49 protein-coding genes (1 of these 49 only partly in view) are annotated in these 57336 nt (G+C 68.2%); 24 read left to right on the top strand and 25 right to left on the bottom strand.

Going from position 1 to position 57336, the window contains the following annotated elements; translation table 11 throughout:
* Together moaCB and ACSVDM_RS26105 are read right to left on the bottom strand one after the other, a co-directional pair.
* Window positions 1-145, bottom strand: partial view of a bifunctional molybdenum cofactor biosynthesis protein MoaC/MoaB gene (moaCB, locus tag ACSVDM_RS26110; protein ID WP_439268478.1) — the 5' portion only. The gene continues 998 nt to the left of window position 1, outside the view; the window shows 145 of its 1143 coding nt (coding positions 1-145); its start codon is at window positions 143-145; the stop codon falls past the left edge of the window.
* Entirely contained in the window at window positions 142-1347 is a 1206-nt protein-coding gene (locus tag ACSVDM_RS26105; protein ID WP_439268477.1) for a molybdopterin molybdotransferase MoeA, read from the bottom strand. Before ACSVDM_RS26105 ends, moaCB begins: the two co-directional genes overlap by 4 nt.
* A 129-nt stretch (window positions 1348-1476) precedes the next feature.
* Here ACSVDM_RS26105 and moaA point away from each other — a divergent pair, with 129 nt between their 5' ends.
* Window positions 1477-2535: a GTP 3',8-cyclase MoaA gene (gene moaA / locus ACSVDM_RS26100; protein WP_067493078.1), complete on the top strand. Its 1059-nt coding sequence runs from the start codon at window positions 1477-1479 to the stop codon at window positions 2533-2535.
* Window positions 2528-2770: a MoaD/ThiS family protein gene (locus tag ACSVDM_RS26095; protein ID WP_067493080.1), complete on the top strand. Its 243-nt coding sequence runs from the start codon at window positions 2528-2530 to the stop codon at window positions 2768-2770. The genes moaA and ACSVDM_RS26095 overlap by 8 nt, the downstream gene beginning before the upstream one ends.
* A gap of 61 nt (window positions 2771-2831) precedes the next feature.
* On the opposite strand, the gene ACSVDM_RS26090 is transcribed toward ACSVDM_RS26095, so the two are convergent.
* From ACSVDM_RS26090 to ACSVDM_RS26075, 4 genes are all read right to left on the bottom strand, one after another.
* Window positions 2832-3713: an alpha/beta fold hydrolase gene (locus ACSVDM_RS26090; RefSeq protein WP_439268476.1), complete on the bottom strand. Its 882-nt coding sequence runs from the start codon at window positions 3711-3713 to the stop codon at window positions 2832-2834.
* A 94-nt stretch (window positions 3714-3807) separates the two neighbouring features.
* A complete protein-coding gene (locus tag ACSVDM_RS26085; protein ID WP_439268475.1) occupies window positions 3808-4353 on the bottom strand; it encodes a carboxymuconolactone decarboxylase family protein in 546 nt (181 codons plus the stop codon).
* Window positions 4354-4816: 463 nt separating this feature from the next.
* Window positions 4817-5641 carry an ammonia-dependent NAD(+) synthetase gene (nadE, locus tag ACSVDM_RS26080; protein WP_439268474.1) on the bottom strand — a complete coding sequence of 275 codons (825 nt, stop codon included), beginning with the start codon at window positions 5639-5641 and terminating at the stop codon, window positions 4817-4819.
* Between the two features lie 6 nt (window positions 5642-5647).
* On the bottom strand, window positions 5648-6256 hold the full coding sequence (locus ACSVDM_RS26075) for a TetR/AcrR family transcriptional regulator (RefSeq protein WP_439268489.1): 609 nt from the start codon (window positions 6254-6256) through the stop codon (window positions 5648-5650).
* A 135-nt stretch (window positions 6257-6391) separates the two neighbouring features.
* Between ACSVDM_RS26075 and ACSVDM_RS26070 the strand changes: the two genes are divergently transcribed.
* From ACSVDM_RS26070 to nrdE, 4 genes are all read left to right on the top strand, one after another.
* Window positions 6392-6961 (top strand): NAD(P)H-dependent oxidoreductase, encoded by a 570-nt coding sequence (locus tag ACSVDM_RS26070; protein WP_439268473.1) that lies wholly within the window; start codon window positions 6392-6394, stop codon window positions 6959-6961.
* A 388-nt stretch (window positions 6962-7349) separates the two neighbouring features.
* Window positions 7350-7583: a glutaredoxin-like protein NrdH gene (nrdH, locus tag ACSVDM_RS26065; RefSeq protein ID WP_067493089.1), complete on the top strand. Its 234-nt coding sequence runs from the start codon at window positions 7350-7352 to the stop codon at window positions 7581-7583.
* 23 nt (window positions 7584-7606) lie between these two features.
* Window positions 7607-8077, top strand: a complete 471-nt coding sequence (gene nrdI, locus ACSVDM_RS26060) for a class Ib ribonucleoside-diphosphate reductase assembly flavoprotein NrdI (protein WP_067493091.1) — start codon at window positions 7607-7609, stop codon at window positions 8075-8077.
* A 38-nt stretch (window positions 8078-8115) separates the two neighbouring features.
* The gene (gene nrdE / locus ACSVDM_RS26055; RefSeq protein ID WP_157104798.1) at window positions 8116-10221 is read left to right on the top strand and encodes a class 1b ribonucleoside-diphosphate reductase subunit alpha; all 2106 of its coding nucleotides are present in this window, start codon (window positions 8116-8118) and stop codon (window positions 10219-10221) included.
* Between the two features lie 60 nt (window positions 10222-10281).
* On the opposite strand, the gene ACSVDM_RS26050 is transcribed toward nrdE, so the two are convergent.
* Window positions 10282-10707 carry an RDD family protein gene (locus ACSVDM_RS26050; protein ID WP_439268472.1) on the bottom strand — a complete coding sequence of 142 codons (426 nt, stop codon included), beginning with the start codon at window positions 10705-10707 and terminating at the stop codon, window positions 10282-10284.
* A gap of 117 nt (window positions 10708-10824) precedes the next feature.
* Here ACSVDM_RS26050 and pnuC point away from each other — a divergent pair, with 117 nt between their 5' ends.
* Window positions 10825-11466, top strand: coding sequence for a nicotinamide riboside transporter PnuC (pnuC, locus tag ACSVDM_RS26045; RefSeq protein ID WP_439268471.1), 642 nt, complete (start codon window positions 10825-10827; stop codon window positions 11464-11466).
* Complete coding sequence (locus ACSVDM_RS26040) at window positions 11463-12545, top strand: AAA family ATPase (protein ID WP_439268470.1); 1083 nt, start codon at window positions 11463-11465, stop codon at window positions 12543-12545. Before pnuC ends, ACSVDM_RS26040 begins: the two co-directional genes overlap by 4 nt.
* 48 nt (window positions 12546-12593) lie before the next feature.
* Here ACSVDM_RS26040 and ACSVDM_RS26035 read toward each other — a convergent pair whose 3' ends face one another.
* Window positions 12594-13049: an RDD family protein gene (locus ACSVDM_RS26035; RefSeq protein WP_439268469.1), complete on the bottom strand. Its 456-nt coding sequence runs from the start codon at window positions 13047-13049 to the stop codon at window positions 12594-12596.
* A gap of 75 nt (window positions 13050-13124) precedes the next feature.
* Complete coding sequence (locus ACSVDM_RS26030) at window positions 13125-13769, bottom strand: hypothetical protein (protein WP_439268468.1); 645 nt, start codon at window positions 13767-13769, stop codon at window positions 13125-13127.
* A 286-nt stretch (window positions 13770-14055) separates the two neighbouring features.
* On the opposite strand from ACSVDM_RS26030, the gene ACSVDM_RS26025 reads away from it, so the two are divergent.
* Window positions 14056-14532, top strand: a complete 477-nt coding sequence (locus tag ACSVDM_RS26025; protein WP_439268467.1) for a DUF3558 family protein — start codon at window positions 14056-14058, stop codon at window positions 14530-14532.
* Here the strand turns inward: ACSVDM_RS26025 and ACSVDM_RS26020 are convergent.
* Window positions 14521-15516: an LLM class F420-dependent oxidoreductase gene (locus tag ACSVDM_RS26020; protein WP_439268466.1), complete on the bottom strand. Its 996-nt coding sequence runs from the start codon at window positions 15514-15516 to the stop codon at window positions 14521-14523. The two genes, ACSVDM_RS26025 and ACSVDM_RS26020, sit on opposite strands and share 12 nt — an antisense overlap.
* Before the next feature lie 152 nt (window positions 15517-15668).
* Window positions 15669-16355, bottom strand: a complete 687-nt coding sequence (locus tag ACSVDM_RS26015; RefSeq protein ID WP_439268465.1) for a DUF899 domain-containing protein — start codon at window positions 16353-16355, stop codon at window positions 15669-15671.
* Between the two features lie 77 nt (window positions 16356-16432).
* Here ACSVDM_RS26015 and ACSVDM_RS26010 point away from each other — a divergent pair, with 77 nt between their 5' ends.
* The gene (locus ACSVDM_RS26010) at window positions 16433-17050 is read left to right on the top strand and encodes a TetR/AcrR family transcriptional regulator (RefSeq protein ID WP_439268464.1); all 618 of its coding nucleotides are present in this window, start codon (window positions 16433-16435) and stop codon (window positions 17048-17050) included.
* A 289-nt stretch (window positions 17051-17339) separates the two neighbouring features.
* Window positions 17340-18779 carry a magnesium transporter gene (mgtE, locus tag ACSVDM_RS26005; RefSeq protein WP_439268463.1) on the top strand — a complete coding sequence of 480 codons (1440 nt, stop codon included), beginning with the start codon at window positions 17340-17342 and terminating at the stop codon, window positions 18777-18779.
* Window positions 18780-18782: 3 nt separating this feature from the next.
* Here mgtE and ACSVDM_RS26000 read toward each other — a convergent pair whose 3' ends face one another.
* Together ACSVDM_RS26000 and ACSVDM_RS25995 are read right to left on the bottom strand one after the other, a co-directional pair.
* Window positions 18783-19751 (bottom strand): peptidase, encoded by a 969-nt coding sequence (locus ACSVDM_RS26000; protein WP_439268462.1) that lies wholly within the window; start codon window positions 19749-19751, stop codon window positions 18783-18785.
* A gap of 108 nt (window positions 19752-19859) precedes the next feature.
* Window positions 19860-20759, bottom strand: a complete 900-nt coding sequence (locus ACSVDM_RS25995; protein WP_439268461.1) for a LysR family transcriptional regulator — start codon at window positions 20757-20759, stop codon at window positions 19860-19862.
* 125 nt (window positions 20760-20884) lie between these two features.
* Here ACSVDM_RS25995 and ACSVDM_RS25990 point away from each other — a divergent pair, with 125 nt between their 5' ends.
* Together ACSVDM_RS25990 and ACSVDM_RS25985 are read left to right on the top strand one after the other, a co-directional pair.
* A complete protein-coding gene (locus ACSVDM_RS25990; protein WP_439268460.1) occupies window positions 20885-21679 on the top strand; it encodes an inositol monophosphatase family protein in 795 nt (264 codons plus the stop codon).
* 22 nt (window positions 21680-21701) lie between these two features.
* Window positions 21702-22319, top strand: coding sequence for an NAD(P)-dependent oxidoreductase (locus tag ACSVDM_RS25985; RefSeq protein ID WP_439268459.1), 618 nt, complete (start codon window positions 21702-21704; stop codon window positions 22317-22319).
* Window positions 22320-22358: 39 nt separating this feature from the next.
* On the opposite strand, the gene ACSVDM_RS25980 is transcribed toward ACSVDM_RS25985, so the two are convergent.
* Window positions 22359-23300: a hypothetical protein gene (locus tag ACSVDM_RS25980; RefSeq protein ID WP_439268458.1), complete on the bottom strand. Its 942-nt coding sequence runs from the start codon at window positions 23298-23300 to the stop codon at window positions 22359-22361.
* A 372-nt stretch (window positions 23301-23672) separates the two neighbouring features.
* On the opposite strand from ACSVDM_RS25980, the gene nrdF reads away from it, so the two are divergent.
* The gene (gene nrdF / locus ACSVDM_RS25975) at window positions 23673-24635 is read left to right on the top strand and encodes a class 1b ribonucleoside-diphosphate reductase subunit beta (protein WP_067493116.1); all 963 of its coding nucleotides are present in this window, start codon (window positions 23673-23675) and stop codon (window positions 24633-24635) included.
* Window position 24636: 1 nt separating this feature from the next.
* Here the strand turns inward: nrdF and ACSVDM_RS25970 are convergent, their stop codons facing one another.
* Window positions 24637-25053, bottom strand: a complete 417-nt coding sequence (locus tag ACSVDM_RS25970; RefSeq protein ID WP_439268457.1) for a hypothetical protein — start codon at window positions 25051-25053, stop codon at window positions 24637-24639.
* A 178-nt stretch (window positions 25054-25231) separates the two neighbouring features.
* Between ACSVDM_RS25970 and ACSVDM_RS25965 the strand changes: the two genes are divergently transcribed.
* A complete protein-coding gene (locus ACSVDM_RS25965) occupies window positions 25232-25849 on the top strand; it encodes a hypothetical protein (RefSeq protein WP_439268456.1) in 618 nt (205 codons plus the stop codon).
* A gap of 40 nt (window positions 25850-25889) precedes the next feature.
* Here the strand turns inward: ACSVDM_RS25965 and ACSVDM_RS25960 are convergent, their stop codons facing one another.
* The gene (locus tag ACSVDM_RS25960) at window positions 25890-26705 is read right to left on the bottom strand and encodes an alpha/beta fold hydrolase (protein ID WP_439268455.1); all 816 of its coding nucleotides are present in this window, start codon (window positions 26703-26705) and stop codon (window positions 25890-25892) included.
* Window positions 26706-26825: 120 nt separating this feature from the next.
* Between ACSVDM_RS25960 and ACSVDM_RS25955 the strand changes: the two genes are divergently transcribed.
* The 3 genes from ACSVDM_RS25955 to ACSVDM_RS25945 are packed head-to-tail and all read left to right on the top strand — an operon-like array spanning window position 26826 to window position 29872.
* Entirely contained in the window at window positions 26826-27833 is a 1008-nt protein-coding gene (locus ACSVDM_RS25955) for a Bug family tripartite tricarboxylate transporter substrate binding protein (RefSeq protein ID WP_439268454.1), read from the top strand.
* Window positions 27830-28354, top strand: a complete 525-nt coding sequence (locus tag ACSVDM_RS25950) for a tripartite tricarboxylate transporter TctB family protein (protein WP_067637040.1) — start codon at window positions 27830-27832, stop codon at window positions 28352-28354. Before ACSVDM_RS25955 ends, ACSVDM_RS25950 begins: the two co-directional genes overlap by 4 nt.
* Window positions 28355-29872, top strand: a complete 1518-nt coding sequence (locus ACSVDM_RS25945) for a tripartite tricarboxylate transporter permease (protein WP_439268453.1) — start codon at window positions 28355-28357, stop codon at window positions 29870-29872.
* Between the two features lie 2 nt (window positions 29873-29874).
* Here the strand turns inward: ACSVDM_RS25945 and ACSVDM_RS25940 are convergent, their stop codons facing one another.
* The 9 genes from ACSVDM_RS25940 to ACSVDM_RS25900 all read right to left on the bottom strand — a co-directional run bounded on the left by ACSVDM_RS25940 (window position 29875) and on the right by ACSVDM_RS25900 (window position 51304).
* Window positions 29875-30711 (bottom strand): dioxygenase, encoded by an 837-nt coding sequence (locus ACSVDM_RS25940; protein WP_439268452.1) that lies wholly within the window; start codon window positions 30709-30711, stop codon window positions 29875-29877.
* Window positions 30712-30778: 67 nt separating this feature from the next.
* Window positions 30779-31870 (bottom strand): ABC transporter substrate-binding protein, encoded by a 1092-nt coding sequence (locus ACSVDM_RS25935; RefSeq protein WP_439268451.1) that lies wholly within the window; start codon window positions 31868-31870, stop codon window positions 30779-30781.
* Window positions 31871-32013: 143 nt separating this feature from the next.
* Window positions 32014-33768 carry an outer membrane protein assembly factor BamB family protein gene (locus tag ACSVDM_RS25930; RefSeq protein ID WP_439268450.1) on the bottom strand — a complete coding sequence of 585 codons (1755 nt, stop codon included), beginning with the start codon at window positions 33766-33768 and terminating at the stop codon, window positions 32014-32016.
* 95 nt (window positions 33769-33863) lie between these two features.
* Window positions 33864-34667 carry a VOC family protein gene (locus tag ACSVDM_RS25925; protein ID WP_439268449.1) on the bottom strand — a complete coding sequence of 268 codons (804 nt, stop codon included), beginning with the start codon at window positions 34665-34667 and terminating at the stop codon, window positions 33864-33866.
* A 182-nt stretch (window positions 34668-34849) separates the two neighbouring features.
* Complete coding sequence (locus ACSVDM_RS25920; RefSeq protein ID WP_439268448.1) at window positions 34850-35638, bottom strand: ABC transporter permease; 789 nt, start codon at window positions 35636-35638, stop codon at window positions 34850-34852.
* Entirely contained in the window at window positions 35638-36456 is an 819-nt protein-coding gene (locus ACSVDM_RS25915; RefSeq protein ID WP_357395593.1) for an ABC transporter permease, read from the bottom strand. The genes ACSVDM_RS25920 and ACSVDM_RS25915 overlap by 1 nt, the downstream gene beginning before the upstream one ends.
* Entirely contained in the window at window positions 36453-37469 is a 1017-nt protein-coding gene (locus tag ACSVDM_RS25910; protein ID WP_439268447.1) for an ATP-binding cassette domain-containing protein, read from the bottom strand. The genes ACSVDM_RS25915 and ACSVDM_RS25910 overlap by 4 nt, the downstream gene beginning before the upstream one ends.
* The gene (locus tag ACSVDM_RS25905) at window positions 37466-50791 is read right to left on the bottom strand and encodes an amino acid adenylation domain-containing protein (protein ID WP_439268446.1); all 13326 of its coding nucleotides are present in this window, start codon (window positions 50789-50791) and stop codon (window positions 37466-37468) included. Before ACSVDM_RS25905 ends, ACSVDM_RS25910 begins: the two co-directional genes overlap by 4 nt.
* Before the next feature lie 102 nt (window positions 50792-50893).
* On the bottom strand, window positions 50894-51304 hold the full coding sequence (locus ACSVDM_RS25900) for an AMP-binding protein (protein ID WP_067493144.1): 411 nt from the start codon (window positions 51302-51304) through the stop codon (window positions 50894-50896).
* A 381-nt stretch (window positions 51305-51685) separates the two neighbouring features.
* Here ACSVDM_RS25900 and ctaD point away from each other — a divergent pair, with 381 nt between their 5' ends.
* The 6 genes from ctaD to ACSVDM_RS25870 all read left to right on the top strand — a co-directional run bounded on the left by ctaD (window position 51686) and on the right by ACSVDM_RS25870 (window position 57210).
* Window positions 51686-53425 (top strand): aa3-type cytochrome oxidase subunit I, encoded by a 1740-nt coding sequence (gene ctaD / locus ACSVDM_RS25895; RefSeq protein WP_067493148.1) that lies wholly within the window; start codon window positions 51686-51688, stop codon window positions 53423-53425.
* Between the two features lie 85 nt (window positions 53426-53510).
* Window positions 53511-54740 carry a phosphoserine phosphatase SerB gene (gene serB / locus ACSVDM_RS25890; RefSeq protein WP_133733910.1) on the top strand — a complete coding sequence of 410 codons (1230 nt, stop codon included), beginning with the start codon at window positions 53511-53513 and terminating at the stop codon, window positions 54738-54740.
* 56 nt (window positions 54741-54796) lie between these two features.
* Window positions 54797-55222, top strand: a complete 426-nt coding sequence (locus tag ACSVDM_RS25885) for a protease inhibitor I42 family protein (RefSeq protein ID WP_439268445.1) — start codon at window positions 54797-54799, stop codon at window positions 55220-55222.
* Between the two features lie 57 nt (window positions 55223-55279).
* On the top strand, window positions 55280-56053 hold the full coding sequence (locus tag ACSVDM_RS25880) for a peptidyl-tRNA hydrolase (protein ID WP_439268444.1): 774 nt from the start codon (window positions 55280-55282) through the stop codon (window positions 56051-56053).
* A 143-nt stretch (window positions 56054-56196) separates the two neighbouring features.
* Window positions 56197-56355, top strand: a complete 159-nt coding sequence (locus ACSVDM_RS25875; RefSeq protein WP_157104673.1) for a hypothetical protein — start codon at window positions 56197-56199, stop codon at window positions 56353-56355.
* A gap of 18 nt (window positions 56356-56373) precedes the next feature.
* A complete protein-coding gene (locus tag ACSVDM_RS25870) occupies window positions 56374-57210 on the top strand; it encodes an ABC transporter ATP-binding protein (RefSeq protein WP_067493152.1) in 837 nt (278 codons plus the stop codon).
* The last annotated feature ends 126 nt before the right edge of the window (window positions 57211-57336 follow it).

The raw sequence follows: 57336 nt of genomic DNA, 5'->3' as shown, positions 1-57336 counted from the left end.
TGCCGTCGGCACGGACCAGGCGCACGACTTCGGCCGTGGTCTGCAATTCGCCTGCGGCGACGGCGATCCGGGTGGTGTCGGGCTTGGCACTCACATCGACCATGCGGGCGCGACCTTCGCGGTCGACGTGCGACAACTCGCTCATAGCATCAAGATTCGCACAGTGGCACCGGCGGCGAGCGTGGTGACCTCGGCAGGGATGTCGACGAGCGCATCGGCCCACGCCATGCCCGCGATCAGATGAGAGCCGGGACCGGACACGACCTCCACACCGTCGTCTCTGGTCAGGCCGCGCAGGAACTGACGTTTGCCCGCGGGGGAGCGGACCGGGGTGAGCAGGGGCAGCTCGCGGCCGGCGGGCGCGGGCAGTCCGGCGAGCGCCCGGATCACCGGCCGCGCGAAGACCGTGTAGGAGACCATCGTGCTCACCGGATTGCCCGGGAAGCTCAGTACGGGCACACCGTCGACCACCGTGTACCCCTGCGGTCCACCCGGCTGCACCGCGACGGAACCGAACGTCCCGCCCAGCGGCGCCAGCACTTCTTTGACGACCTCGAAGTCGCCCTTGGACACCCCACCGGAGGTGAACACCACGTCGGCCTTCGCGACAGCCGACCGCAGCACCTGCGCGAAGACGGTCGCGTCGTCGGTGCTGTGGGCGATCTCGAGCACGTCGACGCCGTCGGCGCGCAGGGCGGCGGCGAGGCCGATCCCGTTCGAGTTGTAGATCTGGCCGGGAGCGAGCACCGAACCGGCCGGTCGCAGCTCGTCCCCGGTGGTCAGGCACACCGCACGCAGTCGCGACAGCACCGGCACACTCGGCAGTCCGACGGCGGCCAGCGCGGCGATATGACGCGGCGCGAGCACCGTGCGCGCCCGGGTGACCAGCTCACCCACCCGCACATCGGTACCGGCCTCGCGCACGAATTCCCCACGTGCCCGGCCGCGTTCGACGACGATGCGGTCGGCGCCCGCCTGCACGTCCTCCACCGGAACGACGCAGTCCGCGCCCGGCGGCAGCGGCGCACCCGTCATCACCTTCATCGCCGCGCCCTCGGGCAGCACCTCGGTGCCGGGCCTACCGGCGGCCACTACACCCGCGACCGGCAGCGTCACCGGCGTCACGGCGACATCGGTAGCCCGCACCGCGTACCCGTCCATCGCCGAATTGCGGAAGACCGGCAGATCGATCGGGGAGTTCACATCGGCGGCGAGCACGCGCCCGAGTGCGTCGGGGACCGGCACCTGTTCGGAGGCGCGGTCGGCGAGGTGAGCCAGCAGCGCGGCAACGGTGTCGCGGTACTCGTCCACGCTGCGCGCCGACGCGGTGGCGGGCCGGTGAGTCATGTGCCCAGCCTAATCGTCGTCGCGGTACCCGGTTCGATCGTGTTGCTCACTCTTTCCCGGCCCTAGCGGTGAGCAACGAATCGCCGCACCGGACCCGATGTGACGGCTCCGACGGGTCATACTGGAGGAATGACGCTGGTCGAGATGGGGATCCCCGCTGTGCGCTCGGAGCGGCCGTCTCTCGACGGCAGGCCCGAGACGCCGCTGCTGGTCGACCGATTCGGCCGCGTCGCCCGTGACCTGCGCGTCTCCATCACCGAGAAGTGTTCGCTGCGCTGCACGTACTGCATGCCCGAGGAGGGCCTGCCGCCGATCCCGCGCGAGGAACTGCTCACCGCCGACGAGATCGTGCGGCTGGTCTCCCTCGCCGTGAAGGAACTCGGGGTGCGCGAGGTGCGCTTCACGGGCGGCGAACCGCTGATGCGCCGTGAGCTCGAGCAGATCATCGCGGGCTGCCACGCCGCCGTTCCCGACACGCCGCTGGCGATGACCACCAACGGTGTCGGCCTCGAACATCGGGTGCGCGCCCTCGCCGCTGCAGGCCTGACCAGGGTGAACGTCTCCCTCGACACCGTCGACCGGCTCGACTTCGCCCGCCTGACCCGCCGCGACCGCCTCGAATCGGTCCTCAACGGCATCCGCGCCGCCCGCGACGCGGGCCTCGCACCGGTGAAGGTGAACGCCGTGCTCATGCGCGACAACCTCGCCGGTGCCGCCGACCTGCTGGCCTGGTGCCTGGCCGAGGAATGTGAACTGCGCTTCATCGAGGAAATGCCGCTCGACGCCGACCACGAGTGGGCGCGCGAACAGATGGTGACCGCTGCCGACCTGCTGGACGTCCTCGGCACCCGCTTCACCCTCACGCCCGCCGGCCGCGCCGACCCCTCGGCGCCCGCGGAGAAGTGGCTGGTCGACGGCGGCCCCGCGACCGTCGGCATCATCGCGACGGTGACCCGCAAGTTCTGCGACGCCTGCGACCGCACCCGGCTCACCGCCGACGGCATGCTGCGCTCGTGCCTGTTCAGCGACCAGGAGTTCGACGTGCGCACCGCCCTGCGGGCCGGCGCCGACGACGCGGAGGTCGCCGAGCTGTGGCGCGGCGCGATGTGGCAGAAGTGGGCAGGGCACGGCATCGACGCCGCAGGTTTCGTCCCCCCGGAACGCACGATGGGAGCCATCGGTGGTTGAGGTCCGCTATTTCGCCGCCATCGCCGACGCGGTCGGCAAGAACACCGAAACACTCGACCTCCCCGACGGCGCCACCGTCGCCGACCTACGCACCACCCTCGCCACCACCTACGGTGCCGAGGTGGACACCCTGGTCCGGGTCTGCGCCTTCCTGATCGGCGACGAACTCACCCGCGACCCCGCGGCCATGCTCCGCGACCGAGTGGATGTTCTCCCTCCTTTCGCCGGCGGCTGAACCCGGTCCAGCCATAGATTCGGCCCACCGCCTGGCAGATCGCCGCGAGGGACGACCGGTCTCAGCGATCGCGCCGGCCGGTGTCCCGGACGTGGTCGGCGAAATCCGCGATGCGCGGAGCGATTTCCGGCAGATGGGTCTCCAGGGCGAAATGGCCGGTGTCGAACAGGTGCAGTTCGGCCTGCGGCACGTCTGCGAGGTAGGCGTGGGCGCCGGGCTCGGGGAAGAACGGGTCGTGCCGACCCCAGAGGATCAGGGTGGGTGGTGTGTGCGTCCGCAGCCAGAGCTGCCAGGCGTCATAGCGCTCGAGGTTGCTGTGGTAGTCGAAGGCCAGCGTGAGCTGCGCCTGCTTCCGTCCGGGCGCGTCGAGGAAGTGCTGGTCCAGGGTCCAGGCGGCGGGGTCGAGCACCTGCGGGTCGGAGACACCGGTTTCGTACTGACCTCGGGTGCCGTCCAAGGTCAGCAGCTCGCCGATCATGTCGCGTGATCCGGGGGTTTCCGGGGTCAGCGCGATGAAATCGCGGGCGCCGTCGGACAGGCCATCGGTGTAGGCGTTGGCGTTCTGCACGATCAGTCCGGCGATCCACTCCGGATGACGCTCGGCGATCCGGAAGCCCACCGGCCCACCGAAATCGAAGACGTACATGATGAAGCGGTGCAGGCCGAGGGCCTCGAGGAAGCCTTCGGTGATATCGGCCAGACGATCGAACGAATAGGCGAAATCCTCGGGAGCGGAGGTGTGTCCGAAGCCGGGGTAGTCCGGGGCGATGAGGTGGTACCGGCCGCCGAGGGCATCCATCAACCGGCGGAACTGGTGCGAGGCCGAGGGGAAGCCGTGCAGCAGTACCAGCGTCGGCGCGTCGCTCGGGCCGGTCTCACGGTAGAAGACGCGCACGCCGTCGACCTCGACGAATCGATGTGCGATCACAGGAATCTCGATCACCGTAAACCCTTTCACGGGAATAGAACTCATACGTCTGAACTCGGAGGTGCTGTTCGCCGGGCCTCGCTGATGGGCGAGGCCCGGCGAATCCTGGTCAGTGCTGGTGGTGGCGGACCACCGGCCAGTCGATGTCGGTGTCGACCGCCTTGTTCAGGTAGTTGGTGAACACATTCAGCGCGACACCGGCGATGATCTCGGTGATCTCACCGTCGGTCAGACCCGCGGCCTCGGCTGCCTTGATATCGGCCTCGTCGACACCACCCCGCGTGCGGACCACGGCCGCGGCGAAGACCAGCACGGCCTCGGCTTTCGGGTCCGACGACTGGCCGTGGCGGTTGCGCTCGATCTCCTCGGCGTCGAGCTTGGCGATATTGGCACCGATGTAGCTGTGCGCCGACAGGCAGTAGTCACAGCCGTTCTCCTCGGCCACCAGCAGCGCGATCCGCTCCCTGGTCGCGGCCGACAGCGCGCCGCCGGCCAGCGCGCCGGAGAAACCGAGGTACGCCTCGAGTACGGCGGGGCTGTTGACCATCGCCCTTGTCATGTTCGGGGTAACGCCGAGGGCCTGTTGTACACCGGCGAGCAGATCGGCGGCTTTGCCGGTGGCGGCGTCGGACTGGATGAGCGGCAGGCGAGACATGAGGAAACCTCTTCTTCTGGAACGAACTCGGGGTGAGCGGCGACAGCCGGCGTTCTAACCGTCAATCAATAGTTGAAAGGTTAGTAGGGGGCGTGTTGATTCCCGAATCGCGAAAGTTTCTTAGGAAGTCGCGGGCCGCCGCCGCTCACCTCCGTGAATCCAGAGCTCGCTGACCCGTCCGCCCGCGGACTCGATACGCCAGGGCGGCGCTCCGAGCTGGATGAAGGCGGCGTCGATACCGCGCCGCTCCCGCCGGTGCCCTAGGAACGCGACATCCGCGCGTTTCGAGTTCGCGCGCGGGTCAGCTCGCGACGAGCCCGTCGCGAATCGTCAAGGGGGACAGCCCATGCCGACGCTGAACCCGCTCGGCGCAGTGAGCGCTACTCACTGGACTCATCCCCAGTCGATGGTCCACCGTCGCCAACGAGACGGCCTTCTGCTCGACGACGATGCCGATATCGGCCTAGCGCCACCAGGTGTCGAGGGGAGTCACCGGCACGGTGCGCTTGTGACGGGTGGCGGTGAACAGCGATTCGACGCGCTCGGCGACCTCGTCGCTCACCTCCTTGCCCTCGAGGTAGTCGTCGATCTCGCTGTAGCGCACACCGAGCGCGTCCTCGTCGGGCAGAGCGGGGCGGTCGTCCTCGAGATCGGCGGTCGGCACCTTCGACCAGGTGCTCGGCGGCGCGCCGAGTTCCTGCAGCAGCGCGGCACCCTGACGCTTGGTGAGGCCGGTGAGAGGGGTCAGGTCGACACCGCCGTCGCCGTACTTGGTGAAGAAACCGGTGACCGCCTCGGCGGCGTGGTCGGTGCCGACCACCAGCAGGTTCTCCTGCCCGGCCAGCGCGTACTGGGCGACCATCCGCTCGCGTGCCTTGATATTGCCGCGCACGAAGTCGCGTAGCCGCTCGTGGTCGATGGACCCGGCCACCTCGGCCGACACCGCGTCGACACCGGGGCGCACGTTCACGACGACGCAGCGGTCGGGGTCGATGAAGTTCAGGGCGACCTGCGCGTCGTGCTCGTCGGCCTGCACGCCGTAGGGCAGCCGCACCGCGAGGAAGGTGGCGTCCTTGCCCTCGGCACGCAGCTCCTCGGCGGCCAGCTGGCACAGCCGACCGGCGAGGGTGCTGTCCTGCCCGCCGCTGATACCGAGCACGAAACCCTTCGCGGGGGTGGTGCTCAGGTACTCCTTGAGGAAGTCGACGCGCCTGCGGACCTCCTGCTTCGGTTCGATCTCGGGCTGCACACCCAATTCGGCAATGATCTGTTCACGCAGTGTCCCCATGCCGTCTCACTCTACTTGGGCGACAGGCGAAACAACCCGGCGAACGAACCATTCCCAGTTGTCGCCGATCTGTGCGCGGGTGTAGCCGAGCTCCTCCATCTGATGCAGGACCAGCGCCGCCGAGAGCGTGGCGAGCAGGCCGTCGGCGATCAGGGCGAGCTCGCCGCGCACCCCGGCCGCGCGCAACAGCAGCACGATGTGGGCGCGGTGCAGCGCGTAGGGGCCGTCGCCGAAGCGGCCCTTCTCCTCGGCGGCGCGGTGCAGGTCGCCCTCGAGTTCGATATCGAGCAGCCGGGTTCGGCCGAAGGCGATCAGCCGGTCGATCGGCTCGGCCTCGGGTCCGAGCGGGCCTGGTCCGAACATGAAGGCCGTCTGGAACTTCTGTTCGGAGTGGTCGAGCAGGGCCAGCATCAGCCCCGAGCGGTTGCCGAAGCGGCGGAACACCGTGCCCTTGCCCACGCCCGCGCGCTTGGCGAGCGCGTCCATGGTGAGTCCGGCGACGCCGTGCTCGCGCACCAGCTGCTGGGCCGCGTCGAGCAGCAGGGCTCGGTTGCGGGCCGCGTCGGCGCGCTCGGCCGGTTCGGCAGTGAGGGACGACGGTTGCCCGATCCGCAGCACGCCGGGCTCGTCCGACCTCGGTGTGCTGTAGCTCACGCTGCTCACACGCCCCTCCGGGGAAGTATTCGGACCGCGGTCCGGTTATTGTCGGATGAAACTTGGATCTTTCCACTGAGTACACCAGGAGTCGTCATGAGCGAGACCCGCATCCTTACTCTGGTCGGCAGCCTGCGCGCCGGTTCGATCAACCGCCGCCTCGCCGAGGCCGCCGCGCAGACCGCGCCCGAGGGCGTCGACATCGCCATCTACGAGGGTCTCGCCGAGATCCCGTTCTACAACGAGGACCTCGACGTCCCCGGTTCCGTGCCCGCCACCGCGCAGGCGCTGCGCGACGCCGTGGCCGCCGCCGACGCCGTCCTGCTTGTCACGCCCGAGTACAACGGCACCCTGCCTGCCGTGCTGAAGAACGCCATCGACTGGGCCTCGCGTCCCTATGGTGCCGGTTCGATCAAGGGCAAGCCGGTCGCCGTGGTGAGTGCCTCGATCAGCGCGCGTGCCGCCGAGTGGGCGCACGGCGACGCGGTGAAGTCCGTGGGCGTCGCGGGTGGTGTGGTCGTGGAGTCGGCCACCGTGCGGTTCGGCACCATCGGTGAGCGGTTCGCCCAGGTGCACCCGAGTGAGGACGCCGAGGCGCTGACCCAGCTCGGTGCCGCGGTGCACGAGCTGGTCGCCGCCGCGAACGGCGCGCGCGTCAGCGCGTAAGCTGACAGCGCTCCCGACGAGCGCCGCATCGACACGGTCGATGCGGCGCTCTTTCGTTGTCGAGCCGGTTTGCTGAAGACTCGCCGGTAGGCGAAATCGTGATCTGAACCACTGTTTCGGCTGCTCGCCGCCGGTGCGTCCTGGTACTTACCCGGTGGAAATTACATCTGTGCGACTCGCAACCCCTTGTGTTGTTCCCATCTGTCGGCCACTAGGTGTAGTGTCTTCGGTACTGGAACACGGTGTGAAGCCACTACTGATCGGGCCCAAGGGAAGGGGTTACGAGCAGGGCTTTCTTCGCCAGATCCAGGAGTTTGCGCAGCATCACCGTTCGTGCACTGCATACGGATCACAAGCTGTGGATCAGGCATAGGAGAGAGGGACTCTAATGACCGTCACCGTGTACACCAAGCCCGCTTGCGTTCAGTGCAATGCCACCTACAAGGCGCTCGACAAGGTCGGGGTGGAGTACGACGTCATCGACATCTCGGAGAACGCCGAGGCGCGCGACTACGTCATGGCGCTCGGTTACCTGCAGGCGCCCGTCGTCGTCGCGGGCGAGGATCACTGGTCGGGCTTCCGTCCCGACCGCATCAAGTCGCTCGCCGTCGCGGCCGCCTAGGACTTCGCTCGGAAGGAGCCGCGATGCCCGAACGGACGACTCCGGGCGGGCTGGTCTACTTCTCCAGCGCTTCGGAGAACACTCACCGTTTCGTCGAGAAGCTGGGTCTCCCGGCTACTCGACTACCACTGCACACCGCTGATTCGCTGCGCGTCGACGAACCCTACGTGTTGATCACCCCCACCTACGGTGGTGGTCGGCACGTCATGGGTGAGCAACGGTCCGACAAGGACCTCGTACCGCGGCAGGTCGCCAAGTTCCTCAACGACCCGCACAACCGTGCCCTGCTGCGCGGTGTGATCGCGGCCGGTAACACGAACTTCGGTGAAACCTACTGTGCTGCAGGCGATGTCATCTCGCGCAAATGCGGGGTGCCGTACCTGTATCGCTTCGAACTGATGGGAACCGCTGAGGACGTCGCGCGCGTCCGAGAGGGATTGGGATTGTTTTGGCAACAGCAACCACAGCACCGGCAGGCAAGTCAGCCCGTCTAGAGCGGTCGGCGGTGCGGCCCGACGCCGCGGGCGAGGTGATGGACTACCACGCCCTCAACGCCATGCTGAACCTGTACGGCCCCGACGGCGAGATCCAGTTCGACAAGGACCGCGAGGCCGCGCACCAGTACTTCTTGCAGCACGTCAACCAGAACACCGTCTTCTTCCACAACCTGGACGAGAAGCTGGACTATCTGGTCAAGGAGAACTACTACGAGCCCGAGGTGCTCGACCAGTACAGCCGCGGATTCGTCAAGCAGCTGTTCCAGCAGGCCTACGCCAAGAAGTTCCGGTTCCCCACCTTCCTCGGCGCGTTCAAGTACTACACCTCCTACACCCTCAAGACCTTCGACGGTAAGCGCTACCTCGAGCGGTTCGAGGACCGTGTCTGCATGGTCGCGCTGACCCTGGCCGCCGGCGACGAGACGCTGGCGAGCAAGCTGGTCGACGAGATCATCGACGGCCGTTTCCAGCCGGCCACCCCGACGTTCCTGAATTCCGGCAAGAAGCAGCGCGGCGAGCCCGTGTCCTGCTTCCTGCTGCGCATCGAGGACAACATGGAGTCCATCGGGCGCTCCATCAACTCCGCGCTGCAGCTGTCCAAGCGCGGTGGCGGTGTGGCCTTGTTGCTGAGCAACATTCGCGAGCACGGCGCGCCGATCAAGAAGATCGAGAACCAGAGCTCGGGTGTCATCCCGATCATGAAGCTGCTAGAGGACTCGTTCTCCTACGCCAACCAGCTGGGCGCGCGACAGGGCGCGGGCGCGGTGTACCTGCACGCGCACCACCCCGACATCTACCGCTTCCTCGACACCAAGCGCGAGAACGCCGACGAGAAGATCCGCATCAAGACCCTCTCGCTCGGCGTGGTGATCCCCGATATCACCTTCGAGCTGGCGAAGAAGAACGAGGACATGTACCTGTTCTCGCCGTACGACGTCGAGCGCATCTACGGCAAGCCGTTCGCCGATATCGACGTCACCGAGAAGTACTACGAGATGGTCGACGACAAGCGCATCCGCAAGTCGAAGATCAAGGCGCGCGAGTTCTTCCAGACCATCGCCGAGCTGCAGTTCGAGTCGGGCTACCCGTACATCATGTTCGAGGACACGGTGAACCGGGCCAACCCGATCAAGGGCAAGATCACCCACTCGAACCTGTGCTCGGAGATCCTGCAGGTCTCCACCCCGTCGGAGTTCAACGACGACCTCTCGTACTCCAAGGTCGGCAAGGACATCTCCTGCAACCTGGGTTCGCTCAATATCGCCAAGGCGATGGACTCGCCCGATTTCGGGCAGACCATCGAGACCTCGATCCGCGCGCTCACCGCGGTGTCGGATCAGACCCACATCTACTCGGTGCCCTCGATCGAGCAGGGCAACAACGAGTCGCACGCCATCGGCCTGGGCCAGATGAACCTGCACGGGTACCTGGCGCGCGAGCGGGTGCACTACGGGTCCGAAGAGGGCATCGACTTCACCAACATGTACTTCTACACCGTGGTCTACCACGCGATCCGGGCGTCGAACCTGATCGCCAAGGAGCGCGGTACCGCGTTCGGTGGCTTCGCCGAGTCGAAGTACGCCAGCGGTGAGTACTTCGACAAGTACACCGATCAGGTGTGGGAGCCCAAGACCGACAAGGTTCGTCAGCTCTTCGCCGACGCGGGCGTGCGCATCCCCACCCAGGACGACTGGCGTGAGCTGAAGGCCTCGGTGCAGGAATTCGGCATCTACAACCAGAACCTGCAGGCGGTGCCGCCGACCGGCTCGATCTCCTACATCAACCACTCCACCAGCTCGATCCACCCGGTGGCATCGAAGATCGAGATCCGCAAGGAAGGCAAGATCGGCCGCGTCTACTACCCGGCCCCGTACCTCACCAACGACAACCTGGAGTACTACCAGGACGCGTACGAGATCGGCTACGAGAAAATCATCGACACCTACGCCGCAGCCACCCAGCACGTGGACCAGGGCCTGTCGCTGACGCTGTTCTTCAAGGACACCGCCACCACCCGCGACCTGAACAAGGCTCAGATCTACGCCTGGCGCAAGGGAATCAAGACCCTCTACTACATCCGCCTGCGGCAGATGGCCCTCGAGGGGACTGAAGTGGAGAACTGCGTCAGCTGCATGTTGTAAGTCTTGGCCGACGACCTCGGTGCGGGTGATCCGCGCCGAGGTCGTTCGTCGTGACCGGCCTCAGCCGAAGAAGTCGAAGCAGGCCCAGCCGCCTCGGAACCACTGGATTATCAGCTGTCCGAGCGAGGGGCGGGTGCCGTCGGCGTGGCGCAGGCTGAGGCCGAACGAGCATTTGCCGATGGTGGTGCCGGCCAGGTGCTGGACGATCGTGCGGTGCGTGAACGAGGCTCCGAGCCAGGCGAGCAGGCCGTAGAGGACGCCGGTCGGGCCCTGGACGAGGTGCCAGGTGGTGAGGCCGATCGCGGCGTGCAGGGCCATGTCGATGAGGAAGGCGGGGATCACGCCGGTCTCCGAACCCGTGGACGTGCGTCCGGTGAGGGGGAATTCGTCCTGCGCGATCGTCGTCTCCGGGACGTAGGTCGATCGTCCGTCGCGCTCGTAGCTGCCGTTCCTCGTCGCGTGCCGGGGCGGTGCTGCGTTGGTCATGCGCCACAGATTGCTCGACTCCGCTTAACAAGAACCGTGTGACGACCTTGGTGACGATCTCTTGTGCCGCAGCCACGCTCAGGTTATTAGTCGATGTGACTAATACTGATGCGGGGGATGACCGTGCTCGATCTGATAGCTGCCTTGCAGGAACCGCTGTTCACGCTGCTCGGCACGCCGGTGAGCTGGACCGAGGTGCTCGGATTCGGTAGCGGTGCGCTGTGTGTCTGGCTGGTGGCTCGCCAGCACATCGCGAACTGGCCGATCGGCATCGCCAACAATGTGTTCTTCATCCTGCTGTTCACCCAGGCCGGGTTGTTCGCCGATGCCGGGTTGCAGGTGGTGTTCATCGCGCTGGCCGTCTACGGGTGGTGGACCTGGGCCAACGGGGCGCCTCGGAGTGAGCGGCTGCCCGTTCGCAGAACCACCCGCACCGAATGGCTCGCGCTCGGCGTGTGCGGTGTGCTCGGCACCGCGGCGATCACCGTATTGCTCGACACCGCAACCGAATCGACGGTGCCGTTCTGGGACGCGCTCACCACCGTGCTGTCGCTGATGGCCACTTACGGGCAGTGCCGCAAACGCCTCGAGTCGTGGTGGTTGTGGATCGCGGCCGATGTCGTCTACATCCCCCTCTACGTCTACAAAGACCTCTATCTCACCGCGATCCTGTACTGCGGGTTCCTCGCGCTGTGTGTGCGCGGGCTGATCGCCTGGCGGTGGGATGTACGCGCGGAACCGGCGGTTGTGGCGGTATGAGCACCATGAATGCGACTGTCGGGCAAACAGATTCCGCACGCAGGTTCGCGCACGGTCTGGTGTTGGGCAAGTTCTATCCGCCGCATGCGGGACACCATCATCTGGTGCGCACCGCAGCCGCACGCTGTGACCGGCTGACGGTGCTGGTCTGCGCCGCCTCGGTGGAGTCGATCCCGCTCGCCGACCGGGTGGCGTGGATGCGTGAAATACACTCAGAGCCCGGCATTTCCGTTGTAGGCGCCGTCGACGACATACCCATGGACCTCACCGATCCGCGGGTCTGGGACGCGCACATGGCGGTGTTCCGTGCCGCCGTCCCCGAGCCGGTCGACGCCGTGTTCACCTCGGAGACCTACGGCGACGAGCTGGCCCGCCGCTTCGGCGCCCAGCCGATCAGCATCGACCCGCAGCGCCGCCGGTACCCGATCTCGGCCACAGCGATCCGACGGGATCCGGTGGCGCACTGGGCGTTTCTCGCTCCACCGGTGCGTGCCGCGCTCACCAGACGCGTGGTCGTGCTCGGTGCCGAGTCCACTGGTACGACGACCATGGCCGAGGCCCTCGCCGAACATTACGGCGCCCCCTGGGTTCCGGAATACGGCCGCGAATACAGCGAGCGCAAACTCGCCGCTCTCGGCCCCTCCGCCCACTGGTCCCAGGTCGAATTCACCTCCGACGAGTTCCCACTGATCGCCGCCCGCCAACAAGAACGCGAAGACCGCGCCGCCCGCGAGTCGGGCCCCGTACTCTTCTGCGACACCGACGCTTTCGCCACCGAAATCTGGCACGAGCGCTACCTCGGCGTCCCCCACCCGACCCTGCACACACCCCCACGTCAGCACCTCTGGCTGCTCACCGACCACGCCGACGTCCCCTTCGAAGACGACGGCCTCCGCGACGGCGAACACCTACGCCCCTGGATGACCGAACGCTTCCACACCGAACTCACCCGAACCGGCCGACGATTCACCGCCCTGACGGGCTCCCATCACGAACGCCTCACCGCCGCCATAGCCGCCGTCGACCAACTCCTCTCCGAGGGCTGGTCTTTCGCCGACCCCCTCCCGGAGAAGCGCTGAAACCTGAGGAGAGTGAACGCCAGGGCGGTGGCGGTGGTGTGTCGGGCTCTAGCCGAACCAGGCCAGCATCTCGAGGGCGGCGCCGAGGCCACGGAACCACTCCTTGATCAGTCGTCCGAGGGTGGGGTAGGTGCCGTCGGTGTAGCGCATGCGGAGGCCGAAGACGGCCTTTCCCAGGGTTGCTCGGGTGAGGCGTTGGATGACGGTGCGGTGTAGGAACGATGCGGTGAGCCAGGCGAGTAGGCCGTAGAGCAGCGATATCGAGCCGGGGACGGCGAACCATGTGGCGGCGCCGATCGCGAGGTGCAGCGACATGTCCAACGGGAACGCGAACCACATCCTGGTGGTGCTGCCGGCCGAATCCTTCGCCAGCAGCGGCCATTCCGCGTCGCGGTCCGGTTCGGCGGGCACCGCCGGGACGAAGACCAGCCGACCGTCGCTGTCCCGCTCGTATCTGGCGCTGAGAAGCTTGGTCTCTTTCCGCATGTCCACCGAGTCGCTCATGTCGGCAACGTAGGTGGGGGCGCTTAACGGGAACCGTTGATCATGCCAATACTGCTGCCGGACCAGGTCGAGCTCTCAGTCGACCTGGACTTCGGCGGTCGGCAGCGAATCACCTTGGTGGGCAGGGGCTTTGCTCTCGGCCATCCGCCAGATCTCCCGACCGGTGAGTTCCGGGAACGCGGTGCTGAGGAGGACGGCGGTGGCGAAGCGGTCGCGGGCGCGGGTGTCGAGGATGGAGTCCGCGTGGCGGAGGGCTTCGGCGCGGGCGGCGGTGGTGGCGATGCGCTCGGCGAACTTGTCGGCGCGGGTGCTCGCTCCGCGCGACTGCCAGAACAGCAGGGCGCTGGCCGCGCCGGGCAGCAGACCCGCGGCCACGGTGGCGAGCCCTTGCGGATCGCTCGGGTCGTCGCCGATCAGGCCGTACATCACCACGCCGATCGCGATCACGCCGCATACCAGCGAGGCGATGGTCGCCAGCCGCTGCTGCTGGAGCGCGCTGTGATGATGCTCGATGTCGAGGGCCGAGCGCTCGCGTGCGGCGGTTTCGAGCCAGTCGGCCTCGGCCTTCGGTTCCGCGGTGTCCTCGGTGATCGTTCTGCTCAGTTGCTGGACGCGGACACGCGAGCGGCGCGCGTCGAGGAGTTGCAGCGCGGCCGCGTAGGCGGCGCCCAAAGTAGTAGAACCCGCCGCCAATAGTTCGACGGGCATGGTGGCACTCATCGTCCGATTCCCCTTCCCGACCCGCCGAGGGGCAGGCCCGGCAGTGATCCTACGTCGCCACCCACCGGAAGTTCGGAGTCGGAAAGCCCGCTGTGGAAGCAAGATTCGGCAGAAGCTGCAGTGCCGAGAAGATTCGAAAGACGGAGGACCGTACGGATCTGCCACAACCCGGATGGTCGGCAGTGGTGACCGCGACAGTATCGGGCGACGCGGGGTCGGATCAGGACAATCGCTTGGTAGCTTGGGCGCGTTTGTGAGGCAGTGGAAGGGACCTGGAATGCGCCGGTTGTCGACGATTGGCCTGGGGATCGTGGTGGCGGGCACGGTCGCCGGATGTTCCGGGGACGACCCGGCGGCGAAGGCGCTGTTCGAGCCGTGCGCGGGCGTGGGGGAGCAGGCGCTGACGCAGGCGGGAGTCGACCCGGCGTCGCGAGTCCCCGCCGGGTCGGCGGAGGCGGGATGGCAGACGTGCGCGTGGGACGGTGCGACCGCTTCGTTGCGGGTGTACTCGGCGGATCGTTCGCTCGAGGAGTTCGAGGCCGAGGCCGGTCCCGGCAACTTCTACGACATCACGGTCGCCGGGCGTGCGGGACGCAAGCTGGTCGACTCGGCGTCGCTGACCACGGTGTGCGATGTCGCCTTCGGCGCCGAACAGGGAGTGGTACGCATGATCGTGGTGACCAACCCGGGCCAGCCCGCGCCGGATGCCTGCGCGACGCTGACCCGGATGGGAGAGTCGATCGTTCCCGCCCTACCCGCCTAGCGCGGGAATCACCTCGCGCTCGAACAGTTCGATACCGGAGGTGTCGTAGGCGGCTTCGGGGAAGTTGAGGATGGCGTAGCCGAGGCCGAGATCCTTGACGGCGCCCAGCCGTTCGGCGATCTGCTCGGGCGTGCCGGTGGCGGCGCTGCTCGCGAAATTGTCGGTGACGTAGGTCTTGGCCGCATCGGCCCCGAGGAAGGGCGTGTAGCGGTCGATGATGAGCGAGAGACGTTCCTGCACTTCGGTTTCCGTGCTGCCCACTACGGCGTTGAAGTTGGAGCTGCGGGTGATGGCGGTGAAGTCGGTGCCCACCTCGGCGCAGTGTTCGCGCAGGATTTCGGACTTGCGGATGAACTCGTCGGGGACGGCGCTGAAGTTGGTGTAGTTCGCGTACTTCGCGGCGATGCGCAGCGTCTTCTTCTCCCCGCCGCCGGCGACCCAGATGGGAATCCCGTTCTCCTGCAACGGACGTGGGTGCACGATGGCGCCGTCGACCTGGTAGTACCTGCCGTCGAGGGTGGCTCGCCCGGTCCGCCATGCCTGACGGAAGATCTGCACGCCCTCGTCGAGGCGGCCCAGGCGTTCACCGGCGGGCGGGAAGCCGTAACCGTAAGCGCGCCACTCGTGTTCGTACCAGCCCGCGCCGATCCCCATCTCCACCCGGCCACCCGAGATCAGGTCGACCGTCGCGGCGACCTTGGCCAGATAGGCGGGGTTGCGGTAGCTCATGGCCGTACACATCTGCCCCAGCCGCACCCGGCTGGTCGAGGCGGCGAAGGCCGACATCAGCGACCACGCCTCGTGGGTCGCCTCGTCGGTGGGCACCGGGGTGGTGTGGAAGTGGTCGTACACCCAGATCGACTCCCACACGCCCCCGCTGTCGAACCGCTCGGCCAGTTCGCGCATCACCGCCCACTGATCGGCCGGTTCGATGTCGACCAGGTCGAGCCGCCAGCCCTGGGGGACGAAGATGCCGAAGCGCACAGGTTTCTCCTCAGTGTGTTGACAACCGATGTCGCCGCGCCACGCACCGCGGCTTCCGGTCTCCACTGTTCCCACTGCCGCCCACTCCGGCAACTATTGTGCGCGCGCCGCGCCGAATCCCCGACCGGCGGTTTTCGCCCGCGACCGTCCGCTCAGGCGTTCGGGTCGCCGTAGGAGGCGGCGATGTCCTTGGAGCTGGGCCACCGGCTGTAGGTGGGTGACTGCGGCCAGCCTTCGGGGCTGTCCTGCCACTCCTCCTGGCGTCCGTAGGGCAGGGCGTCGATCAGGCCGAAGGTGTAGGCGAGTTGTTCGGTGCCGCGACCGTCGGTGTGCCAGCTGCGGTAGACCGTGTCACCGTCGCGCAGGAAGGTGTTCACCGCGAAGCCTGCCCCGGGGCCCGCGCCCATATCGGCGCCGAAGGGGCTGTCGGCGGTGGAGTACCAGGTCATGGTGTTGCCGACGCGGCGCTTGTAGGCGAGCACCTCGTCGATGGGGCCCTGGGTGACGATGACGAACCGCGCGTCGTAGGCGTCGAGGAAATCGAGCCGCGCGTACTGGGAGGTGAGCCCGGTGCAGCCGGGGCACTGCCAGGTGTTCCCCGGCGTCCACATGTGGTGGTAGGTGATGAGCTGGGTGCGCCCGTCGAACACCTCGGCGAGCGAAACATCGCTGCCGTCTTCGGCTTTGAGCGTGTAGTGGGGCAGGCGGACGGCGGGCAGCCTGCGTCGCTGGGCGGCGATGGCGTCGAGTTCGCGGGTGGCGGCTTTCTCGCGGACGCGAAGGGCGTCGAGTTCGGCTTGCCAGGTGTCGTGGTCGACGACGTTCGGGAGTGCGGTCATGGGTACGGCTCCGATGTGTACGGTGTGCACATTTGATATGTTCACACCATATACTTCGCGGAAAGGGTGTACAAGGGTTGGCGTATCACCACGGCGATCTCGCGGCCGCACTGCTCGCGGCCGGCTTGGAACTCACCCGGTCCGGTGGGCCCGACGCGCTGACCATCCGGGAAGTCACCCGTCGCGTCGGGGTCACGCCCAATGCCGCCTACCGGCACTTTCCCGACCGCAAGGCGCTGCTCGACGCGGTGTCGTCGGCGATCCAGGCCGACATGGCGGCGCGCATGGCGACCGACCGCGTACCCGCGGGGCCACGGGAAGGCCTGCGCGCCGTCGGACTCGGCTACATCGCGTTCGCGCTCGCCGAGCCGGGCTGGTTCGCCGTCGCGTTCTTCGGCGCGGGAGACACCTCGCCCGCCGCGATCGCCGACTCACCTCCCTACCTGGCCCTCGCCGAGACGCTCGACATGATGGTTCACATCGGCGACCTCGCCCCGTCGGCGCGCGAGGCCGCCACGTGGAGCTGCTGGTCGACGGTGCACGGCTTCGCCGAACTGGCCTTGCGTGGACCGCTGCGCCACGTGGACGGCGCGAAGGTCTGGCAGTTCGCCGAACAGGCGGTGGACACCGTCGTCGCGGGATTGCCCACCCATGGTGTGACAGAGGCCACTGTGACCAGTGGTACGACGGCGTAAAGATGAAACGACCAGTCCTCGCATGTATCCTTCGGGGAGAAGTGTGGGCACAGGGCCCGCGGTGACGACGAGGAGGTGGTGTTGCCATGCGCAGCGAACCCCCTAGTCGAAGGCCGCGCGGCGTCGCCCCTTCGCTCTCGCACTGAAACCAGCCGATTCTGCTGCGGTGGTGCGTGATGGTCGTGGTGGCGGACGCCCGCGGTAATCCTCGCCGTCTCCCGAAACCATCTCGGCGCATGTACCTACCTCTGCCGTAGGCATGCGCGTTGTCGCGCCAGAGGACTGTCCCATGTCGCAGATCGATCTCGTCGAAGCACGTCACGTACCTGTCGAAGCCGTCGCGCACGAACCGAATCCTGTTGTGGCCGAGGATCATTCGGTGACCGAGGCCTTGGCGATCCTGTCGGAGTCGGTGCGCGACATCGTCGAGACCCACCGCGTGAACAGCGCGATGGACTGGCTCGACAACCGTCCGCCGCACGTCATCGCCGACGCGCTGGCCCGCATGGACGCCGTGCAGGCCGGGGTGGTGTTCCGGCTGCTCGACAAGGACCGCGCCATCACGGTTTTCGAGGAACTCGAGCCGGTCGACCAGCAGCAGATCCTGCAGGGACTGCGCGAGAAGAGCTTTCGCGATCTGGTCGAGGCGATGGACCCCGACGACCGCGCCCGCATGCTGCACGAGGCGCCCGCCAAGGTCGCCAAGAAGGTGCTCGAGGGGCTGAGCCCCCGCGAGCGCCGGATGACCGCCGCCCTGCTCGGCTACCCGGAGGGGTCGGTCGGTCACTACATGACGCCGGAAGTCGTTGCGCTGCCGGGTAATCTGACCGTCGCCCAGGCGCTGGCCTTGGTGCGTGCCAAGGGCGCCAACGCCGAAACGGTGTACACCCTGCCCGTGGTCGACCGCGGGCGCAGGCTCACCGGCATCGTGGAACTGCGCGAGCTGGTGCTGCACGCGCCCGAGGCGATGGTGTCGGAACTGGTTGTCACCGAACCGCCGTTCGTGCGTGCCACCGATTCCGCCGAGAAGGCGGCGCGCTTGATGAGCTCGACCAACGAGATCAACCTGGTCGTCGTCGACAGCGAGGACCGGGTGGTCGGACTGCTCACCATCGATGACGCGATGGAGGTGCTCGAGGCCGCCGACAGCGAGGACGTGGCCAAGCAGGCCGGTTCGGCGCCGTGGGAAGGCCACTACATGGCCGCCAAGGTGTTCCAGCTGGCGCGCTACCGGGCACTGTGGCTGATGCTGCTGCTGTTCGCGGCCACGCTCACGGTGAGCGTCACCGACATCTTCGCCACCACCCTCGAGCAGGCGGCCAGCCTGGCGCTGTTCATTCCGCTGCTCATCGGGGCGGGTGGCAACGCCGGCGCGCAGGCGGCCACGGCGTGTGTGCGTGCGCTGGCCGTCGGCGAGGTGCGGGTGTCTGATCTGTTCAAGGTGATCTGGCGCGAATGCCGGGTCGGCCTGGTGCTCGGGAGCATGCTGGCCGCGGCGGGCCTGTTGATCGGCACCGTGTTCGTCGGCCCCAAGATCGCCGTCGTCGTGGCTGTCACACTGGTGCTCATCTGCGGTTGGGCCGCGACCATCGGCGGCACGATGCCTTTGCTGGCCAAGAAGTTCCGCATCGACCCGGCTGTCGTATCGGCGCCGATGGTGACGACACTCGTCGACGCCACCGGGCTGATCATCTACTTCACCACCGCGAAACTCGTTCTGGGCATCTGAGTTTCAGCGGGGTGGAAACAGGGTGAGGGCCGCCGCCATCACGTCCCTCGCGACATCGTCGGTGGCGGCGACCACCTCGACGATGGGGATCCGCCGTCCGAAAACCGTTGATTCAGGTGGCAATTCGGGCCCGACGGCGGCGGTGTAGATAGGAATCGAGCTGTCGTACACCGAGACCGAACGGTGCACGGTCCGCCCGTCGATGTGCTCTTCCGTGCTGTTGGCCGCCAGGTATTCCGGCACCCGGTACTCGTAGCCGACCGTGATCCGTTGTCCCCGGTAGCCGAACAGGCACTGGGTGAGTCGCTGTTCGTCGTCGTGCAGCGTGCCGACGAGTTTCGTGCGGACCGCGCACGGGTCGGCACCGAGCAGCACCGTCGGCACGGTGTCGGGGGAGGTGCCCTGGGCCGGCGACTCCCGCCACCGCTGCACCATCCCCGGCACCAGTTCGTCGGCGATGGTGCACGGGTTGGTCCCCGGGCGCGAGGACAGGCCGAGGTAGAACGCCGCCCCCGCCGGGAAATGCGCGGTGACGCCGCAGGATCGGGGCTCACCGGCGTCTCGGTCGGGAACGAGGCGCACGGTCACATCGCCGATCTGGCTGGTCCTGCCGCGTCCGCCCGCGGTCAGGCCGGGCAGCAGTGTCGCGTGCCAGGTCAGGGTGGTGCCTTCGCCAGGGGAATCGCTGTGCAGCACCGCCCGGCACGAATCCAGGCCGACGGTGACGCTCTCGATCGAACCCAGCGGTTCGAGCGCCTCGCGCGGCAAGATCGCGCACACATCCACCTGCCGGGTCGCCTGGGCGACCTTCTCGCGTTCGGCTTGGTCACGCGGCACCTGCGACCAGAACTCCGGTGGCGGCGCCGGGACCACCGGCGGTGGCGGCGCGGTCGCGGACGGGTCGCTCTCGTCGTCACCGCAGCCGACGCAAACGAGTAATGCCACCGCGGCGAACGCGATCCTGCGCACCATCGTCACCCCTGTTCTCGAACGCGAGCCGAAACCGGTAACTGGTCATCGAGTCTGCCCGCGGTGGCAATCGTGGGGCAAACGTTGCCGTGAGTCGTACCCAGAACGTTGTCAGGTGGTCGCTTCGCGCAAGGCGGTAGCCGCGTGTTCCCGGAGCCAGGCGTGAGCGGGATCGTTGTCGTAGCGGCGGTGCCAGGACAGGTACAGGGGGATCTCGGGCATGGCCAGTGGTAACGGCCGGGTGCGCAGGTCGAGGTCGCGTAGCAGTGGCCGGCTGGTGCGTTCGGGGACGGCGAGCACGTAGTCGTGGTCGGCGACGAACCGCAGTGCCGTCGCGATGGTCGGGGTGGCAGCGGCGACCCGGCGGGTCAGTCCGTCGGCTTCCAGAGCGTCGTCGATGGGATCGCGCAGTCGTCCGCGGCGCGACACCGTGAGATGCTCGGCCGCTGCGTAATCCGCCGAGGACAGCGGGCCGTCGGCGAGCGGGTGGTCGGACCGCAGCACCAGGACGAGCCGGTCGTGACCGACGATCCGGTGCCGGAACTCCGGCGACGAAGGCGCACTTGCCCCGGCCTCGAGGTCGATATCGCCGCGGCGTGGATCGCGCGCATCGGTCGCGGCCTCGGCGAGGAAGCGCAGGTGGACGCCGGGTGCTTCGGTGCGCAGGGCACCGAGCAGCGGCGGTCCGGCCACTGCGGCGAGCACGTCGTGCCATTTCAGGATGAAGGTGCGTTCGAGACGGGCCGGGTCGACGCCGGTATCGGGGGTGAGCAGTTCGGCGGCTTGCTGGACCAGGTCGTGCACCCGCGCGCGTAAGGCGAGTGCGCGCGGCGTCGGTGTCATGGTGCGACCGGTGCGCACCAGGATTTGATCGCCGGTGGCGCGGCGAATACGGCCGAGGGTGCGGCTCATTGCCGGTGCCGACACGTGCAGGCGCGCGGCGGCCTCGGTGACGCTGCCCTCCTCGAGCAGGGCGTCGAGCGCGATCAGCAGATTCAAATCCAATTGCATGTGGGTTAATCCAGACGTAAGTAGCTTGCACTTGTAGTCAATGATGTACCGGATTAGCGTAAAAGCCGAGCCGAAACGCACAAGGCTCGAATTACCTTCTCCCCATTGCCTTTTCAGGAGTAGCCATGAACGTCTCCACCGAACTCGACACCGTACCGACTTCCGTGGTCGCCGCCGTCACCACTGCGGGCGACGCGCTGCGTGAGCGCTTCGATCCGGCTGCCCGCCCCACCGACCTCGACACCCTCGTACGTGCCATCCACGCCAACGACGAGGCGATCGCGCCGATCCTGATGGAACCGCTGCTCGCGGCGCGGCCAGGATCCCGCTGGGCCGAGGACGAACTGGCCGGCGGCGCCCTTCCCCCGGGCGAATGGTGGGTGGTCGACACCGCCGAGGGCAATATCAACCACATCCACGGAATGCGCGAATGGGCCGTGACCGCCGCGCTCGTCAGCGACAACGTTCCGGTGCTCACGGCGATCTACGTTCCGCTCACCGGCGACATCTACACCGCTGTGCGCGGCGGTGGTGCTCGGCTCAACGGCGAGCCCCTTCAGGTATCGGCCAAGACCGAGCTCACGGCCGCCCTGGTCGGTACCGGGCAGGCCAAGCCCGGTGAGGAGCCCGCAGCGCTGCGGCGGATGGGCGAGTCGGTGACCGCCATGCTCACCAGTGCCCTGGTGGTGCGGGTCTCGGTGCCCGCGACCATGCAGCTCATCCATGTCGCGGCCGGTCGGATGGACGCGTTCTGGCAGTTCTCCGATGTCCGTTCGGGTCTGCTGCCGGGCGCGCTGCTGGTCGCCGAGGCGGGCGGCGCGGTCACCGATACCGAAGGCCGGCCGTGGAGTCTGGCTTCCGCCGACTTCCTCGCCGCCGCCCCCGGCCTGCACACGCAGGTCGTCGACGTCCTCAACTGACCCGCGAAACCGGAGAACCATCATGAAGATCGCTGTACTCGGCGCCACCGGACAGACCGGACGGTTGCTCGACACGTGCGCACTGGAGCGCGGTCACGAGGTCGTCGCCCTTGCGCGCAGGCCAGACCAGATCGAAGCCCGCCCCGGCTTGCGGGTGGTGCGGGCCGATGTCGCCGAACCGGGGAGTGTCCCCGCCGCGGTGCGCGGCGCCGACGCCATTCTGAGCGGGCTCGGCGTCACCAAGAAACAGGACCCCGCGATCCTGGTCGACGGCGCATTGCAGATCGCCGCGGCCGCGCCACGGGTCGTCTGGCTCACCTCGCTCGGCATGGGTGCTACCGAAGGGGCGCTCGGCACCGTCAGCGGTGCGTTGCTGAAGCGGTTGCTCCGCCATGAATGGGAAGTCAAACACATTGCGGGTCAAGCTATCCGGAATGCGGGCGGAACCACCGTCTATGCCGGGCCGCTCACCGGCAAACCCTACGACGGCAGCGGGCGGCTGATCCGGGCGGACGAGTACCGGTCGCGGATGCTGCCGCCCACCGCGCCCCGTGCGGGTATCGCGGCGCTCATGGTCGCCGAAGCTGAAGCGCCGCGGTTCGCCGATACCGATACCGTCGCGCTGTTCGGCGGTCGCTGATCTGTGAGCGTCCACCGGCCACGGACCGGTGGACGCTCGTCACGGCAGCAGTGGCAGCGCCTCGCGGATCACCTTCTCGGCGACCGACGAGTCGGCGGTGACCGACACCTTCGGCACACGCGGGCCGAGCAGCGCGTCGGTCGGGCCCGGAGTCAGCGCCGGGCCGACGACGGCGGAAAGGGAGGTGATGGACGAGGACGCGGTTTCCGGTTCGAACCGGAACACCTGGCGGTTTCCCACGGTGAAGACGGGGGTGTCGTCGGTGATGGACCGTTCGGAGCCGTAGTCGTAGGTCACGATCGCCTCGTGACCGTCGACGGTGAGTTTGCAGGTGGTGAGCCGCTGATCGCCCACCGGGACGAGCGAACCGAGCAGCGGGGCAACGGCACACGGGTCGGCGCCGGTCACCACCGTGCGATCCGAATCGGGTGAGGTGCCGTGCGGCGGTTCCTCGCGGAACTCGACCAGGGCGATCCGCAACAGGTCCGCCGCGGTAGCGCAGGCATCGCCCGGCGCGCGAACGCTCAGTGACAGATCGGCGCCCGACACGAACAGCGCCCACGCCTGACACGCCGCGCGCGACTGCGGATCCGACGACGTAGCGGGTTCGTCGTCGAACAACACGCGCACATCGCCCATCGACTCCTCGCGCACCGGTCCGTCCATCGCGGGTTCACCGGAGAACATCACCCCCGTACTCCAGGTGGCGTCGATACCGGTGAGATGCCCGTCGACGGCGATGGCGGCGCGGCACTGATCCGGGCGGACGTCCTCGACCGTGCTCACCGTTCCGAACGGCTCGAGCGAGGCGCGCGGCAGCAGGGCGCACACGTCGATCGCGCGTACCTTGCGCAGGACGGTCACCTTCTCCTCGTCGGAAACCGCTGCCCTGGACCAGAATCCGTCGCTGGGCAGCGCATCCGGCGCGGGGCCGGGACCGCACGCGACCGAGGTCATCGCGGCGAGGGTCAACAGAAACATCCGTCGCACAGTCGATGTCCCTTCGGATCGGTTCACTCTCTCCCGACGATCTTCCCGCACCGTGATCGTGGGTCGACGGGGCGGTTCCGGATCGGGCGGCGGGTGGTGGTGCTCACCGACGGGGCGGGGTGGTCGGTGCGTGTGAGGAAAACGCGGGCGATGCGATGGTGGTCCGCGCGGGCGCGTGACGCACAATGGGGGCCGCGTGTGTGGTGCGGATGGTCGGCCGGTGAGGTCGGATCGCCCGCATCGCAACACAAGCTGTTGTGCTCCGCGAGGTTGTCACCCACTACGAGTAGTGTTCGTGGGGAACGGCCTCGCACACGGCGGCGGGTGCGGGTCACAGGTCTGGCGGAAAGGTGTGGAGGCGGAATGAAGCTCATCGATCGGGTGTCGGCCATCAACTGGAATCGGGTCCCCGATGAGAAGGATGCCGAGGTCTGGGACCGGCTCACCGGCAACTTCTGGCTGCCGGAGAAGGTGCCGGTGTCCAACGACATCCCCTCCTGGAACACGCTGACCACCGAGGAGAAGCAGCTCACCATGCGGGTCTTCACCGGCCTGACGCTGCTCGACACCATCCAGGGCACCGTCGGCGCGGTCTCGCTGATCCCCGACGCGCTCACCCCGCACGAGGAGGCGGTGTACACCAACATCGCCTTCATGGAGTCGGTGCACGCCAAGAGCTACAGCTCCATCTTCTCCACCCTGTGCTCCACCAAGGAGATCGACGAGGCGTTCCGCTGGTCGGAGGAGAACCGCAATCTGCAGCGCAAGGCCGAGATCGTCCTGTCGTACTACAACGGCGACGACCCGCTCAAGCGCAAGGTCGCCTCCACGCTGCTGGAGAGCTTCCTGTTCTACTCGGGCTTCTACCTGCCGATGCACTGGTCCTCGCGGGCCAAGCTCACCAACACCGCCGACATGATCCGCCTGATCATCCGCGACGAGGCGGTGCACGGGTACTACATCGGCTACAAGTACCAGAAGGGCCTCGAGCTGGTCTCCCAGGCAGAACGCGACGAGCTCAAGAACTACACCTTCGAGCTGCTCTTCGAGCTCTACGACAACGAGGTCGACTACACCCAGGACCTCTACGACGAGGTCGGCCTCACCGAGGACGTCAAGAAATTCCTGCGCTACAACGCCAACAAGGCGCTGATGAATCTCGGCTACGAGGGCCTGTTCCCGAAGGACGAGTGCGAGGTGAACCCGGCGATCCTGTCGGCGCTGTCACCCAACGCCGACGAGAACCACGACTTCTTCTCCGGTTCGGGTTCCAGCTACGTCATCGGCAAGGCCGTCAACACCGAGGACGAGGACTGGGAGTTCTAGCTCACCGATCCCACGGGGCCCGCAGTTCCGGATCGTCGAAGGCGTCGGCCGCGTCCCGGTAGAGCTCGCTGATGCGCTGCTTCACCTTGTCGCGGTCGGCGCCGGAGATATCGGCCTTATCCAGCCGCGCCGCCGCATTCGCCACCGCCCGGAACACCCTGGTCGGCTTCCCGTCGATGATGTCGGCGACCGGAAACTTGTAATCCTTCTCCAGCGCCGGATCCCCCTCCGGATCGCGATACAGATAGATACTGGCGAGCTTCTTCGGATCACCCTTCGCCCACTCCAGGGCATCATGCTCGGCCCGATGCCCGGTCCACTCATGATCCCGCGGCGCCCACGGCATATCGACCTCGGCGGCATTGTCGGATTCGGGCGGAACCTCACGCTTCGACATAGGTCTCTCCTTGACGCTCACGGGTCATGGATCAGCGCGTGCCATGGTAGCAACGGTGCTTGTGAATGGTTATCTGCGCCCGGAATCCTAATCGTTATCGCGTCAATAATCAGAGACCAATACTTTACGCTGGGCCGTCCCGAAGCGGGGATAGAATTGCACCTTGCATGTTCAACCACCTGCTTCCTAGGGAAATGTCATGGCCGCACCTCCGCCGCCGTATTCTCCGCAGCCGCCGCAGGGCCGCTACTATCCCGGCCTGCCGCCGAAGAAGAAAAACACCAACGTAATTGTCCTTGCCGTTGTCGGAGCCTTTATCGTGCTGTGTGGTTTCGGAGCATGTGTCGGCGCTGTCATATCCGAGGTGGACGAGGAAAAGGCCAGTGCGACACGGTCTGTGGAATTGGTGACGCCGACGGAGATTTCGGCACAGCCGACCGTGTCTGTGTCGGCGCTCGCACCTCAACCGGAGGTCGTCCCGGAACCAGCCCCGGTACCAGCGCCGGAGCCGCCACGCGCGCCGGTTCCAACTCCGGTCCCCCCTCCACCCGCTCCGCCTCCGGCCCCGGCTGCGGCGGACACAACGATCACTCGTGATGGTACCTATCTGGTCGGTTCCGACATCCGACCCGGCACGTGGCGATCGGATGGCACCGGATCATTTTGTTACTGGGAGCGCATGTCCTCGCTGACCGGCGGAATCGATTCGATCATCGACAACGGGCTCGGCGAGGGACAGCAGTTAGTGACAATTCTCGACAGTGATATGGCGTTCGAGACCCAGGGCTGTGGGAAATGGACATTAATCGGGGAGTAGCACACCGGCAGCACGGCTTACGCAATTGACAGACGGGTTGTCATGAAAGGCGGATCTGGTCGACGAAAGTGGAGATGGCGGTGGCTACTGGTTGGGGATGGGTCCACCAGACTGCGTGGCCTGCGGTGGGGCCCGCGATGACGGTGGAGAGGCTCTGGGTGCCAGGGAGAGAGGCGGCTAGGGCGCTGGCGTCGTCGGCGGTGCCGCCTGCTTGGTCGGCGTGGCCGCGCAGGACCAGGGCGGGGCAGGGGATTTCGGGGAGGCGGGGGGTGATTTCGTCGCGGGTGGCGAGGTTTGTCCAGGCCGCTGTGGTGCGGGGGCGGTCAGGGTTGGTGAGCCAGCGGCGGATCCAGTGTTCCTGGTCGGCGTCGGTGCCGCCGATGAGCAGGGGTGCGAGGGCGCGGGCTTGGGGCTCGAGGGGGATGGCGGGGTCGGTCCAGGCGGTGGCCATGGCGCGGTACTGGGCGGATTCCTCGACTGTGTTGGCGCGGGCTGTGGTCGAGGCGAGGACCAGAGCTCTGGTTCGGTCGGGGTAGCGCAGGGCGAAACGCAGGGCCGTGTAGCCGCCCTGGCTCATTCCGCCGAGGATGACGGGGCCCGTGATGTCCAGATGGTCGAGTACCGAGGCGATGTCGTCGGCCAGGTCCCAGTAGGTGAACGGTTCGTCGGGGTCGCTGACGGTCTCGCCGAAACCGCGCGCGTCGACGGCGATCACCCGCAGTCCCGCGGCGGTGAGCCGCGCGGTGGTGCGGTCGAACATCGTTGCGTCCATGAGGAACCCGTGCGACAGCACGATCGGCTCGCCGCTGCCGGTGTCGGTGAAATGGATGACGGAACTGTCGCGCTGCACGGGCATGAGCACGAGGGTAACCGTGGGGACGCGCGCCGGATCCGTCGGCGAATTGTTGTGCGTTCTGTGCACAGCGGCGACCCGACTCGGGCAAACTTTCGGCAGACGTTTGGTGAGAGGACCCCGATGCACCGTGTTCCCCGCTCAGTTCGCTGGATCCTCGGTGTCCTCGGAGTCGTGGTCCTGGTGGTCGCGGCGGGGCTGGACGCCAATCGGTCGGGCCACGGTGCCGATGCGCGGGCCAAGCTGACGGTCATCGCGCCCGCCGCCGCGGGTGGCGGCTGGGACCTGGTGGCCCGCGAAGCCCAGCAGGCGCTGCGCGGCGACGGGATCGTCAACAACGTGCAGGTGGTGAACGTGCCCGGCGCGGGCGGCACGATCGGGCTCGGTCAGTTGTCCACGCAGACCGGGGTGGCGACGGCGATCATGGTCACGGGCACCGTGATGATGGGTGGCATCGCGCGCAACGGCTCGCCCGTGGAGCTGGCCGATATGACGCCGATCGCCCGGCTCGCCGAGGACTTCGAAGTGATCGTCGTCCCCGCCGACTCGCCCTATCGCACCCTCGACGACCTGATCCGGGACTGGCGAACCAACCCGGCCACCACACCGGTCGGCGGCGGATCGGCGGGCGGGATCGACCACATGCTCGCCGCCCAGCTGGCCGAGGCCGCGGGCATCCCCGCCGCTCAGGTGCGCTACGCCGCTTACGCCGGTGGCGGCGAACTCACGATCAACCTGCTCTCGACCGCACCGGGCACCCCTGGTATCGGGATCAGCGGTTTCAACGACTTCCGCGACCTGATCGAGGACGGCAGGTTGCGACCGCTGGCCGTGGTCGCGCCCGGCCGGCTGCCCGGACTCGAGGCGACCCCGACCATGGCCGAGGCCGGCTACCCGCAGGTGGACCTCGTGAACTGGCGCGGGTTCGTGGCCCCACCGGGGTTGAGCGAGCAGGAGCAGAAGGAGCTGATCGACATCGTCACCGAGATGACCCGCACCGAGAGCTGGCGCGACGCCGTCGCCCGCAACCGGTGGCAGGAGACGTTCCTGGCAGGCGAGGCGTTCCGCCAGTTCCTCGCCGAGGAACAGACGCGGATCACCGAGATCGTCGAAGACCTGGGGCTGTCGTGAGTACCACCGAACCCGAACCGGCGTCGGTGTCACGCTCGTGGTGGCGGCCCGGCTGGAGCGCGCTCATCATGCCGTTGCTGCTCGTCGCGCTGGCGGCGTTCCTGTTCGCCGGTATCGCCGACATGGAGGTGGCGGACGAGAGCGAACTGTTCGGCCCGAAAACGGTGCCGCTGCTGGCCGCGGTGCTGTGCCTGGTCTTCGCGGTGCTGTTGGCGGTGAGCGTGATCCGCAGGCCGGAGGTCCCGCTCGACGAGAACGGCCGCCCGATCATCGGTCTGTCCAGCAATTGGCGTGGCACCGGGATCACCTTCGCGTCACTGGTCATGTTCGCGGTGCTGCTCCTGCCGGCCGGGTGGATCATCGCGGGCGCGGTGACGTTCTGGGGTGTCACCATCGGCCTCGGCAGCAGGCGGTACGGGCTCAATATCCTTGTCGGCCTTGCCCTGTCCTCGACCATCCAGTTGGTTTTCGGTGGTCTGCTCGGTATCAGCTTGCCGCCCGGCGTGATGGGACTGTTCTAGATGAACGAGATCGCGAACCTCCTGGAGGGTTTCGGCAGCGTCCTGACCCCGGTCAACCTGCTCTACGTGGTGCTCGGCTGCGTGATCGGCACCGCTGTCGGCGTGCTGCCCGGGCTCGGTTCGGCGATGGCGGTGGCGCTGTTGCTGCCGGTGACGTTCACACTCGACCCGCTGGCCGCGCTGGTGATGATGGCCGCCATCTACTTCGGTGGCCTGTTCGGTGACTCGATCTCCGGCATCCTGATGAACACACCCGGCAACTCCACCGCGATAGCGACGTCCATCGAGGGCCACCGGATGGCGCTCAACGGCCGCGCCCCACAGGCGTTGGCGGCCGCGGCGGTCGGAGCGTTCTTCGGCGGGCTGATCGCGACCGTCCTCGTGGTGTTCTTCGCACCGCACCTAGCGAATCTGGCGACCAGGTTCGGGCCGGGAGAGTATTTCGCGCTGGCGGTCTTCGCGTTCGTCGCGATCTCGGTGGTGGTGTCGGATTCGGTGCTCAAAGGCATTGCCGCACTGCTCATCGGCTTGGCGCTGTCTGTGATCGGCACCGATCAGGTGAGCGGTGCGCAGCGGTTCACCTTCGGCAGTGTGGAACTGTTCGACGGGGTGAGCGTCGTGGTGATCACGGTGTCCATGCTCGCCATCGGTGAAGTCCTGTACGTCGCGTCCCGGATCGGGCGACCCGACGACCGCACGCTCATCGCCCCGCAGGGGCGGCCCTACCTGACGCGCTCGGAGTTCCGGGAAATGGTGCCCGCCATGGCCCGTGGCACGGCCTTCGGTGTGCCGTTCGGGGTGATTCCCGCAGGTGGCGCGGAGGTGCCGACCTTCCTCGCCTACGGTGCCGAGCAACGATTGGACCGCCGCAGCCGTAAGCCGAAGTTCGGCACGGGCGCGATCCGCGGTGTGGCCGCACCGGAAGCGGCGGGCAACGCCACCGCGGGCACCGCGATGGGCGCGCTGCTCGCGCTCGGCCTGCCGACCTCGGCGACGGCCGCGATGCTGCTCGCCGCATTCCAGCAGTACGGAATGCAGCCTGGCCCATTGCTTTTCAGCCGCAACGGCGACCTGGTGTGGGCGCTGATGGCGAGCCTGTTCATCGGCATGATCGTGCTGCTGATCCTGAACATGCCCTTCGCCCGGCTCTGGGCGAATCTGCTGAAGATCCCGCGCGAATACCTGTACGCGGGGATCGCGGTGTTCGCGTGTTTCGGTGTGTACGCCGCGGCGGCGTCGATCGTCGACGTCGTGTTCATGCTGGTGCTCGGTGCGATCGGATTCGCGATGCGCCGCTACGACGTGCCGATCGCCCCGGTGCTCATCGCGGTGATCCTCGGACCGCTGGCCGAGACCTCGTTGCGCGCGGCCATGAACAACTCGGACAACGATCCGCTGACGTTGGTGAGCACCCCGATCACGATCACGCTGTACGTGCTGCTGGCAGGCGTCGTCGCCATCGGTGTGTTCAACAAACTGAAGCTGCGCCGCAGCGTGCGCGCCGACGCGCCGGAATGATCTCAGCGAGGCGGGCGGCCACCACCCGGCAGGGGACTGGACTTCTCGCCCACACCGATCGTGAGCGATACGGCCATGGAGGTGGCCGGAGTGCCTGAGACGGTGGCCAATTCGGCATCCCAGCCGTCACCGAAGACGTTGTCCGAGGACAAGCTCACCGCCGACATGTTCTTCGTGCTGGCCGCGTAACCGGCATCGGCGGCGAACACCGACTCGCAGGAGTCCTGGGGGAGGGCGATCTGGGAGGTGAGGCGGGCGTTCTCGCCCGCGACGGCGGTGGTGAGCGAGTCGTAGACCTCGAAGTGGATATGCGGCCAGCGGCCCGCGTAGCAGGCGGGGAAGATCGAGGTGAATTCGACGACTCCCGCATCGTCGGCCACCTGCACGCCGCGTAGATAGTTCTGGTTGGTGACGCCGTCGCTGTAGAGCGAGTAGCGGCCCTCGCGATCGCAATGCCACACATACACCGCCATCCCCGCACCGGCACCGCCCCGCACAAGGTCGTGCAATGTCAAGGTCAGTGACATCGGGATGCCCTGGGCGACACCGGAATACGCGCCGAAGCTGGTTGTCAGATCGGATCGGACGACGCCGGATTCGATCAGCACATTCGGTCCGTTGGAGCCGTCACCGGGGTAGGGGCCCGCGGTTTCCTGTGGGGCTGCGGCGGGGGTGGCCGTGGCGGTCGTCGAAGCCTCGGTGGTGGTCGCGTCGGTTTCCTCGCCCGCCGCGCAGCCCGCCGCGACGGCGGCTACACCCGCGGCTCCGAGAACGCCGAGAATTCGCCGCCGCGACATCACCCGCAGGTCGTGACCGAGTCCCAAATCGTGTTCGTCCATGCCGACGACGGTAAGCGCGCGGACTGCGTCCGGCCTGGAAACTCGCTGGACGTTTGCTGTACGCCGATCAGTCGGTGACGTAGCCGTTGAGGCTGTTGCGCAGATCCGTCAGCACGGCGCGTGCCGCGGTGAGGCCGGTGGTGTGCCAGATCTTGTCGTCCACCGCGAACACGCGGCGATCCGTCGCGGCGCCCAGGTTCTCGAATTCCTTCGAGCGCAGCACCTTCTTGCCGTGCGCCTCGCCGTCGGGGCCGTCGAACATCACGTAGATGATGTCGCCTTCGGCCTTGTTCGAGAAGTCGTCGGGGGTGATGTCGAACGAGGTGCCGCGCTGTGCCTGCGGACGCTGCACACCGGCATCCGAAAGGACCTGGGCGACAAAGGTTTCCGAACCCTGCACCTGGATCGTGTCGGCGGTGAAACGCAGCACCGAGGCCTGGGACTGGTTCGCGTGCAGCGCGGTGCCGACGTCCTGGGCTTCGGTGAGATAGGACTGCAGGGCACTTTCGGCGGCGTCGGTGCGGCCCATACCGGCGGCATAGGCGACGAAATCGGACTGCCAGCTGCCGCCGCTGCCGACCAGCACGGTCGGGGCGATCGCACGCAACGCCTCGTAACCGCCCGCGGCAGGGGGGACGTCGCCGAGGATGAGGTCGGGCTTCAGCTCGGCGATCCGCGCCGGGTCGGGCGCGCCGATCGGGCCCACACTCGGCACCTTCAGCACGCCGTACCCCAGGTACATCGGCTGCGGACGCTCACCGTCGAGCGTCACCGCGCCCGCGACCCGCTCCCACAGACCGAGCGCACACGCCGCGTCGAGAGCGGAACTGGTGAGCACGACGATGCGCTGCGGGTCGGCGGGTACCTCCGTGACCCCGGCCGAATGGGTGACCGAGCGGGTACCCGAACCCGCGTCGGGTGCGCTCGGCGTCGGGCACGCAGTGGTCGTATCGCGGTCGGCGCCGACCACACCGGCACCGGCGATATTGGTCGTGGTGCGGATGATCGTGCTCGCGTCGTCGTGTTTGTCCGCGCAACCCGCGCTCACCACGGCGACGCACAGCAACGCGGCGACAACGAGCGCGCCCCGCGAGCGGTCACGACGACCCTGCGTGGCGGTGCGACGGAATCGGGTGCGTTCTCGGGCGCTCACCGGCATGCGCACGAGGGTACTGGGTTGGGTCGGCGGGCCTGCCGGGGGCCGAGGGTCGTCGGTGCGGAACCAGTCGACCGCAGTTGCGCGACGACCTATCCCACTGCTGGTAAATCGGTTGAATCGCGCGGCTCGGTGGCACTTCGCGATCAGCCGAAGCCGATGATCTCGGAGTCGTTACTCTGGCGATCGGTCGAGATCACCAGCACGGATCCGTAGGTGGTGGCCACCCACGGGTCCGCGTATGGACCGGTGGCCACGAGTACGGCTCGGCCCTCGCGGCCGGTCGACCGGTCCCAGGTCCGCAGCTTGTATTCGTCGTCCCAGTTCAGCATGACGATCTGGTCGGTGAGCAGCGCCGAGCGCTTGTCGTGCAGCACCCGCCGGTCCTGGGGTGTGGACATCTCGAGTTCGGTCGACTTGGCGGCGTCGGCTGTCGACTGCACTTCCCAGAGCTCGCGCAGTCCTTGCCGGTCCGGGTTGCCGTAGCTGACCAGTGCTGCGGTGCTGTCCGCTACGTCCACGTCGCTGTCATCGCGCGTCGACACGACGACGCTCGAAGTCAGCGGCTGGTCCGGTCGCACGAAGATTTCGGTGTCCGCCTCCTCCCGCCAGCGCTTCACCCAGACGACGCCGCTGTCGAAAACGCGGACGTCGATATCGAAATCTTGCTTAGCCCCTGGAGTGGGGAAGCTGCGCTTCTCGCGAACCTCTCCGGACATTGGATCGAACGCGGTGACGACCACCGTCGCATCCCCTCCTTCGTCACACATCACCACACGGTAGATCGCGGTAGTGGTGGTGGCGACGTGCGGCGGCCTGGCGGTGCAGGCGTCCGATTCACCTGGGGCGCGCCACATTTCACGCCCGGTCCTGGCGTCGTAGCGGGTCACCCGCCCGAGCGAGTCGGAGGCTGTGGCCAGCAAGTGTCCCTCGGCCACGGAACGAGAATCGCGAGCGAAATCCCCTCCGGTCCAGAGCAGTTCGCCGGTGGCGGCGTCGAATGCCAGCCAGCCGATGTTCGCCCAGTAGGTCAGCACGACGTCCTCGGCGCGCAGGTAGATCGTCTGGTCGTACGCGTGCCACACGCTGTCGGTGCTGATATCGCTGCGCCGGTAGTGCCACCGTTCGGTTCCCGTCGCACCGTCGTACTGCGTGAGGCCCGCAGGCGTCGCGACGACGAATCCGCTTCGGGTGACGAGGATTCGGTGGCGCAGATCGGGATCGGCCGGGATCTGGAGCCGGAACTTCTCGGACCCGAGCACCGCGGGCGCGGCAGCCTCCGGTGCCGCCGCGGCGGTGACGTGATCGCCGGCGACGCTGTCGTCCCCGAAGCGGACCGCGACGCCCGCGGCGCCGAGCACCGGGATGACGCCGACGACGAGCGCCGCCGCCAGCGCCCACCAACGCGGCACCGGGCCGGTCGGCTTCACCACGAACACGAAGATCAGCAATGCGCCCGAGATGGCGAGGGCGAGCGACGCGATGGCAGATGATGCCCGGGGTGTCACGACGAAGTCCGAGGTCAGTCGCCGATATGTCGACGGGATGTCCGCCGCCACCGCGAACCACAGGCCTCCACCGAGAACGAAGAGTATCGCCAGTACGCCTCCCGCACCGACACTCGCGGCACGCTCGTCACCGCGCCGCCCTAGAACGAGCACCACGGCACCGGTCAGCGCCGCGGCGCCCGCGACGACCAGGGCTCCCCGGATCAGACGGAACGGGAAATCGGCGGTCTCGCTGAAGTCGCCGTTGAACGGCACCGGAATCGGCTCCGCGACGAACTGGCTGTAAAGCGCCAGCACCACACCCCCGGCGAGGAGTACGGCACCGACCAGGCCGGCGAGTATCGGTATCGACCGCAGTACACGCGCGCGTTCGGTCGTCTGGTCCCCGGACATCTTCCCCCACAAAAGAACTCGTCGATACCGCCCGCTCGGGCGTCGCGTCGAGACTAGCGCCGGGGGTGGCGACGCGGGAAACGTCGCCGCCTCGGTCAGCGGGCGGTGCCGCCGATGCTGAAGTGGGCGCCGGTGGGATCGGTGAGACCGGCGACCCGGCCGTAGGGCGTGGTCATCGGTTCGAAGGCCAGCTTTGCGCCGAGGGATACGGCGAGCTCAGCGGTCTTGTCGGTGTCGTCGCTGCCGAAGTACACCACCCACGCGCCGGGTACTCCTTCGGGCAGATGGCCTTGGCCGTCCATCACCCCACCCAGCATCGGGGACTCGGCGTGCAGGGTGGTGTAGCGGAACTCCTCGGTGTCGGCGACGGTGAAGGTGTCGTTCCAGCCGAACACCGCGCGGTAGAAGTCGAGCGACTGCGGGTAGGAGCGTGTCATGAGTTCGAACCAGGACGGTAGGCCTGCGGCGTCCTGCCAGACTCCGTCGGCGACCCGGCCGATCTCGCCGAAACCGGGGAAGGGCCCTGGCTGCCACACGCCGACACCCACTCCGCCCACATCGGCCAGCACGGCCATCGTGCCGACACCGGGGACCTCCATCGCCTTCACGAACACGGTGCCACCCGCTTCGGCGGCCTTCTGCTCGGTGGCGGCCGCGTCGTCGGAGTGCAGGTAGACGGTCCAGCGGTCGGGGTACGGATCGCCCTCGTCCTCGATTCGGCTCATGGCACCGGCGACGGCGACGCCGTTCTTGCTGAACGTGGTGTACCCACCGAACTCCGGCCCGCCGCGTTCGGCGGTCCAGCCGAACAGTTCGCCGTAGAAGGCGATGGCGCGGTCGAGATCGGAGGTGTAGAGGTCGATCCAGGTGGGATCGCCGGGTTGCGGGGTGAACTGCATGCTGACTCCTCGGCTGAAGGGACCTACGCAGACGGTCGCAGGCGCGGACACCGTCTGCAATCAAGACGCGCCGGGGCGGGAAAAGTCATCGCAGCCAACCCGTCGCACCCGCGCGACCTGCGAAGGAAGATCGAACGCGCCTGCGGCCCGCCGACGTGACCGGCTGCGCCGGCGGGCCCGGCTCAGCGGCGGCTGGCCCGTCGGAAACCGATGGCGGCGGGCACGGCGAACAACAGGATCGCGCCGACCGACCAGGCGAGGGTGAGCAACAGGGGACGGGCGACCGGCCCGTGGTCGGCGAGGCCGCGCATGGCATCGACGGCGACCGACATCGGCTGATTGCGCACGAGCGGCTGGATCCAGGTGGGGAACGCGACCAGCGGAACGAACCCGGTGCTGAAGAACATCATCAGCGAGGTGAGGATGGTGATCCCCTCCACCAGCGAGGACTTCGCCGTGTAGACGGCCACGGCGGTGACGATGGTGGCGAAGGCCAGCCCGAAAATCACCGGGACCAGCAGGAAGACGAGCGCCGCCAGCGGCCCCTGCTGGAATCGGAAGCCGAGCAGCAGCCCGACGATCACCACGGTGACGGTGCCGAGCAGGATGCGGCATCCCTCGGCGAGGATGCGGGAGGCCAGGCCGGAGGCCCGGTGCACGGGCAGCACCCAGAATCGGGCGAGCAGCCCGGCGTCGCGTTCGCGGCCGAGCAGTACCCCGCTCGCCACAGCACCGGACAGGGCGCCGACGATCGCGACCATCGGGACCGAGCTGGACAGCGCGTTCTCCCCGGTGAACCGCTCGATCTGGCCGCCGACCACGATGTCGAGCATCACGAGCAGCAGGCACGGGATGAACAACGCCTCGAGCACGGTGATCGGATTGCGGGCCCAGCGCAGCAGCAGCCGCTGGGTCTGGATCGTGGTCTGCCGGACCAGTGCTACCGGTGAGGTTTCCGACTGCGATGTCATCACGCCCTCCTCGAACTCAGCCGGATCGCCGCCGGGGTGCAGATCAGCAGGATCGCGGCCAGCCACAGCAGCGATGGCCCCATCAGCGACCAGCTCACCGCACCGGTGTCGGCCTTGGTGTCACCGGCGAGCGCGCGCAATCCGGTCGCGAACTGCGAGACGGGCTGGTTGCGCACGAACCACTGGACCCAGGTGGGGAACTGGTCCGCCGGTGCCAGGCCCGTCGAGAGCATGCCGAAGATCAACGGCGGCAGCATCAGCGCCTGCGAGGTGGTCTCCGGGCTTTTGGACAGCGTGCCGATCACATCGGCGCCCAGGGTGAACGCGATGCCGATGAGCAGCGAGAAGGCCAGGAACCCGAGGGTGTGCGCGGCGTCGAGCCGGAACCGGAACCCGATCACATAGCCTGCCGCGATCGCCGCCGCCAGCGACAGCAGCAGCCGGAACAGATTGCCCGACATGCGTGCCGCCACCGGGACCAGGGGTCGCAGTGGCATCGAGGCGAATCGCCGGTCGATCCCGGCGACGGAATCGGTGGCCGATCGGAAGGCGGCCGAGATGGCCGTGAACGCCGCCGCCTGCAAGATGACCAGCGGCATCATGTACTGGGCGTAACTGCTGAAACCGTTGCCGGAGAACGACATCACCGTCTTCAACGGAATGTAGAAGCTCGCGGTGAACGCCGCGGGTGCCAGCAGCGAGGCGAGTACCTCACCGGATTTGACCGACGGCACGATCAGCCGGGTGGTCAGTACCCACCACTGTTGCAGCGTGTTCGGGGCGGCGCGCCAGTGCGTCTGCCAGGTGGTGGCGGTCATGAGATCACCCGCGGGGTGGATTCGGTCGAGGCGAGGTGACCGGTGAGCTGGAGGAAGACGTCGTCGAGCGAGGGCCGTCGCAGGGCGATGTCGACGAGTTCGAGTCCGGCGTTGTCGAGCCGCCGCAGGGCTTCGGCGAGCGTTTTCGCGCCGTCGGGGGAGGGGATGGTGATGCGGTCCGACTCCGGGGTGAGGGCCGCCAAATGCTCGGCGGGGAGCAAGGTGCCGAGCGCCGCCACGATCGCGGGCAACTCCTGCAGATCCAGTGGCACGATCTCGCAGTAGCTGCCGCCGGTGCGGTGCTTGAGCTCGTCGGCGGTGCCCGAGGCGATCACCACACCGTGGTCGATCACGATGATCCGGTCGCTGAGGGCGTCGGCCTCCTCCAGGTACTGGGTGGTGAGCAGGGTGGTGATGCCCGCGCTCTTGAAGCTGCGCACCAGATCCCAGACGCCCTGCCTGCTGCGCGGGTCGAGACCGGTGGTCGGCTCGTCGAGGAACACCACGTCGGGCCGCACCACCAGGCCGCAGGCGATGTCGATGCGGCGCCGCATGCCGCCCGAGTAGGTGCCGACGCGTCGGTCGGCGGCCTGGTCGAGGTCGAATTCGCCGATGAGCTCGGTGGCCCGGGCACGGGCGGCCGGTTTGCGCAGACCCATCAGCCTGCCGAACATCACCAGGTTCTCGTAGCCGCTGAGCATGTCGTCGAGCGCGGCGTACTGACCGGTGAGCATGATCCGTTTACGCACCGCGGCCGGGTCGGCGACGACATCGTGGCCTGCGACCGTCGCCCGGCCGCGGTCGGGCATGACGAGGGTGGACAGGATGTTCACCATGGTCGTCTTGCCCGCGCCGTTGGGGCCGAGGATGCCGAGCACCTGCCCGGGCGCGGCCTCGAAGTCGATGCCGCGCAGAGCGCGCACCTCCCCGAAGGATTTCTCGATCCCCTCGACGACGACGCCACCGGTGCCGGTGCGCGGAGGGCTCTGTACGGCAGTGTGTTCGACACTCATATCCGGTCTCCTGCTTCCATGTGGTCGTCGAGCACCGGCGCGATGACCGACAGTGCGTAGGGGTTGGTCAGGTCGTCGTGGGACACGTCGACGTCGTGGTTGACGATGTCGCCGGTCACGTAGGGCCGCCAGCCGTCGGGTCCCATCCATTCGGCGGGGTCGACGGTGGCGCTGAAGTACAGGACATCGCCCTGGTAGACGGGGCGCCGGTAGCCGGTCCTGGTCCCCGCGGAGGCGTTGTAGGAGCCCGCCATCCGCTCGATGGTCGCGGCATCGATGAGTTCGACGCCGCCGAGCCGGGCGGTGATGAGGTCGGCCGCCTCCTCGGCCGTCGAGGTGGCGGGCACGTCGTCGATGCCGAAGATCGCCCCGAAGGTGTTGATGAACGCACCGGGCGAGAGGCGTTCGATGGTGTCACCGTCGATGTCGGCGGTGTCGGTGTCCAGGAGCGCGACCACCCCGACTCGCTCACCCGCGGTAGCCAATTCGACCGCCATGGCGTGGGCGATCAGGCCGCCGAAGGACCAGCCGAGCAGGTGATACGGACCGGTCGGCTGGACGGCGCGGATCTCGCGCACGTAGCGGTGGGCGAATTCCTCGATGGACCGAGCCGATGGTTCCCGGCCGCTGAGATCGGGCGCTTGCAGCCCGTAGATCGGTCGTCCCGGGCGTAGTTGCTCGGCCAATCCCAGGTAGCTCCACGACATTCCGGAGGAGGAGTGGACGCAGAACAGGGCGGGGCGGTCGCCGCCGGGTCGGATCGGCAGCAGGACGTCGAGGCCGAGGCCCGCCGGTCCTGCCTTGGTGGGTGCGGTGCGGGCGGTCATCGCGGCGGCTTCGTCGGCCGAAGCGGTTCGGGCGGCGGGTGTTTCGGTGAAGCGCGCGGCCGCGCGCAGTGCCTCGGCCCACAGGTCGGCGAGCTCGGTGACGTCTGCCTCGGCCAGTAGTTCTGCGGCGTAGCCGAATTCGGCGTGCAGGCGTTCGCCCGTGACCATCGCGTTGATGTCGACGGCCGACATGATCGGCACGTCCTGGTGTTCGGGTGCGTCCAGGTCGCCGAGCGCGTCGGTGGGTAGCCACCCGAGTCCTTCGAGACCCGCGGGGGTTTCCACGGAGGTGTGCCTGCCCAGGTAGTTCAGGCAGATCTGGCCGGGAAGCCGGGCCGGGAGTTGTTGCGCGGCCGTAGGATTCAGGTAGCGCAGCATCCCGAAGCCGATGCCTTTGTCCGGCACCGACAGCAGGTCGTGCTTCACCGCACGGATCGCCGCACCCATCGCGGGACCGCCCGCGAACGCCTCGTCGACGTCGACGCCGGCGAGGTCGAGCCGGACCGGGTACAGGGTGGTGAACCAGCCGATGGTTCGCGACAGGTCGGCGCCCGGCACGATCTCCTCCTGCCTGCCGTGGCCTTCCAGCCGCAGCAGCGCCGAACGTTCGGTGACGCCGCGGCGCCTGCGCCACCGCACCAGGGCCAGTGCGAGGGTGGCCAGCAGTGCGTCGGTGACCGTCCCCTGGAACAGCCGGGGCAGGGTGGTGAGCAGGGCCGCTGTGGTGTCCTCGTCGACCTCGATGCCGAAACGGCGCACGGTGCGTGCCTGATCGATCGCCGGATCGAGGTGTCGTGTGCCGAGCAGCGGGTCGGGACCGTTCACCACCTGTTGCCAGTAGTCGAGTTCGGATTCGCGCCGTTCGGAGTTCGCCTGCTCGGTGAGGGCGTGCGACCAGCGCCGCATCGAGGTGCCGATCTCGGGGAGCACCGGCATGGTGCCCGCGTCGACCTGCGCCCAGGCGGCGATCAAGTCCTGCACCAGGATTCGCCACGACACGCTGTCGATCGCGAGATGATGGGCCACCACGATCAGTCGACCGGGCCGGGTGTGCGACCCGGCGTCGCCGACGGGGTCGAGCCACACGAATTGCAGCACGACACCATCGGCGGGACGCAGCCGGTTCATCGCGGTGTCGAGTTCGGTCTGCGCGAATTCCCGCAGGTCGACCGGGTCGGCGGCGGAGTCGAACGCGGTGCGGTGCACCAGTGCGTCGACGTTCACCGACCCCGGTTCGGCGACCCGCAGCCGCCAGCCGTCCGCGCTCGCCCACAGCCGCGATCGGAGCATGTCGTGCCGGTCGATGACGGCCGTGAGCGTGGCGACGAGCGCGGCCCGGTCGATGCCGACGGGCAGTTCGAGGACCGCCGTCTGGGCGAACCGGTCGAAGTTCCCGCCGCGTTCGACCATGTACCGCACGATCGGGGTCAGCGGGAGGTCGCCGGTGCCGCCGCCGGGCAGCTCGGCGAGCGCTTCGACGGTGTCGGCGGCATCGATCGCGGCGCCGAGCGCGGCAACGGTGCGGTGTTCGAACACCTGCAGGGGCGTGCAGTGCACACCGCGCAGCTTGGCCTGGGTCACCAGCTGGATCGCGAGGATGCTGTCGCCGCCGAGCGCGAAGAAGGAATCGTCGACACCTACCTGATCGCGGCCGAGCAGTTCGGCGTACACCTCGGCCAGCACCTTCTCGGTCGGTGTCTCCGGTGCTCGATAGGGTGCCTCGTCGGTGACGAAAACCGGTGCGGGCAGCGCCTTTCGATCGAGTTTGCCGACTGCGTTGACCGGGATCTCGTCCAGGACGACGAAGGCGGCGGGCACCATGTACGCGGGCAGGGTGTCGGCCGCGAGGGCACGGACGCGGTCGACGTCCAGCTCGGTGCCGGGCACGCGCACCAGGTAAGCGGCGAGCGCGGTGGCTCCGGTGGGACCGGGAACACCCAGTGTCACAGCGACTTCCACCCCGTCGATACCGCTGAGCACCGCATCGATCTCGCCGAGTTCGATGCGCTGACCACGCACTTTCACCTGGAAGTCGGTGCGGCCCAGGTACTCCAGGGCGAGCCCGGACGCGCCACGAGTCCAGCGCACCAGGTCGCCGGTGCGATAGAGCAGGTCACCGGGCGCGCCGAACGGGTCGGCCACGAACCTGGCCGCCGTCAGCCCCGGCCGGGCGTGGTAGCCGCGCGCCAGTGCGGTGCCCGCGAGGTAGAGCTCACCCGCGACACCGACCGGCACCGGGCTCAACCGGTCGTCGAGGACGAGCGCCGCCGCACCACGCACCGGAGCGCCGATGGTGACCGGCTCCGTCGCCGACAGCGGGCCGGAACCCGTTGCCCAGATGGTGTATTCGGTCGGGCCGTACAGGTTGACCATCGTCCGCCCGTCGGTGCCACCGCACCACCGCGCGACCAGGTCGGGACCGACCGCTTCGCCTGCCACCGCGAGGACCCGCACACTCGACACTCCGGCGGGGTCGATGGTGGACAGTGCCGAAGGGGTGATCACCATGTGGGTCACACCCTCGGCCGCGATGAGTTCGGCCAGGGGTGCGCCGCCGAACACGTCCGGCGGGGCGATGACGGAGGCGGCGCCGCAGCCGAAGGCCATCAGTGCCTCGAAGATCGAGGCGTCGAAACTCGGTGAGGCGACCTGCAAGACGCGGGCCTGCTCGTCCAAACGCAGATCGGCGCGCTGGGCGGCGACCAGATCGGCCAGGCCACGGTGGGTGACGGTGACGCCCTTCGGGGTGCCGGTCGACCCGGAGGTGTAGATCATCCAGGCCGGGTTCTCGACCCTGATCGGCGCCGGGAGGTCGTCGAGCGCGCTGTCGTCGGCGTTGTCCAGGTGCGCGGCGAAGCCCGGGTCGTCGAGGATCAGCCAGCGGGTGGCGTCCGACAGTGCCGGCCGGTACTCGGCGGTCGTGATCCCGATCCGCGCACCGGAATCGGTGAGCATGTGCTCGATGCGATCCACCGGATGTTTCGGATCGACCGGCAGGAACGCCGCGCCCGCCTTCGCCGAGGCCCAGATGCCGAGATGCAGTTCGGGGCAGCGCGGAAGGCCGAGGGCGACAACGGTTTCCGTGCGCGCGCCCGCCGCGATGAGCAGCCGGGCCAGCTGGTTCGAGCGGGCATCGAGAGTGCGGTAGGTCGTCGTGCCGCCGGTGCCGGCGACCAAGGCGGCACGGTCGGGGTAGGTGGTCGCCGTGGTGGTGAGCAGCTGGGCAAGGGTGGTCGTTCCGGCGGTGGCGGGACCGAGCACCGGAACCAGTTCGGCGCGTTCGGATTCGTCGAGGATGTCGATGTCGGACAGGCGGGTGTCGGGGGCGGTGAGGACTGTGGTGACTACCTGCTTCCAGCGGGCGGCGAACGAGGTGACGGTGGCGGGGTCGAACAGGTCCGTCGCGTAGGTGAGGACGCCGTCGATGCCCGCCGCACCGGCGTCGGTGAAGCGTTCGCGCAGGTCGAGGGTGAGGTCGAAGGCCGAGGAGCGCCGGTCGAAATCCTCGACCTCGAAGCGCAGGCCGGGCAGCTCGAGGACCGGCTCCACGAAGTTCTGCAGCGACAGCGACACCTGGAACAGCGGGTGATGCGCGGTGGACCGGGTGGGATCGAGGGCTTGGACGAGCTGTTCGAACGGTACGTCGGCATGAGCGAACGCGTCGAGATCGGTGGCGCGGACGGTGGCGAGCAGCTGCCGGAAATCGGTGCCGGGGTCGACCGGTGTGCGCAGCGCGAGGGTGTTCACGAACATCCCGACCAGGTCGTCGAGGGCCGCGTCGCCCCGGCCGGCGATCGGGGTGCCGATGACCACGTCGTCGGTGCCGCCGAGCCGGGCCAGCAGGACCGCCAGCGCCGCGTGCACCACCATGAAGACGCTCACATTGTGGGCGGCGGCGAAGTCGATCAGCGCGCGGTGTGTCTGCTCGTCGATACCGAAGTCCACGTCGTCGCTGCGCATCGTCTGCACGGCCGGTCGTGGCCGGTCCGAGGGGAGTTCCAGCGCATCCGGCGCACCGGCGAGCGTTTCGCGCCAATACCGGATCTGCTGGGCAGCAAGCGATTCCGGTTCCGTGGTGGAGCCGAGCAGCTCGCGATGCCAGAGCGCGAAGTCCGCGTACTGCACCGCGAGTGGCGGCCGTGACGGTGCCGCACCCGCGACCCGCGCCGAATACGCGGCGACCAGATCGGCGGCCAAGGGTGCCATCGACGCACCGTCGGCGCTGATGTGGTGCACCACGAGAACCAGGACATGGTCGGTCACACCATCAGCGGTTTCGTTGCCCGCGGGCCGGACAGACGCGGGCGGACGCTCGGCTCCAGCACGCTGCGGGTGCGCAGAAGGGCGCTGTGGCATGGCCGGAGACGAGTCCGACAACGCCCTGTCGACCGGCTCGGTGTCCCGATCTCGGTTCACGGCGGCGGGACGAACCGCGAACAGTCCGACGCGCAGGGGTCCCTCACGGGTGAGGTCGAACCCGGTACCGGCCAGCTCGTTGATCCGATCACGCAGTGCGGCACCGTCTTCGGTCTCGATCAGCGGCATCACCGGCGTGGCGGTGTCGATACCGACGACGACCTGACGTGGGCCCTCGGCGTCGGCGGGGTAGCGGGTGCGCAGGCTTTCCTGACGGTCGATCACGTCGATGAGGGCCGCGCGCATGGCCGCGACGTCCAGGGCGCCGGTGAGGCGGAGCGCGATCGCGATGTTGTAGGCCGACGAGGCCGGATCGAGCTGGTTGAGCACCCACATGCGCTGCTGGGCCGGGGACAGCGGAAGGCGATCCGGGCGCACCCGTGGCGCGAGCGCGGGACGTCCTGGGCTGCCCTCGGCGGCGGGAACCACCCGCGCCGACAGCTGCGCCACCGTCGGCGCGTCGAACAGATCGCGCAGCGCGATGGTCGAACCGAGCGCCGCATTGACTCGCGCCACCACCTTGGTCGCGCTCAGCGAATTGCCGCCGAGCTCGAAGAACGACTGATCGACGCTCACCCGCTCGCTGCCGAGCACCTCGGCGAAAACTTCGGCGACAGCCTGTTCGACGGGCGTGCGCGGCGCGAGATACGCCTGCCCGGCCGCCGAGAAGTCCGGTACCGGAAGGGCTTTGCGGTCCAGCTTGCCGACCGGTGTGAGCGGGATGTCGTCGAGCACGACAACATACGCGGGCACCATGTAACCGGGCAGTTCCGCCGCGACGCGCGCCCGCAACCGCTCGGTGTCGAGTTCGACGTGCGGGACCGGCAGCACATAGGACACGAGCACGGTCGCGCCCGCCGGTCCTTCGCGCCCGATGGTGACCGCGTAGTCGACCTCCTCGTCGCGCGAGAGCACCGCGTCGATCTCGCCGAGCTCGATGCGCAGACCGCGGATCTTCACCTGGAAGTCGCTGCGGCCCAAGTACTCCAGGGTGAGCCGGCCGTCCGTGGCGGTCACCCAGCGCACCATGTCGCCGGTCCGGTACATGCGCTCACCGGGTGCGCCGAACGGATCGGCGACGAAGCGACCGGCGGTCATCTCGAAGCGGTTGAAGTAACCGCGGGCCAGCGCGGGGCCCGACAGGTACAGCTCACCGGCGATACCGACCGGGACCGGCCGCAACCAGCTGTCGAGCACCACCACCGCCGCACCGCGAATCGGCCCACCGATGGTGACCGGCGCACCGGCCACGAGTTCGGCGGGACCGGTCGCCCAGATACTGAACTCGGTCGGCCCGTACAGGTTCACCATGCGCCTGCCCGCGGCCCACTTCTCGATGAGCTCGGGGGTGGCCGCTTCGCCCGCCACCGCGAGAACCCGCAGGTCGGTGAGATCGGTGGGTTCCATCGTGGCCAGAGCCGACGGGGTGATCACCGCGTGGGTGACGCGTTCGGTGCGCAGCAACGTCTCCAGTTCGCTGCCGCCGTACACCTCCGGCGGGGACACCACGAGCCGTCCACCCGCCGCGTGCGCGGTGAGCATTTCGAAGACCGACGCGTCGAAGCTGGGGGAGGCCACCTGCAACGCGCTCGCCGACGGGTCGAGAGCGAGCGTTTCGCGCTGGGCGGCGACGAGATTGGCGAGGCCGCGATGGCTGAGCAGGACTGCCTTGGGTTTGCCGGTCGATCCGGAGGTGTAGATCAGGTAGGCGGTGTGGTCGATGTCGAGGGGTCCGCCGCGTTCGGCATCGGTGATCGGCGCGTCCGACACCAGCATGGCCCGGCGCAAGGTGTTCAGGTCGTCGAGCAGCAGCCAGTCGATGGATCCCGGCAGGGTCTCGCCGGTCTCGGTGACGGTGACACCGATGGGTGCCTCGGAATCGGCGAGCATGTGCTCGATCCGCTCCACCGGGTAGCTGGGGTCCAGCGGGACGAACGCCGCGCCCGTCTTGGCCAGCGCCCACACCGCCACCACCGATTCCAGGGATCGGGTCAGGGCGAGCACGACGAACACCTCGGGCCCGATGCCCCGGCCGAGCAGGACCCGCGCGAACCGGTTCGACCAGGCGTCGAGTTCGCCGTAGGTCATCCGCAGGTCGCCCGAACTGACCGCGATCGCGGCGGGGTCGATGCGGGCGCCCGCCGTCAGTACCTCGGGCAGGGTGCGCATCGGCAGCGCGGGGGCACCGTATACCGGTGCCAGCAGAGCTCTTTCGTCGTCATCGCAATGTTGCAGGCGGGCCACCGGGATATCCGGATTCTCGGCGAGCGCACCCAGGAGCCGAATGAACCGATCCAGAAGAGACTGTGCCGCAGTGAATTCGAGCTGATCGGCCATGAACTTGACGGTGATACGCAAGGTGTCGCCCGCGTCGTCCTCGCCGCGCAGCGGAATCACCATGAGGTTCAGCGGGTACGGCGTGGCGTCGGTGCCCTCCACATCGAGTACACGCATCCCGGCGATGTCGAGGGCCTGCGACAATGCCGCCCGGTCGATCGGATAGGACTCGAAAACCGTGAGTGTGTCGAACAATTCGGCAAGGCCGACAGCGCGATGGATCTCCGCCAGCCCGACGTGCTGATGGTCCATCAGGCGCGCCTGCTCGGCCTGCACCCGCGCCAGGAGATCGGCGACCCGCTCACCGGGGTCGAGCGTCACCCGCACCGGAAGCGTGTTGATGAACAGCCCGACCATCTCCTCGACGCCGGGCAGCTCCGGCGGCCGACCGGACACGGTGCTGCCGAACACCACATCGGTGCGACCGGTGAGCATGGCCAGCACCAGCGCCCAACCCGCCTGCACGAGGGTGTTCACCGTGGCACCGGCGGCGCGGGCGGCGGATTCGAGGGCGGCGACGGTGGTTCGTGGCAGGTCGCGCGAGATCATCGCGGTTTCGGTCGACTCGATCCCGGCCAGGGTGGGGACCGCGCGGGTCGGGGTGTCGATCCCGGCCAGCGACCGCGTCCACGCGTCGAGCGATTCCTGGGCGTCGCGCTCCGCGAGCCAGGACAGGAATCCGCGGTAGGACCGCGGCGGCGGCAGCGGTGACGTGTCGCCGGCGGTGACGTAAAGGGCGAGCAGTTCCCGGACCAGCAGGGGCGTCGACCAGCCGTCGAGCACCAGGTGGTGGTTGGTCATCACGAGGCGGTAGGTGTCGGGCGCCGTCGTGATCAGGGTGAACCGCAGCAGTGGAGGGCGGGTGAGGTCGAAGCGGGTGAGCGCGTCCAGTTCGACCACCCGGTCGCACTCACGCGCCCGCTGCTCCTCGGCGATGTCGGTGAGATCGATCTCGTTCCACTGGATCTCGGCATCGGCGAGAACGAGCTGACGTGGTCCGTCGGCGGTTTCGACGAACGCCGCCCGCAGGTTCTCGTGCCGGTCGACCAGGGCTTGGGCCGCGCGGCGCAGGCGGGCGCTGTCGACGGTGCCGGCCAGAGTGAGCAAGGACTGGACGGTGTAACCGTCGGCGGTGTCGGAGTCGTAGAGCGCGTGGAACAGCAACCCGTACTGCAGCGGCGACAGCGGCCACACATCGGCGAGATTCGGATAGGTCGCCTCCCAGCTGTCGATCTGGGACTGATCGACCGCGACGAGCGCGAAGTCCGACGGTGTGCGCCCGCCTGCTCCATCGGTGCGCGCATGGTCGACCAGCGCGTCGAGCGCCTGTGACCACAGTTCGCTCAGTTCCCGCACGTCGGCCTCGTCGAGCAGCCTGCCCGCGTATGCCCAGGTGACCTCCAACCCCGCGTCGGTGAGCACGGCGTTGACATCCACGACGGCGGCCAGGGGCGCGCGGTCGTCGTTGGTCGCGGCGAAGCGGCGCGGCAGCCACGGGCCCTCGCCGGTGACCGCCCGGCCCAGATAGTTGAAGCTGAGCTGGGGCATCGGCGCGTCCGCCAGGGCCGGTGCCGTCTCGCTGTTCAGGTACCGCAGCAGTCCGTAGCCGACGCCCCGGTCGGGGACGGCGCGCAACTGCTCCTTGGTCGCCTTGACGGCCGAGCCCGCCGAGCCGCCGCCCGCGAACGCGTCGTCCAGGTCGATGCCCGCGAGGTCGATCGCGACGGGATAGACGGTGGTGAACCAGCCGACGGTGCGGCCGATATCGGCACCGGGCAGCAGGGATTCGCTGCGGCCGTGCCCTTCCAGGGTCAGCAGGGTGCCCGTGCGCGCGCGCCAGCGGCACACCGCCATGGTGAGCGCGGCGAGCAGCACATCGTCCGCGCCGCAATGGAATCGCTCGGGAACGGTGGTGAGCACCGCGTGCGCGACCTCGGTGGGGACGGTCGATCGCAGCTGTGCCATGGTGGCGACCACATCACGGGCCGGATCGAAGGTGTCGCGGCCGAACGCCGGGTCGGGGGTGGCCGCGATCCGCTGCCAGACGGGCAGCTCACCGGCACGCAGCGCCGCCTGTTCCGCCTGACCGTGCGCCCACCGCCGGAACGAGGTCCCGACCGGAGCGGGCGTGCCACCGGACGCGGCGATCGCCAAGTCGGGCAGCAGGATTCGCCAGGACACACCGTCGGTGACCAGGTGGTGCAGCACGAGCCAGCACAGCGGAGCGGCCTCCGCGCGTTCGATCAGCACGCAGCGCACCACGACGCCGGCGGCCGGATCGAGCAGGTCCGCCGCGTCCTGCAACGCGCGGTCCACAACATCGTCGGAATCCGACCGCACCACCTCGACGAGACTGTCGGCATCGACCGAACCAGCTCCGGCGACAACCCATTCCCCACCGCGCAGCGAGCTGCGCAGCAGATCGTGATGGTCGAGCAGCACCCCGAGTGCCGCGACGAGCGTCTCGCGGCGGGTGCCGTCGGGCAGACCGATCAAAACGGCCTGACCGTAGCGACCCCACGGCTCACCGTGCTCGATCATGGCGTGCACGATGGGTGTGAGCTCCACCGCGCCGACACCGCCGCCGGGCAGCTCGTGCACCACGGTGGCCTCGGTGTCGCCCGCGATCGCGGCCAGCGCGGCCACGGTCTTGCGTTCGAACACGTCACGGGCGCTGAACGCGATCCCCGCCGCCTTAGCGCGCGAGACCAGCTGAATGGACACGATGCTGTCACCACCGAGGGCGAAGAAGCTGTCGTCCACCCCGACCGTGTCCACCCCGAGCACCTCGGCGAACAGGGCGGCGAGGACTTCCTCACGCGGTGTGGACGGCGCTCTGCTCGCGACGACGCGGGCGCCGAAATCCGGTGCGGGCAGGGCCTTGCGGTCCACCTTGCCGAGTGGAGTGAGCGGAACCCGGTCGAGCACGATCACCGATGCGGGCACCATATACGCCGGAAGAGTCTCGCCGACAGCGGCTTTCACCGCCTCGGGATGGACATCGGCACCCGGTTCCACGGTGATGTAGGAGGCCAGAGCGGTCGCGCCGGACGGTGTCTCGACACCGAGGGTGATGGCGAAGTCGACGGCGGGCAGCCGTTGCAGCGCTGCGTCGATCTCACCGAGTTCGATCCGGTACCCACGCACCTTCACCTGGAAGTCACTGCGACCCTGGTATTCCAGCCTGAACCGGCCGTCGTCGGCGGTCCAGCGCACCAGATCGCCCGTGCGGTACATGCGCGCTCCCGGCGCATACGGATCGGCGACGAAGCGGCTCGCGGTCAGACCGCTGCGCCGGTGGTAACCGCGCGCCACTCCGGGGCCCGACAGGTACAGCTCACCCACGGTGCCCGGTGCGACCGGCCGCAGCCACGGATCGAGCACCAGCCCGTTCACCCCACGGGCGAGACCACCGATGGTGACCGGGCCGCCCGGAGTCAGCGGTTCGCTCAGCGTGGCGGTGACCGTCGTCTCGGTCGGGCCGTACCCGTTGAGCAGCCTGCGCCCGGCCCACTTCGACACCAGCTCGGGCGGGCAGGCGTCGCCGCCGACCACGATGGTGCCCAGGTCGGGCAGCGTCGCCGGGTCGAGGGAGCCGACGACCGCCGGGGTCACGTTCAGATGGGTCACGCGGTGCGCGCGCAAGACTTGCGCCATGTCCTCGCCCGCGTAGGCCGACGGCGGCACCACAGCGAGGGTGGCCCCGGCCGCCAGTGTCACCAGGATCTCCTCCACCGAGATGTCGAAGCTCGGGGAAACAGCGTGCGCGACAACCGAACCCGCGTCGACACCGAAGCCCGCGCCCGAGCCGGCGGCGAGATTCGCCAGCCCGCGATGCGAGACGAGCACGCCCTTGGGCAATCCGGTCGAGCCCGAGGTGTAGATGACGTAAGCGACCTGATCGGGGTGGATCGAGGCGGTCCGGTCGGCGTCGGTGATCGGGGTGGCCCGCTGTGCGGCGACGCGGCCGGTGGTGGCTTCGTCGTCGAGGCAGAGCCAGTCGATCTTGTCGGGCAACGACTTTCGTGCCTGGGTCACCGTCAGGCCGGTCACCACCGCGCTGTCGTCGAGCATGTGCTCGATCCGGTCGTCCGGGTAGGTCGGATCGATCGGGACGAAGGGAGCGCCGGACTTGGCGACCGCGATCGTGGCGAGCACCGATTCGGCAGATCGTGGAATCGACAGCGCCACACCGTGTTCCGGTCCGGCACCGATCGCGACGAGCACACGGGCCAGCCGATTCGTGTAGTCGTCGACCTCGCGGTAGGTCATCGTGTCGTCCACGCCCCAGCGCAGGGCCACCGAGTCGGGATCGATCGCGGCGCCCGCGGCGAGGATCTCGGGCAGGGTGCGCTGCTCGGCCCCGGCAGCACCGCGCGCGGGCACCGAAACGGCCCGCTCGGCATCGGCGAGCACGTGGAGCGACGACAGCGGCGCCTCGGGGCCCGCGGCGAGGAAACGATGCAGGAAACGCAGGAAACGGTCGTGATGCGCGGCCAGCTCCGCGGGACTGTAGAGATTGCCGTTGCCCTGGAGATCGATATGGGTGCTCTCGCCACCCATCCCCGGATACAGGTTGACGAACAGGTCGTCGATCAGCCCGGAGGTGAGCACATGCAGGCGACCGACGACCGGGCCGAGCGCGATCTTGGTGTCCACCATCATCAGGTTCACCGCCGGACCGAACGACACCGCCTCGTCCATCGACCAGCCGAGATCGCGGATGATGTCCTCCTGGCGGTACCGCTGCCGTCGAAGCGCCCCGGTGAGCTCGCTCTGCACGGCGAGGATCGCCGCGCCCACCGTGGTGGTCGGGTCGAGAGCGACCCGCAGCGGGACGACATTGGCCAGCATGCCGCCCGAGCGGCGCAGCGTCGCGGAGGTCCGCGCGGACACCGGCAGGCTCAGCACGACTTCGGGCGCACCGGTCATCGCCGCGAGATAGGCGCCGAAGGCGGCCACCACCGTCGGCGCGACGCCCGAATTGATCGCCGCGGCGACCGAATCCAGTAGGGCGCTCGTCTCGGCGGGCAGCGCGCCCGCGACCCGGGTGGGATGACTGTCGACCTCGGCGGCACGACCGGCGAGGGTGACCGGGTCCGGCAGGTCGGCCAGATGGGTGCGCCAGTACTCACGGTCGGCCGCGAAACGGTCCGAGCTCCGGTAGGCCAGGTCGGCCTCGACGATCCGCTGCAACGGCTCGGCCTTGGCCGGCGGGGGCTCACGGCCGTCGAAGGCGGCGTTGTACAGCTCGCCGGTGCGCTGGACCAGCGCCAGGGCACCCATTCCGTCGAGCACGATGTGATGCATCCGCGAGTACCAGAACCAGCGATCCTCGGCGATCCGCAGCATCGCCAGGCGGACCAGACGGTCACGCGTCATATCCAGCGGCGCGGAGTACTCGGCGCGCATCCAGGCGTGCGCGGCCGCTTCCGGGTCGGGCTCGCCGCGCAGATCCAGTTCGGCGATGTCGGCGTCCAGGGTCGGATCGACGAGTTGATGGGGTTGTCCGTCGATGTCGACCAGGCGAACGAAACCGGTGCCGAACTCGCGACCGGTTTGCCGCACGGCCGCGGTCAGCAATGCGTGGTCGATGGCGCCGCTGAGTTCGACGTACTGGGCGATGGAGATGGGGGTGTCGCCCGCGATGTGCTGGGCGAACCAGATGCCGCGCTGGGCGGCGGACAGGGGGAAAGGATCTTCGGGCGCGGTGTCGGACGCTCGCGAAGAAGGCTGGATCATGAGCTGACCTGCGTTTTCATATGTGGAGCCCGGTGTCCCCGACCGCTTGGTACTGCGCTCTGGGTTCCATTCTGAACCTGTGGGGACCAGACCGGAATGGGTTCAGGAGACCGCGCGCAGATCGATGCCGGACAGCGGGGCGTCCGAGCTCACCAGATAACGCCGCAGGGTCGACCGATCGTCGAGCACCAGCCAGTCGACGGTGTCGGAGAGTTCGCCGCGCCGAGACCTGGTGGTGATCCCGAAACCCGTGTCCGACTGCTCCTCGGCACTCACCGGGACGGCGCCGATCTTGCGCACCGCGGCCTCGGCGACGACGGCCTCCACCCGTGGATCGACCGCGAGGGCGATCCGGTCGCCCGCGCCCGCACCACGGCCGAGCAGGAGCCGGGCCAGGCGGTTCGCCCAGCGGTCCAGGTCGGCGTCGGCGAGTCGGCCGTCGGCGATCGGTGTGCTCGAGCGGCGCGGCAGCTGGATGACGTTGTCGGCGGGTGCGGTGACCAAGGTGCTCATCGTGTTCCCCTCGAGGGCTTGTCAGCGGTGTTTTCGGTACACCTCCAATCTCGTCGCCCAGGGGCCTCGCCGACAGCGACCCCAGCGGTGGGGTGCGCACTCCGAGGGGGCTCGAATACCACCCCAAGGTGGGTGAACCGGATCGGCCGCGCACGAGACGCGCCGGAACCCGAAAGGTTGTCCCCGCCAACCGTTGCACCCGCGCGACCTGCGGAGGAAGATGGCGAGCGGCGCCTACGGCGCGCTGAATACGACACAGAGTAGGACCCGCGCGGAATGCTGCGGCCGCACGGTTTACGATCACTTCAACGCATGTCTGCTGCCCTTGTACGAGGCGCGGTCGGCTCTGCGAGTGACGTACAGGCATCTTCAGGAGGATCAGTGACTGCGGTAGAGCCCAGGCCAGTCCCTCAGTTGGAAGCGACTCGACCGTATCCGGCTCGGACCGGGCCGAAGGGCTCGTTCCTCTACAAGGCGGTCACCACCACCGACCCCAAGGTGCTCGGCACCATGTACCTGGTGACGGCGATCAGCTACTTCATGATCGGCGGCCTCATGGCGCTGCTCATGCGTGGCGAGCTCGCCCGTCCGGGTCTGCAGTTCCTGTCGCCGGAGCAGTTCAACCAGCTGTTCACCATGCACGGCACGATCATGCTGCTGTTCTACGCGACCGCGATCGTGTTCGGCTTCGCCAACATCATCCTGCCGCTGCAGATCGGCGCCCCCGACGTCGCCTTCCCGCGCCTGAACGCGTTCAGCTACTGGCTGTACCTGTTCGGCGCGACCATGGCGACCGCGGGCTTCGTGACCCCCGGTGGCGCCGCGGACTTCGGCTGGACGGCGTACGTGCCGCTCACCGACATCCTGCACTCGCCCGGTGTCGGCACCGACCTGTGGATCCTCGGCCTGGCCGTCTCCGGTCTGGGCACCATCCTCGGTGGCGTCAACATGCTCACCACCGTGGTCTGCCTGCGCGCGCCCGGCATGACCATGTTCCGCATGCCGATCTTCACCTGGAACATCGCGGTCACCTCGGTGCTCGTGCTGCTGGCGTTCCCGCTGCTCACCGCGGCCCTGTTCGGCCTGGCCTACGACCGCCACCTGGGCGGCCACATCTACGACCCGGCCACCGGCGGCATCCTGCTCTACCAGCACCTGTTCTGGTTCTTCGGCCACCCCGAGGTGTACATCATCGCGCTGCCGTTCTTCGGCATCGTGTCCGAGATCTTCCCGGTGTTCAGCCGTAAGCCGATCTTCGGTTACACCACGCTGGTCTACGCGACCCTCGGTATCGCCGCGCTGTCCATCGCCGTGTGGGCGCACCACATGTACGCCACCGGCGCCGTGCTGCTGCCGTACTTCTCGTTCATGACCTTCCTCATCGCGGTCCCGACCGGTGTGAAGTTCTTCAACTGGATCGGCACCATGTGGCGCGGTCAGCTGACGTTCGAATCACCGATGCTGTGGTCGATCGGCTTCCTGGTGACCTTCCTCTTCGGTGGTCTGTCGGGCGTCATCCTCGCCTCGCCGCCGCTGGACTTCCACGTCACCGACTCGTACTTCGTCGTCGCGCACTTCCACTACGTGCTCTTCGGCACCATCGTGTTCGCCACCTTCGCCGGTATCTACTTCTGGTTCCCGAAGATGACCGGCCGCATGATGGACGAGCGTCTGGCCAAGTGGCACTTCTGGGCCACCTTCATCGGCTTCCACACCACCTTCCTGGTGCAGCACTGGCTGGGCGCCGAGGGCATGCCGCGTCGCTACGCCGACTACCTGCCCAGCGACGGCTTCACCACGCTGAACACCATCTCCACCATCGGCGCGTTCATCCTCGGCGCCTCGATGCTGCCGTTCGTGTGGAACACCTTCAAGAGCTACCGCTACGGTGAGGTCGTCACCGTGGACGACCCGTGGGGTTACGGCAACTCGCTCGAGTGGGCAACCACCTGCCCGCCGCCGCGCCACAACTTCTACGAGCTGCCGCGCATCCGCTCGGAGCGTCCGGCGTTCGAGCTGCACTACCCGCACATGATCGAGCGCATGAAGCGCGAGGCGCACGTGGGTTGGGGCTCGGGCAAGCACAACGCCCACGCCGACGAACCCGTGCTGACGAAGTAGCAAGGAACCACCGAACGACCAGGGTGTGCACCTGCTGGGTGACCAGCGGGTGCACACTCTTTTTGTGGGTAAACGAACGGAGCAGATCGACTTGGCCGACACCACAGTTCTCGTGACCGTCACCGGCCCCGACCGACCCGGCGTCACCTCGGTGCTGCTGGCGGCGCTGTCGCGGCATCAGGTGAGCCTGCTGGACGTGGAGCAGGTGGTCATCCGGGGCCGACTCACCCTCGGCGTGCTGGTCTCGTGCCCGAACGACCCCGAGGCGCTGCAGGACGAGCTCGAAGAGGCGATGAACACCGTCGGCATGCAGGTCGACGTGTCGGTCGACGCGCAGATCGGCAAGCCGCCGATGTCGACCCACGCCGTCGTCGTGCTCGGCTCGCCGGTCACCGCGCACGCCTTCAGCGCGATCTCGCGGCTGCTCGCCGGGCTCGGCGCCAACATCGACACCATCCGCGGCATCGCCGACTACCCGGTGACCGGCATGGAGCTCATGGTGTCGGCGGCCGACTCCGGCGCCGACACCGATGCGCGACTGCGCACCGCGCTGGCCGATGTGGCCGTCGCCGAACAGGTCGACATCGCCGTGGAACGCGCGGGCCTGGCGCGGCGCGCCAAGCGGCTCATCGTGTTCGACGTGGACTCCACCCTCATCCAGGGTGAGGTCATCGAGATGCTCGCCGCGCACGCGGGCGTCGAGGAGCAGGTTCGCGAGGTCACCGAGGCCGCCATGCGCGGTGAACTCGACTTCGCCGAATCGCTGCGTCAGCGCGTGGCCACCCTCGAGGGGCTCGACGAATCGGTGATCGAGGAGGTCGCCGACCGCATCGAACTCACCCCGGGCGCGCGCACCACCATCCGCACGCTGCGCAGGCTCGGGTTCCGGTGTGGCGTGGTCTCCGGCGGGTTCCGGCAGGTCATCGAGCCGCTCGCGCACGAGCTGGAACTCGACTTCGTACAGGCCAACACCCTCGAGATCATCGACGGCAAACTCACCGGGCGGGTCACCGGCGAGATCGTCGACCGCGCGTTCAAGGCGACCGCGCTGCGCAAGTTCGCCGCCGACGCGGGCGTGCCGATGGAGCAGACCGTCGCCGTGGGCGACGGCGCCAACGACATCGACATGCTCAACGCGGCCGGGCTCGGTGTGGCGTTCAACGCCAAGCCCGCGCTGCGCGAGGTGGCCGATACGGCGCTGTCGCACCCGTACCTGGACGCGGTGCTGTTCATCCTCGGTGTGACACGTGACGAGGTGGAGGCGGCCGACGCCCGCGACGGCGGGGTCCGCCGAGTTCCGCTGCTCGGCCGTTAGTTCCGGGCACGGCGGGTAATCCCAGCGCAGAAAGAACTTCGGCGTTGGGAGAGTCCGTGCGCAAATTCCTGCTCGTCCCGCTCGCCGTGGCCGGTCTGCTCACCGGCTGCGGCGACGACGAACCGATCCCAGACAGCATCGGATCGACGACGCTCACCCTGCCGAGCACCGCTCCGGCGGTCGCGAAACCGGCGGTCACCGTCGACCAGTCGGCCGCCGGTCGAACGGTGACCCTCGATGTGGGTCAGGAACTGCGGGTCCGGCTGCCCCAGGCCGCCGACTCGGACCAGGAATGGGAGCCGGTGAATCTCGACGAGGGCATCCTGGTCGCCGAGGAACCCGTGGCCGAGGGCCGGACGACGGTGTGGCCGTTGCGCGCGGTCGCCAAGGGGACGACGACGGTCGAGTTCACCTACGGGCAGCTCGAGGAGCCGCCGGTCCGGCCGGAGAGCACCTTCCTGGTGACGGTCGAGGTCTCCTAGCGCGCACGGCTCGCTACGCTGGTTCGCACGTGTGGTGTCGATCGAATCGGGTGTGGTGTGGGTAGCGCGGAACTGGGCGGTGGGGATACCGAGGTGGAGGTCCGCGACGAAGCGGCCGAATTCGCTGTGCGGCATGCGGAATTGGCGCAGGGTTACGGCGGCACCGGCGACCCCGACGACCCGGCCATGGTGCAGGCGATGCAGATGGTGCTGCACATCCCCAAGGCCGAACCACCCGCGCGCAGTGCGCTACTGACCGCCGCTGCCGCCGCCGCGGTCGCGGTGTGTCTCGACCCGCGTTCCGGGCCGGGCGGCGAATGGGAGGCGCGGTACCTGGCGTGGAAACGCTCGCGGATCAGGAAGGTGGCCCGCCGGGCGCGCGGTGCGCAATGGGTGGCGGCCAACGATGTCGACGGCGTGACCGTCGACATCGACGGTGCGCAGGCGCGGGCATTCGTCCCCGGCCCGGTCGGCGCGATCGACCCACGCATCCGCAAACTCCAGATCGGCGGAACCGACCTCGAACACGACGAACCGGGCCCACCCGACCCCGACCTGCCCGTGCTGTGGGTGAACAGCGCGCTGCGGATGTCGGTGGGCAAGGCGGCCGCGCAGGTGGGGCACGCGAGCATGCTGCTGGCGGGCGCCATGCCGGTCGAAGCGGCCGCCGCCTGGGCCGAACGCGAATTCCGTTGCGCCGTGCGCGATGTCGACCCGCGGCAATGGTCCGAACTCGTCGCGCTGGTATCGGCGGGACGTGCTGTCGCCGTGCGCGACGCGGGCTTCACCGAGGTGGCCCCGGGCTCGATGACGGTGATCGCCGTGCCGTGAGACGGCCGACACGCGCGAGCGAATCGGACGGCTGCCGTTGCGGTTCGCGCGCGTCGTCGCGATGTTCGGGTGTACCGGCAGCATTGTGTGGGTAAGACCTATCGGATACCCGTCCGCAGCGAGAGACACACGGAGGTTCCGCCATGATGACGACAATCGCCGTGATCCTGATCGTCTGGGTCGCACTCGCGGTGCCGGTGTCGTTCCTCGCCGCCCGGATGCTACGCAGCGACCTCGGCGCGTCGCGCGAAGCGGCGCGGCACCGAACCGACGAATCCCACCCGGGCCGGTCGTTCCGCTGAGGGCTCCCGTGGGCCAAGATGGAGCGCGTGTCGCAACCCGATCCAGATCTGCTCATCGACTTCTCCGACGTCACCATCCGCCGCTCGGGCCGAACGCTCGTCGGCCCGGTCACCTGGCAGGTCGAACTCGACGAACGCTGGGTGGTCCTCGGCCCCAACGGTGCCGGTAAGACCTCACTGCTGAGAATGGCTGCCGCCGAGGTCCATCCGACCGCCGGGACGGCGAACCTGTTGGGCGAGACCCTCGGTCGCGTCGACGTCACCGAATTACGCCCACGCATCGGCCTGTCCTCGGCGGCGGTGGCCAGCCGCATCCCCGTCGACGAGAAGGTCAGCGACCTGGTGGTGTCGGCCGGGTACGCGGTGCTCGGCCGCTGGCGCGAACGCTACGACGACATCGACACCGAACGCGCCGTCGACATGCTGGAAACCCTTGGCGCCGAACACCTTTCCGACCGCACCTACGGCACCCTCTCCGAGGGTGAACGCAAGCGGGTGCTCATCGCCCGTGCCCTGATGACCGATCCGGAACTGCTCCTGCTCGACGAACCGGCCGCGGGTCTGGACCTCGGTGGACGTGAGGAACTCGTCGAACGCCTCGGCGACCTGGCCGCCGACCCGGATGCGCCTGCCATGGTCCTGGTGACGCACCACGTCGAGGAGATCCCGCCGGGGTTCACTCATGCGCTGCTGCTCAAGGAGGGTGAGGTGGTCGGTCAGGGGCTGCTCGAGGACGTGCTCACGGCCGACAATCTGAGCAAGGCGTTCAGTCAGGCCATCGCGTTGGACCGGGTCGACGGGCGCTGGTTCGCGCGGCGTGCGCGTCGTTCGGGTGGGCATCGGCGCCGGAACTGATCGGCGCTGTCGGGCCAGGACCTTTTGGTATTGCGCCCACAGAGGTACTGGCTGTGTTTTTGGAGCGCTGGCGCGCTCGAGCGCGGCCCCTGGAGGGCCGCGCGAACAGCGCTCGAGACTCGCGCC

Source organism: Nocardia sp. JW2 (genome assembly GCF_051843015.1).
GTDB classification, from domain to species: Bacteria; Actinomycetota; Actinomycetes; order Mycobacteriales; family Mycobacteriaceae; genus Nocardia; species Nocardia coubleae.
This window is presented reverse-complemented; position numbering and strand designations above follow the sequence as displayed.

Bases quoted from the DNA above. Each gene is read 5' to 3' on its own strand.
- ACSVDM_RS26105 (WP_439268477.1), bottom strand. From the start codon at position 1,347: ATGACTCACCGGCCCGCCACCGCGTCGGCGCGCAGCGTGGACGAGTAC.
- moaA (WP_067493078.1), top strand. From the start codon at position 1,477: ATGACGCTGGTCGAGATGGGGATCCCCGCTGTGCGCTCGGAGCGGCCG.
- ACSVDM_RS26085 (WP_439268475.1), bottom strand. From the start codon at position 4,353: ATGTCTCGCCTGCCGCTCATCCAGTCCGACGCCGCCACCGGCAAAGCC.
- nadE (WP_439268474.1), bottom strand. From the start codon at position 5,641: ATGGGGACACTGCGTGAACAGATCATTGCCGAATTGGGTGTGCAGCCC.
- ACSVDM_RS26070 (WP_439268473.1), top strand. From the start codon at position 6,392: ATGAGCGAGACCCGCATCCTTACTCTGGTCGGCAGCCTGCGCGCCGGT.
- nrdH (WP_067493089.1), top strand. From the start codon at position 7,350: ATGACCGTCACCGTGTACACCAAGCCCGCTTGCGTTCAGTGCAATGCC.
- nrdI (WP_067493091.1), top strand. From the start codon at position 7,607: ATGCCCGAACGGACGACTCCGGGCGGGCTGGTCTACTTCTCCAGCGCT.
- nrdE (WP_157104798.1), top strand. From the start codon at position 8,116: ATGGACTACCACGCCCTCAACGCCATGCTGAACCTGTACGGCCCCGAC.
- ACSVDM_RS26050 (WP_439268472.1), bottom strand. From the start codon at position 10,707: ATGACCAACGCAGCACCGCCCCGGCACGCGACGAGGAACGGCAGCTAC.
- pnuC (WP_439268471.1), top strand. From the start codon at position 10,825: ATGACCGTGCTCGATCTGATAGCTGCCTTGCAGGAACCGCTGTTCACG.
- ACSVDM_RS26040 (WP_439268470.1), top strand. From the start codon at position 11,463: ATGAGCACCATGAATGCGACTGTCGGGCAAACAGATTCCGCACGCAGG.
- ACSVDM_RS26035 (WP_439268469.1), bottom strand. From the start codon at position 13,049: ATGAGCGACTCGGTGGACATGCGGAAAGAGACCAAGCTTCTCAGCGCC.
- ACSVDM_RS26030 (WP_439268468.1), bottom strand. From the start codon at position 13,769: ATGAGTGCCACCATGCCCGTCGAACTATTGGCGGCGGGTTCTACTACT.
- ACSVDM_RS26015 (WP_439268465.1), bottom strand. From the start codon at position 16,355: ATGACCGCACTCCCGAACGTCGTCGACCACGACACCTGGCAAGCCGAA.
- mgtE (WP_439268463.1), top strand. From the start codon at position 17,340: ATGTCGCAGATCGATCTCGTCGAAGCACGTCACGTACCTGTCGAAGCC.
- ACSVDM_RS26000 (WP_439268462.1), bottom strand. From the start codon at position 19,751: ATGGTGCGCAGGATCGCGTTCGCCGCGGTGGCATTACTCGTTTGCGTC.
- ACSVDM_RS25995 (WP_439268461.1), bottom strand. From the start codon at position 20,759: ATGCAATTGGATTTGAATCTGCTGATCGCGCTCGACGCCCTGCTCGAG.
- ACSVDM_RS25990 (WP_439268460.1), top strand. From the start codon at position 20,885: ATGAACGTCTCCACCGAACTCGACACCGTACCGACTTCCGTGGTCGCC.
- ACSVDM_RS25985 (WP_439268459.1), top strand. From the start codon at position 21,702: ATGAAGATCGCTGTACTCGGCGCCACCGGACAGACCGGACGGTTGCTC.
- ACSVDM_RS25980 (WP_439268458.1), bottom strand. From the start codon at position 23,300: ATGTTTCTGTTGACCCTCGCCGCGATGACCTCGGTCGCGTGCGGTCCC.
- nrdF (WP_067493116.1), top strand. From the start codon at position 23,673: ATGAAGCTCATCGATCGGGTGTCGGCCATCAACTGGAATCGGGTCCCC.
- ACSVDM_RS25965 (WP_439268456.1), top strand. From the start codon at position 25,232: ATGGCCGCACCTCCGCCGCCGTATTCTCCGCAGCCGCCGCAGGGCCGC.
- ACSVDM_RS25960 (WP_439268455.1), bottom strand. From the start codon at position 26,705: ATGCCCGTGCAGCGCGACAGTTCCGTCATCCATTTCACCGACACCGGC.
- ACSVDM_RS25955 (WP_439268454.1), top strand. From the start codon at position 26,826: ATGCACCGTGTTCCCCGCTCAGTTCGCTGGATCCTCGGTGTCCTCGGA.
- ACSVDM_RS25945 (WP_439268453.1), top strand. From the start codon at position 28,355: ATGAACGAGATCGCGAACCTCCTGGAGGGTTTCGGCAGCGTCCTGACC.
- ACSVDM_RS25940 (WP_439268452.1), bottom strand. From the start codon at position 30,711: ATGGACGAACACGATTTGGGACTCGGTCACGACCTGCGGGTGATGTCG.
- ACSVDM_RS25935 (WP_439268451.1), bottom strand. From the start codon at position 31,870: ATGCCGGTGAGCGCCCGAGAACGCACCCGATTCCGTCGCACCGCCACG.
- ACSVDM_RS25930 (WP_439268450.1), bottom strand. From the start codon at position 33,768: ATGTCCGGGGACCAGACGACCGAACGCGCGCGTGTACTGCGGTCGATA.
- ACSVDM_RS25925 (WP_439268449.1), bottom strand. From the start codon at position 34,667: ATGCAGTTCACCCCGCAACCCGGCGATCCCACCTGGATCGACCTCTAC.
- ACSVDM_RS25920 (WP_439268448.1), bottom strand. From the start codon at position 35,638: ATGACATCGCAGTCGGAAACCTCACCGGTAGCACTGGTCCGGCAGACC.
- ACSVDM_RS25915 (WP_357395593.1), bottom strand. From the start codon at position 36,456: ATGACCGCCACCACCTGGCAGACGCACTGGCGCGCCGCCCCGAACACG.
- ACSVDM_RS25910 (WP_439268447.1), bottom strand. From the start codon at position 37,469: ATGAGTGTCGAACACACTGCCGTACAGAGCCCTCCGCGCACCGGCACC.
- ACSVDM_RS25905 (WP_439268446.1), bottom strand. From the start codon at position 50,791: ATGATCCAGCCTTCTTCGCGAGCGTCCGACACCGCGCCCGAAGATCCT.
- ACSVDM_RS25900 (WP_067493144.1), bottom strand. From the start codon at position 51,304: ATGAGCACCTTGGTCACCGCACCCGCCGACAACGTCATCCAGCTGCCG.
- ACSVDM_RS25875 (WP_157104673.1), top strand. From the start codon at position 56,197: ATGATGACGACAATCGCCGTGATCCTGATCGTCTGGGTCGCACTCGCG.
- ACSVDM_RS25870 (WP_067493152.1), top strand. From the start codon at position 56,374: ATGGAGCGCGTGTCGCAACCCGATCCAGATCTGCTCATCGACTTCTCC.